This is a genomic window from Nonomuraea bangladeshensis (assembly GCF_039529455.1).
GTDB classification, from domain to species: Bacteria; Actinomycetota; Actinomycetes; order Streptosporangiales; family Streptosporangiaceae; genus Nonomuraea; species Nonomuraea bangladeshensis.
Window position 1 is genome coordinate 56,345 of record NZ_BAAAMV010000014.1, and the last position, 55,024, is coordinate 111,368.

Sequence of the window (55,024 nt, forward strand, 5' to 3'; positions counted from 1 at the left end):
GACGGGGTGCGTTACTGGCGGATCTTCGGCAAGGGCGGGCGTACGCGGGACGTGCCGTTGCCGGATGACGTGGCGCGGGTGCTGCAGGCGTATCTGGAGCGGGGGCGGCGGCCCGCGCAGGTGGAGGAGAAGGCGCTGCTGCTGTCGTGGCGGGGGCGGCGGCTGGCGCGGGGCGACGTGCAGGCGGTGATCGACCGGGTGCTGGCGCGGGTGGACCCGGACCGGCGGCGGTCGGTGACGCCGCACGGGCTGCGGCACACGACGGCGACGCATCTGCTGGCCGACGCGGTGGACATGGACGCGGTGCGGCGGGTGCTGGGGCACAGCGATCTGTCGACGCTGGGGCGTTACCGGGACGAGTTGCCGGGTGAGCTGGAGGTGGCGATGCGGACGCATCCGCTGCTGCGGGGCGAGGGGTCCTAGCGGGGGGCTTGTACCGGCGTCACGGCGTTACGGGGAAGGCGAGGTCGGCCGCGTCTGCGCCGGGGTCAGGGGCGGCGGTGCAGGAGCATGCCGGGCCACTCCCCCACGGTGAAGGGGGCTTGGCGGGTGAAGCCGCAGCTTTCGTAGTAGGCGACCAGGCGGCCGTCGTCGCCGGCGTAGCAGTCGACGCGCAGGAGGTTCAGGCCGCGTTCGCGGGCCTGGTGGGCGGCGTGGTCGAGGAGGGTGCGGCCGACGTCGTGGCCGGCGTGGCGGCGGTCGATGACGAGGGCCTGGACGTAGAGCTCGGGTTCGGGGGCGGGGGCGACGTAGTCGTGGGCGTCGCCGAGGACGATGCAGCCGGCGGGTGAGCCGTCGCGTTCGGCGATGCGCATGCCGCCGCCGTGGGCCCAGCGGGTGACCTGCTCGGTGCGGCGCGGGTTGCCGGTGAAGGGCTGGTCGCCCCATTGGCCGGTGCGGCCGCGGGCGGCCAGCCAGGCGACGGCGCTGTCGAACATGGCCAGGACGGCGGGGACGTCGTCGGGGGTGCCGGGGCGGATGCGCACGTGGGGTGGTGTTCCTCGGGGAGCGGGGGTGGGTCAGGCGTTGTCGTCGTGCAGGGCGCTGCCCTTCTTCCACTGGGAGAAGGGCATCTGCCAGTAGCCCCAGCCGTTGTCCCATTCGAGCTCGCGGTCGGTGCCGGTGATCTCGACGACGTCGCCGCGCTGCATGGTGTCGTGGAACCAGCGGGCCTGGTCGGGGCGGGCGTTGACGCAGCCGTGGCTGACGTTCTGGCGGCCCTGGGCCCAGACGTTGTCCTTGGCGTGGACGTACTCGCCGGAGTTGGAGATGCGGACGGCGTGGTTGATCATCACGTCGTAGTAGCCCTCGTCGCCCTTCTTGCGGCCCGGGGAGATCATGCGGACGGGGTTGCCGCGCTCCATGGTGAGGTGGACGCCGGAGGTGGTGGTGTATTCGCGGGTGGTGGCCATGCCGGCGCTGATGCGCATGGTCTGCACGCGTTTGCCGTCCTTATAGACGTACATCATGTGGGTGCGGGTGTTGACCTTGCTGATCTGCTTGGCGCCGATCTTGAGGGTGGCGGTGTAGTCCTTGGTGCCGTACAGGCCCTTGCCGGCCTTGATGCCGGTGATGCCGGCGTTGAAGGTGACCTTCTGGTGGGCGGGCCAGTACTTCGCGGTGCGGTAGATGACCTTGGTGTCGTTGACCCAGCGCCAGGCGCCGTCGACGGGCTTCTCCGCGTCGATCTTCAGGGCGCTCTCGATGGCGGCCTTGTCGGCGACGGGCTGGTTGAAGGTGACGATGATGGGCGCGCCGACGCCGAGGGTCTCGCCCTTGGCGTTGGGGGTGACGTCGATGACCTGCAGGGCGCGCTGGGGTTTGGCGGTGGTGAAGGTGCTGGTGGAGGTGGTGGCGCCGGCCTTGGCGGTGACGGTGTAGTCGGTGGAGGGCTTCAGCGGCGTCCGGGAGATCCAGCGGGTCTTGTCGGCGTTGTAGCGGCCCTCGATCTCGTCGCCGCCGGCTTCGACGGTGACGTTCTCGAGGGCGCCGCCGGCGGCGGCCACGACGATCTTCTTGTCGGGGCTGACGGTGGCGCTGCCCTCGGCGGGGCTGATCTTGACGACGGGGGCCTCGGGGGTGGCGCTGGCGCTGGCTTCGGGCGCGTCGGGCCGGCCGCCGGCGGCGTTGCCGCCGGTCGACGAGCAGGACGTGGTCAGCGCGGCGGCGGCCAGCAGGGCGAGCGAGACGGCCGGTGTCCGCCAAGCGGTCGCTACGTTCACAACTGTCCTCTCCCCGGGATGGTCATCGCACCCCAAAAACCTTAATGCTCCTGCATGTAAGACGAGGAATCATATGGGAGAGTTCGGTCACATTTACATCACTGTCGGGCGATCAGGCCAGCTCAACGCGGGGTCAGGCGGTAGGTCAGGCCGGTGTGCCGGCGGCCGGCGCCCTTGGTGCGCACGGCCTGCGCCAGCGCCCGGCGCGAGCCGACGATCACCACGAGCCTCTTGGCGCGGGTGATGGCGGTGTAGAGCAGGTTGCGCTGCAGCATCATCCAGGCGCTGGTGGCCAGCGGCACGACGACGGCCGGGTACTCGCTGCCCTGGGAGCGGTGGATGGAGACGGCGTAGGCGTGGGCGAGCTCGTCGAGCTCGTCGAAGGCGTAGTCGACGTGCTCGTCCTCGTCGGTCAGCACGGTCAGCTTGTGCTCGTCGGGGCGGATGTCGGTGACGATGCCGACGGTGCCGTTGAACACCCCGGCCGCGCCCTTGTCGTAGTTGTTGCGCAGCTGGGTGACCTTGTCGCCGACGCGGAAGACGCGCCCGCCGTAGCGGCGTTCCGGCATGCCCTCGCGGGCGGGGGTGAGGGCCTCCTGCAGGGCGATGTTGAGCGCGCCCGCGCCGGCGGCGCCGCGGTGCATGGGGGCCAGGACCTGGACGTCGCGGCGGGGGTCGAGGCGGAAGCGGCCGGGGATGCGGCGGGCCACGACGTCGACGGTGAGCGCGGCGATCTCCTCCGGCTCCTCGCAGGGGAACAGGAAGAAGTCCTTCATGCCCTCCAGGACGGGGTGGCGGCCGGTGTTGACGCGGTGGGCGTTGACGACGACGCCGGACTCCTGGGCCTGGCGGAAGATCTGGGTCAGGCGCACGCGCGGGATCTCCGGCGCGGCCAGGAGGTCCTTGAGCACCTCGCCGGCGCCGACGGAGGGCAGCTGGTCGACGTCGCCGACGAACAGCAGGTGGGCGCCCGGGGCGACGGCCTTGACGAGCTTGTTGGCCAGCAGCAGGTCGAGCATGGAGGCCTCGTCGACGACGACGAGGTCGGCGTCGAGGGGGTTGTCGCGGTCGAAGGTGGCCTCGCCGCCGGGACGCAGCTGCAGCAGCCGGTGGACGGTGGTGGCCTCGTGGCCGGTCAGCTCGGCCAGGCGTTTGGCGGCGCGGCCGGTGGGGGCGGCCAGGATGACCTTGGCGCGTTTGGCGCGGGCGAGGGTGACGATGGAGCGCACGGTGAAGCTCTTGCCGCAGCCGGGGCCACCGGTCAGGACGGCGACCTTCTCGGTGAGGGCCAGGCGGACGGCCTGGCGCTGCTCGGGGGCGAGCTCGGTGCCGGTCTGGCGGTGCAGCCAGGACTCGGCGCGTTCCCAGTCGACGTCGGCGAAGGCCTTGAGCCGGTCGTGGCCGGCGTTGCGGCCGCCGCGCAGCAGGGTGAGCAGGCTGCCGGCCAGGGACAGCTCGGCGCGGTGGAAGGGCGGCAGGTAGACGGCGGGGACGGTGTTGTCGCCGGCGGGGACGTCCTCGGCGACGACGCCCTCGGCGGCGGCCAGCTCCTGCAGGCAGGCGGTGACCAGGTCGGGCGGCACGTCGAGGATCTTGACGGCGTCGGCGGTGAGGTTGGGGGCCGGCAGGTAGCAGTGGCCGTCGTCGGCGGCCTGGGACAGGGTGTAGCGCAGGCCGGCCTTGACGCGTTCGGGGCTGTCGTGGGGGATGCCGACGGCCTGGGCGATGGTGTCGGCGGTCTTGAAGCCGATGCCCCAGACCTCGTCGGCGAGCTTGTAGGGCTGGGTGCGCACGACGGAGATGGACGACTCGCCGTACTGCTTGAAGATGCGCACGGCGATGGAGGTGGACACGCCCACGCCCTGCAGGAAGATCATCACCTCTTTGATGATCTTCTGTTCCTCCCAGGCGGCGGCGATCATCTTCGTGCGCTTGGGGCCGAGGCCGGGGACCTCGACGAGGCGTTCGGGCTGCTGCTCGATGACGTCGAGGGTGCCGGTGCCGAAATGGTCGACGATGCGCTCGGCCATCTTGGGGCCGATGCCCTTGATGAGGCCGGAGCCGAGGTAGCGGCGGATGCCCTGGATGGTGGCCGGCAGCACGGTGGAGTAGGACCACACCTCGAACTGGCGGCCGTAGCGGGGGTGGGAGGTCCAGCGGCCGTTCAGCCGCAGCGACTCGCCGACCTGCGCGCCGAGGAGGGGGCCGACGACGGTGAGCAGGTCGGCGCCGGTGCGCTCGGTCGCGACGCGGGCGATGGTGTAGCCGGTCTCCTCGTTGGCGTAGGTGATGCGCTCGAGTACGGCGTGCAATTCGGTGCCGGGGCCTGGCGCGCCCGCGTCTGTCCTCCCCACGCCGATGAGATTAGGGCAGACCCCCGACATCGCGACACCCGGCCCGAGGGCGCGGCGAGGACGGTAATAAGTGGGCAAGGCGCGGCGCGGCCCCGATGCGGGCGTCATGCCGAGGGGCATAAGTGACGCAGGTCCATCGGGGGAGGATGTCGTGGCCACCAAGACGATCGACGTCTCGCTGGCGTCCATCAGGAACACGAACGATTTCAAGGTCTCGCCGGCAGGGGTCATCAACGCCCAGTCGGTTCGCGCCGTGGACGACGAACAGATCTTTGACAGCCAGAACCTGTTCCTGCGCCCGGATCGCGATCATCCGCTGCATCCGAGTGGGGCGCTGTTCATCCCGCCAGGCCAGAGCCTGACCTACAACGTCACCAGACGGCTGCAGATCTCCCACTTCGATGCGGAGAGCACGGGCGCGCTCAACCAGATGCTGATATTCCGCCGCGAACTGACCGAACGCATGGTGGTCGACTCCGAGCCCGACGACGTGAGTTACCAGGGCAACCTCAACCACAGGGTGCTCTTCGACGAGATCAACGGGTTCCGGGAGGTCACCGTGGACTACACCGCCATCCATGGGGATGTCAGGGCCAAGATCCTCGTGACGTACACGGTGAACCGGGTGGCCTAGATACGGCGAGACGGTACGGATCGTCTTACAGCGTGGTACGATCCGGGGCATGGCCAAGCAGCCCGACCCCGCCCGCCGCAGCCAGCGCTCCCGGCAGGCCATCCTCACCGCGGCCCGCGAGCTGGTCTCCGAGGTCGGATTCGCCAAGCTGAGCATCGAGGCCATCGCGGCCCGCGCCTGCGTCGGCAAGCAGACCATCTACCGCTGGTGGCCCTCCAAGGGCGCGGTTGTCCTGGACGCCTTCCTCGCGCTCAGCGAGGGCGGGCCGGAGCACGACCTCGCGCTGCCCGACACCGGCGACCTGGAGGCCGACCTCAAGACGGTGATGCGGGCCACGGTGGCCGAGTTCGCCGACCCGGCCTTCGAAGGGCCGGTCCGCGCGCTCAACCTGGAGATCATCAACGATCCGGCGCTGGCCGCGCAGTACCGCGAGAAGCTGGCCGGGCCGGTGGACGAGGCCAAGAAGGAACGGCTGCGCAGCGCCCAGAAAGCCGGGCAGCTCGCCGCCGGCGCCGACCTCGACCTGGCGCTCGAACTGCTGTACGCCCCCCTCTACCAGCGCTGGCTGCTGCGCTCCGGCCCGCTCACCCCGCAGTACGCCGACGCCCTCGTCGACGCCTTCGTCAAGGCCATGCGCCCCTGAGCCCGCCGGTGCGGGTCAGCCGAGGTCGGCGAGGACCGCGTCCAGGACCTTGGCGAGCGTCTCGGCGTTGGCCGGGTCGAACCAGGTGGTGCGGACGCGTTCGTTGAGCCCGTTCGGGGTCTCGTGGTCGGCGGCCAGGCGGTGCAGGGAACGGCTCTCGTCGGCCAGGGAACGCCCGGCCGCCCCGAACAGGCCGCGCACGTAACGCTCGGCCTCCTCGGGGGCCAGGCCGTGACCGGCGGCCCACGTTGCGAGCGTCGCCAGGAACGCGTAGTGCGTGGTCAGCGTGCCGGTCAGCGCGGACATGACGTTGAAGGCCGCCTCGTCGGCGACCGGCAGCGCCTCCCCCAGGCGGCCGAAGAACGCGTCCACGGCCGGGTGCGACGGGTACGTCACGGTGACGCAGCGGCGTTCCCGTACAGAAGGCAGCGGGATGGCCCGCACCAGCGGGGCGCCGGGGCCCACGGCCCGGCGCAGGTCGGCGAGGGACAGGCCGGCCACCACGCTGACCACGACCGTGCGCTCGTCCACCCGCAGGCCGGCGAGCGCGTCGTGGGCGTCGGGGCGGCGCACGGCGACGAGCACCAGGTCGGAGCGGTCTGCCACCTCCTGGTTGGAGGCGCACACCCCGACATTGGCGTAGCGTCCGGCCAGCTCGGCGGCCGCGCGGGCGCCGCGCGGCGACAGGTGGACGCGCGGCGGGTTCTCGACGCCGTCGCTCAGACCGTCCACGACGGCCCGGGCGATCTCGCCGACGCCGATGATCCCGATGTGCTGCACGAAGGGCTCCTTGGTGGAGGGTCAGGCGCGCGGTTGATCCTGAAATGATCGCCGCCAGGCGTACATAGGCAGAGGTGTCACTGTAAATGATCCGATGAGGAGATCTGCCATGGGAACCGCCCGTGGATGACGAGCGGCTGGCCAAGTTCGAGGCCGCCTACAACCAGGCCTACGGCCTGATCACGGCCTACGCCGCGCGCCGCTGCGACTCCCCGCAGGACGCCGCCGACGTCGTGGCGGAGACGTTCACCGTCGCCTGGCGGCGGGTCGAGGAGCTGCCGGACGGGGCGGCGGCCACGCCCTGGCTGTACGGGGTGGCGCGCAAGGTGCTGGCCAACCACTTCCGGGGCGACAACCGCCGCCGGGCGCGCACCGCCGAGCTCGACGCCGAGATGGCCGACCTGTACGGCCACTCCCCCGACACCGAGGTCGAGCTGGACGCGATCGGCCGGGCGTTCAGGAGCCTGCCCGGGGAGGACCGGGAGCTGCTGTCCCTGGTCGCCTGGGAGGGACTGGACCGCGAGGAGATCGCCGCGGCGCTGGGGCTGTCGCGCAACGCCGTACGCATCAGGCTGCACCGCGCCCGCAGGCGCCTGGCCCGCGCGCTCGCCCAGGCGGGCGGGCAGCAGGGCGGGCAGGCAGGCGCGGGCAATCCGCTGATCCCGTCGGAGAGGTCGCTGTGAGGGACGACACCATGAACAGCAGGGACAACAGGCACGACAGCACCGGCGACATCGCCGCGATCGGGGCGCTGGCGCGGGTCGAGCCCGGCGGCCGGGGCGGCGAGGCGTCCGGCGCGGCCGGGCGGGCGCTGCTGGCCGCGATCACCGCGCAGGAGACGACACAGGAGACGGAGCAGGAGACGACACAGGAGACGGCGGCGCGGCCGGTCCGGCGGCGGCTGCTGCGGCGGCCGGTGCTCGGGCTGGCGGCCGCGGCCGCGCTGGCCGCGGGCATCGTGGCGGTCCCGATCGCGCTGCGCGACGGCACGCCCAGCTCCTACGCCGTCACCCTGGACGACGGCACGGTCACGATCCAGATCCGCGACTTCGACGACGCCGCCGGGCTGGAGCGGCGGCTGAAGGAGCTGAAGGTGCCCGCGATCGTCGACCACGTGCCGGAGGGCATGATGTGCAGGCAGCCGCGCGGCACGTTGGTGCAGAACATCCCGCGCGGCCTGTACAGCATGCCGGAGAACATCCCCGGCGAGACCGAGGGCTGGCAGATGCGGATCAACACCAGGCTGTTCGGGCCCGGCCAGACGTTCGTGTGGACCATCAGCGGCAAGGGCGGCGTGACCACGACCTACCTGATGGAGGGCCCGGTGGCGGCCTGCGAGCCCGTGCCCACGCCCACCTTCCAGATCAGGGAGCCGGAGTTCCGCGTCGCGACGACCAAGGGGCGTTCGCTGGAGGGCCTGCGCGTGGACGAGAAGACCGTGGGCGAGGTCCTGCCCGAGCTGCGCAGGCGCGGCAGGAAGGTCGTCTTCGCGATCATCTCCGTGCCGCCGGGTAACCCCGGCGGGTACGGCATCGACCGCGTCCAGAAGGAGCCCGTCGGCGACGGCTGGGTGGTGTGGGAGGCCGAGGAGAACGCCGAAGGGACGATCCGGCTGCTGGTGACCGAGCAGCGGCTGGACAGCAACCCGGTCTACGGCGGGCCCCGGGACGCGCTCTACGACTGAGGCGGCCGCGCCCGGCGGCGGTGGCTCGCCAGCAGTTCGCCGCCGACGTCCACGTAGCCGGCGAACAGCCCGATCACGTCGTCGAGCCGTTCCCGCGCGGGGCCGGGAGCCACCAGGTCCTGGCCCTCGCGCAGGGCGGCGATCAGGGTTCTGGCGCGGGCCTGGCTGGCCTCCAGCAGCGACTCGATCCCCGCCGTGGCCTCGACCAGGAGGCGCCTGCTGCCGGGCTGCGGGATCACCCTGGCCAGCCCCCAGGAGGCGAGCTGGCGTACGGCGGTGCTCACCGCTCCCTTGCTCAGTTCGAGCTCGGCGGCGATCGTGTCGTGCGAGATCGGCTCCTCGCCGAGCAGCAGCAGCCCGTAGACGCGGCCGGTCGCGTGCGGCAGGTTCCAGGAGGCCAGCAGGTCGCCCACCGAGGTGCAGAACGCCCGCCGCTCGTCGGCGCTCATCGCCGGGCCTGCCCGGGCGCCTCGATGGTGGCCAGGAAGTTCTCGATCGCCTCGTTGACCGCGCGGGGGTTGTCCTGGTTGGCGATGTGGCCGGCGTCCGGGACGACGACCTCCTTCACGCCTTCGGCGGCGGCCCAGCGGGGCATGGCGGAGGCGATGTCGCCGGTGCGGTCCCGCTCGCCGCGGATCAGGCACAGCGGCACCGGCGTACGGTAGCCGGGGTCGGGGTCGAGCAGGGCGACGGTGGCCCGCCAGGCCTGCAGGAAGTCCTTCTTCGGCAGCGCGGCGAAGGCCCGCCGGGCGTCGGCCCGCGCCTCGGGAGTGACGGCGGAGGCCGCGGCCATCAGCGGCGGCAGCGCCCTGGCGGGGATCGCCGCCAGGATCGGCGCGGCGGACCGCAGCAGGAGCCGGTCCCAGGAGGACAGCGGCGCGGTGTTCGGCGCCGAGCCGATGACGACCAGGGCCCGCGCGAGGCCGGGATGCCGGCGTACGACGGCCTGGCCGAGGTTGCCGCCGAGGGACTGCCCCACCAGCACCGGCCGGTCCAGGGCCAGGTGCTCGACGAGCGCGCGCAGGTCCGCGACCGCCTGCCCGGCGGTGAACGGGACGCCGGGCGGGCGGGACAGGCCGTGGCCGCGCAGGTCCCACAGCACGACGCGGTACCCGCGCTCGCGCAGGTGGTCGCGCTGGGCGTGGAACATCGCGTGGTCGGCCCCGGCCCCGTGGGTGAACAGCAGCGGGACGCCGTCGCCGCCGCTGTCGTCGTAGCGCAGGCCGCAGCCCTGGAAGGGGAACACCGACGGTAGATTCAGCATTCTCTAAATATAGTGAACTATCGCAGTCTCGTCGTCGCGAGCTTCGGGTACGCGCTGATCTCGGCCTCGGTGAACCGCCCGGTCACCCACTGGCTGCGCGCGAACAGCTCGCTCTGGTCGGCGTGGTGCGGCGAGGCCGGGTTCGCCGACAGCGAGTACGTCAGCACCGTACGGGCCCGCGGCCCGGCCGGCGTCAGCTCCACCGCCATGAGGAAGCTGGAGCCGGTGTTGACGTCCGGATAGCGGCCCTGGCCATCGAGCTCGCCGCCGGTGCGGATCCGGTCGAAGCAGCCCTCCCCCTCGGTGCAGCCCGGCACCGGCACCGCGCCGTAACGCTGGGCCTGGCCGGGCGTGAGCGTCAGCGGCAGACCGGCGGCCGTGAACGCGCGCACCGCGTCGGCCAGCGCGATCTCCACCACCGGATCGGTGACGTCGAGGCCGCGCGGCGTGGTGAGCGGGTGCGCGGCGTCGAACGGCACCTTCCACCAGCCGTCCGGAGGGGCGGGCGTGCCGTCGCCCCGCCGGTGGGGGCGGTTCAGGCCCAGGAAGAACTCGCGCCACAGGATCGCGCCGCGGCTGTCGAGCCGGGCCCGCCCGTCCCAGGCCGCCAGCGTGGCGCAGGCCTGCCGGACGTCGACCTTCGCGCCGTCGCCCGCCGTCATCACGGGCTTGGCCCGGCACAGCGCGCGCAGGTCGACGCGCAGCAGCTCGGCGCTCAGGTTGCGTTTGCCGGTCGCGCTGCGCTGGAGGGCCTCCAGCGTGAAGCCGGCCGCGCCGAGCCCGTCGCGGCCCGACAGCCGCTGGGCGATCATGTCGAGGCCGACCCGGGTGCGCAGATCCCGCTGCGTCCCGGTCTCGCCGTAGACGCGCGGGTAGCCGGTCAGCGGCGCCTCGGGGTTGGTCAGCCAGGGGCCGGCGTTGGCGTTGGCGACGTAGTCCGCGCGGGCCAGCCGGGGCTGGGCGGCCGGGCCGAAGATCCCCGGCTCGACCGCGTCGGCGTCCCTGCCCCACAGACAGTCCGACCGGGAGCCGTCCAGGACGAGCATGCCGGGGTCGTCGCCGGCGCGGCAGCGCCCGGCCTGCTCGTCGGTGACGTGCGGCACGATCGAGGTGTCGGCGAAGTACGCCTGCCCGCCGGCGTCCGCGGCCAGCGTGTGGACGAACGGCATGCCCTGGTGGGCGTCCTGCGCACGGCGCAGCCCGGCCACGTCGCGGGCGGCGGCGATGGACAGCCACTCGTCGGCGAAACGCAGGTTGGCGGCGTTGGCGTCGGCCAGGGCGAACGCGCTCTTGTCCGTCCAGTCCATGCCGAGCACCGGGCCGTAACGGGAGGTGTGCACGGCCGTGGTGACCTCGCCGATCGCGCCGCTTGGCGCGCGCACGGCGACCTTCACCTCCTGCCGGCCCATCGGCTCGGCCCTGCCGTCCACCAGGTACGTGGTGCGCGCACCCGGCACGAGCGTGAGCCGGTACAGGGTGAAGTGGCCGGCGTGGGAGACGGTGTGCGTCCAGGCCAGGCTCGCGTTGTGGCCGATCTGCACCATGGGGGTGCCGTACAGGCTGCCGCCCGACACGTCGAGCACGCCCGGGATCGTCAGATGGACCTGGTAGAAGCGGCGGCTGCCGTTCCACGGGAAGTGCGGGTCGGCCAGCAGCATGCCGTGGCCGCCCCGGGTGGCCTCGCGGCCGAGCGCCCAGGCGTTGCTGCCGGGGGCGGGCGTCCGGCCGTCCGGCCGGTCCGCCTTGCCGTCCCGCGGCGCTTTCCTCGCCGCCTGGCCGGAGGCGGCGATGGCCTCCTTGAAGGAGGAGCTGCCGCCCAGGCGGGCCAGGTCGAGCAGGTTCATCCAGACGTCGTCGGCGGTGATGGGGCCGACCCATTCCTTGCCCCGGCAGGTCGGGTCCGGCAGCCGGGCCACGCCGGTGTCGCTCAGATAGCGGTTGTAGCCGGCGACGTAGCCGTCCACGAGCGCGCGCAGCTCGGCGCTCGGGCCGTACGGCGCGGGGCGGGCGAGCACCCGGCGCAGCACGCCCGACGAGCGGACGTAGGTGTAGTAGGCGTCGCTGGCCAGGTTGGAGATCGGCTCCATGACGTCGTCGGACACCGTCTCCGCGCCGAAGTGGCGCGAGCGCTCGCCGCGCAGGGTCAGCACCCATGAGGCCATGACGCACAGGTTGTCCTGGGCGAAGGCGTAACCGTAGCCGTAGCCGAGACCGCCGTGGTCCTTCGCGGAGATGTGCGGGATGCCGTACTCGGTGCGGCTGATGTCGGCGGCGTAGCGGCCCGCGTCCGCCGGCCCGGCGACGAGTAAGGAGGCGGCCAGCACGGTGGTCAACACGGCGACGGCTGTTCTGATCATCGGCTGGTCCTCATTCGAAACGGGCGTTGTCGGGCGCGGTCACGCGCTTGAGCAGGGGCAGACCGGCCAGCACGATCAGCAGCGCGGCCAGCAGCCCGCCGCCGACGGTCAGGAGATAACCCGGGCCGGGCAGCGCCGCGGGAGCGCTCTTGATCGCGAGCTGGTCGATCACCGGCCCGGCCACGCCGAAGCCGGCGACCGCCGCCACCAGGGCGGCCAGCAGCACGGGGACGGCCGTCTCCAGCACCACCACCGTGGACAGGGTCCGCGTCGGCGTGCCGCTCAAGCGCAGCAGCGTGAACGGCTGCCTGCGCTCCACCACGCCCCCGGCGACCGCCACCAGCAGGCCGCAGCCCGCCACCAGCAGGGTCAGCGCGACGATGGCCAGCGCGACCCGCTCCACCTGGTCCAGCAGCACCTCGCGGAACCGGGCGACCTCGGCGAACGTCAGCGGGGTCTCGGCGCTGCCGGAGCCGGCCACGTACGGGGTGAGCGAGGTGCGGATGCGCTCACGGACGGCCGGGTCGTCGGCCCGGATGAGGACCGCCGCCAGGGAGCGCCCGCCAGAAGCCGCCTTCCCCGCGCCGGCGGGCGCGGCCGGGCTGGTGGGGTCCACGATCGGCAGGTTGCGGTCGACCGACAGCAGGTTGTCGCTGGTCAGCAGCCGGTTGAAGTCGGCCGCGACCGCTCGAGCGCCCGCCGGGCACGCGCCCAGCGCAGGGAAGCGGGCCAGGTCGTCGCACTCGACCACGTGGCCGAGCATGAAGTCGAGCCGGCAGCCGGGCCCCGGGTCGCACGGCAGCGGCCCGGTGAGCGGCTCCTGTGCCGGGGTCCTGCGGTAGATCGGCAGCACGGTGACGCCCGGATGGGCGGCCACCTCGGCGAGCAGCTCGTCGGCCTCGTCCGGGTGGAGCGGCCGGCCTGGGGCGGCGTCGGCGTAGCCGAACGGGACCCGCATGACCTCGTTCAGCGTGCCGCCGCCCGCCGCCCGCTGGCCCGAGACGACGGCGGGGACGATCCCGGCGACGGCCGTGCCGATGAAGACCGCCAGCACGATCCCGTTCACCGAACGGAAGGCCGCCTTCGGGTCGGCCGCCAGCCTGCGCGCGGCCAGCAGGGTCGCCGCGCCCCGCGTCAGGCGGGCGGCCAGCCGCGCGGCCAGCATCGTCAGCCACGGCCCGGCCACCACCAGGCCGACCATGACCAGCGCCAGGCCGGCGTCGGCGAGCACCGGGTCCGGCTCCCTGCCGCCGCCCGCGAACGCCGGGCCCGCGAACAGCCCCAGCCCCGCCAGCAGCGGCAGCACCCGCCACCATCGCGGGGACGAGGCCCGCGTCCTGCGGGCCGCGCCGAGCGGGGTGATCCGCACCCGGCGCAGCGACCACACGGCGGCGCCCGCCGCGGCGAGCGGCACCCCCGCGACCACGGCCGCGTACTGCGGCGCGGTCGGCGCGACCACGTCGGGGAAGAAGCGCGAGCCGGTGACGGCGACACCGGCGAGGGCGGGCCGTACCGCCTGGAACAGCGCCACGCCGGCGAGCGCGCCCAGCAGCGCGCCGAGCGCCGCGTCCGCCGAGGCGATCGCGTTGATCTGGCGCGCCGTGGCTCCGGCCAGCCTGACGGCGGCGAAGCGGGCCTCGCGGCGGGCCGCGGCCAGGCGCGTGGCGGTGCCGACGAGGACGAGCAGCGGCACGATCAGGCCGATCGCGGCGATGCCGAAGCCGTGCTCGTACAGGGCCGTCATGTCGTCCGCCGGCGGGTCGTCGGCGACCGTGTCGACGGCGACGGTGCCGGCCATGCCGGCCAGCTCGGCGGGGGTGCGGCCGACGACGGCGACCAGGTCGTCGGGGCCGGACAGCGCCGCCCGCCCGACGAGACCGGCGCGGGCGCCGGGGAAACGGTCGGCGAGCTGCTCGCGCGGCACGGCGGCCATCAGGTCGGCGAGCGCGGGCGAGACGGAGAAGCGCCCGGCCGCGGGCAGCGCCGGCAGGCCCGGCATGGCCGGGGCGGGCGTGCCCGGGTCGAGGACGGCGACGTCGAGCCGTTTGATCGGGCGGCCGGCGTAGGAGTCCTGGCGGTGGTTCCACAGCACCGCGCCCGGGGTGGCGCCCAGCGCCCAGCCCGCCGGCGCCGAGCCCGCCGTGCACTCCCAGCAGGGGCGCTCGGCGGTGACGCGGAAGGCGTTGAACAGGGCCAGCGTGGACAGCAGCACCGTCACCCCCAGCGCGACGGCGGCGCCGACGAGCGCCAGCCGGACGGCCCCCTCCCTGCCGCCGCGCAGCGCCAGCCGCAGGCCCAGCCAGAAGGTCATCGCACGGCCTCGCCGGCGTACTCGGTGGCGTAGGGGTCGGTGACCTTGCCGTCGCGGACGATGACCTCCCGGTCGGCGCAGGCGGCCACGCGGGAGTCGTGCGTCACCACGATCACGGTGACGCCCTCCTGGCGGGCCAGGCCGACGAGCAGGTCCATGACCTTCTCCCCGGCGAGGGAGTCGAGCGCGCCGGTGGGCTCGTCCGCGAAGATCACCTTGGGCCGGGTCACCAGCGCGCGGGCGATCGCGACCCGCTGCGCCTGTCCTCCCGACAGCTCGCCGGTGCGGCGCTCGCCCAGGCCGTCCAGCTCCAGCCGTTCCAGCCAGCCGCGCGCCCGCTCGTAGGCGTGCCTGCGCGCGGTCCTGCCGAGCAGCAGCGGCAGGGCGACGTTGTCGGCCGCGGTGAGCTCCGGCACGAGCTGGCCGAACTGGAAGACGAAGCCGAACGCGGTGCGCCGCAGCCGCGAGCGGCCGGCGTCGCTCAGGGTGTCCAGCCGGTCGCCGTCGAACCAGACCTCGCCCGCGTCGGGCGTGAAGATGCCGGCCAGGCAGTGCAGCAGCGTGGACTTGCCGGAGCCGGACGGGCCCATGATCGCCAGGATCTCGCCCGCCGTCACCGACAGGCTGGCCTCGCGCAGCGCCGGCGTACGGCCGTAGGAACGGCTGATCGCGCGGGCCCGCAGCAGCGGGCCCGGCGCGGGAAGCGCGTCGATGGTCATGCCCCGCGCACCGTCTCCGCCAGCGCGCCCAGCCGGGCCGTGGTCACGTCGATCCAGCGCAGGTCGGCCTCCAGGTGGAACAGGGCGTGGTCGGCCAGCAGGGCGTCCACCAGGACGCCGCCGCGTTTGACCTCCGACAGCTCGCGCATGCGCCGCATGTGCGTCGCGCGCTGCAGGTCGAGGTAGCGCTGGGCGTCGTGGCCCAGCATCAGCGCCAGCACGACCTTGGTGAACAGCACCGTCTGCAGGAACGGCTCCGCCGCGACCGGCTCGCTCAGCCACGACTCGACCTCCTGCTTGCCGAGCGGGGTGACGGAGTAGCGCTTGCGGTCGGGGCCCTCGCCCGGCTCGCTCTGGCCGGCGGTGACCTTGCCGTCGCGGGCCAGGCGGGCGAGCGTCGAGTAGACCTGCCCGAAGGGGAGCGGTTTGCCTCGGCCGAAGTAGGTGTCGTAGGCGCGCTTGAGGTCGTAGCCGTAGCTGGGCTCGCGGTCCAGGAGGCCGAGGAGGGCCAAGGGGACTGTCATGGCCGCCGACTATACACCAGGGGTATACACGCGACGTGTAGCCGGATCGGGATGATCGTGGCGGATGCGAACCTTGCCGGGCTCGCCGGCATCGAACCACCCGACGTCACTGATCAACCGGGGAGAACGATGGCGACGGCACTGCTCGACGGGGACCCGCAGCGGCTCGGGCCGTACTGGCTGGCGGGGCGGCTGGGCGCGGGCGGGCAGGGCGTCGTCTACGAGGCCTACACCGAGGACGCCCGCCGCGTCGCCATCAAGGTCCTGCACAGCGACCAGGCCGCCCAGCTCGGCAGGGAGGCGGCGGCCGCGCGGCGGGTCGCCTCGTTCTGCACCGCGAGCGTGCTCGACGCCCGGCTGGACGGGCCCCGCCCCTACATCGTCAGCGAGTACGTCGAAGGCCCCAGCCTGCGCCAGGTCGTGACCGGCGGCCGCCGCTTCGCCGACGGCGACCTGCACCGCCTGGCCACCGCCATCGCCACCGCCCTGACCGCCGTGCACGACGCGGGCGTCGTCCACCGCGACCTCAAACCGGACAACGTGCTGCTCGGCCCGGACGGCCCGCGCGTCATCGACTTCGGCATCTCGCGGACGGCGGAGATGTCGCTCACCGAGACCGGCCTGATCACCGGCACGCCCACGTACATGGCGCCCGAGGTGTTCACCGGGCACCGCGCCGGCGCGCCCGCGGACGTGTTCGCCTGGGGCGGCATCGTGCTGTTCGCCGCCACCGGCGCCGACCCCTTCCAGGCCGAGAGCCTGGGCGGCGTCATGCACCGGGTGCTGTCGGCCAACCCCGACCTCGGCGTGCTGCCCCCGCAGCTGCAGCCGCTGGTGGCGGCCGCGCTGGCCAAGGACCCGCTCGACCGGCCCACCTCCCGCGAGCTGCTGCTCGCCCTGGTCAGCGGCGGCGGGCGGCTCGACATGGCCCGGCTGCTGGCCGAGGGCGGGCGCGCCGCCACCCGGATCGCGGTGCGGGCCGACGACCCGGCGCTCGGCACGCTGGCCGAGCAGGCGTACGGGATGCTCGGGCCGGTGGAGCGCGAGCTGGTGGCCGAGGTGTTCCTGCGGCTGGTCACCGTGGACGAGCAGGGCGAGCTGACCGTGCGGCGGGCCGCCGAGCCCGAACTGCTCGGCGGCCGGGCCGAGCACGAGGCCGAGGCCGTCGAGCGGATCCTGACGGTGTTCGCGTACCTGCTGGCCAGGAAGGGCGAGGAGATCTGGCTGGCCCGGCCCGCGCTGCCGCAGGCCTGGCCCAGGTACCGGCACTGGATCGACGCCAACCGCGACGGGCTGGCCGCGCACCGCGACCTGCTCACCGCGGCCCGCCGCTGGCAGGCCGCCGGCCGGCGCGACGGCGACCTGCTGCGCGGCAGCGGCCTCGACGACGCCCTGCGATGGGCGGCCAACCGGCGGCACGACATCACCCTGTCCCCGATGGAGCGCACCTTCCTGCAGGCGAGCACCGACCTGGCCCGGCGCGGCGCCAAGCGGGCCCGGCTGGTCTCGCTCAGCCTCGGCGGACTCCTGGTGATCTCGCTGGCCGCCGGCGGGCTGGCCGTGCAGCAGGGCATCGTCGCCGACGGGCGCGCGCGCGAGATCGCGGCCTCCCTCAGCCGGTCGGAGGCGGCCCGGCTGGCCGGGCTCGCCCAGCAGGCACGCCTCACCGACCCCCGGCTCGCCACCCGGCTCAGCGTCGCGGCGTGGAGCCTGGACCACACCCCGCTGACCAGGGAGGCGCTGATGACGGCCCTGGCCGGGCGCGAGTCGGCGGCGTTCACCGACCCGGCCCGCGCCGCCGACACCGTACGCGCGCTCGGCGCCGACGGGCGCAGCCTGGCCGGCGTGACCGGCGACGCCGCCCAGGTGTGGGACGTGCGCACCGGCAGCCGGGCCGGCGGCGTCACCCGGCTGGGACTGACGGGTGACCAGGTCGTCGCCGTGGCGCTGGCGGCCTCGCGCCGCACGCTCGCCGTCCTGACCGACCGCCGCGTACGCGTCTACGATCTCCCCACCGGCAAGGCGATCAGGACGTGGACCTTCGCCCGCCCGCTCGACCTGGTCGACGACTGGGCGGATCTCGCGCACGCCGACGACCGGACGGTGACGATCCGCCGCCCCGGCGGCGCCCTGCGCTGGGACGTGCGGACCGGCGGGCGTACCCGGCTGCCCGAGGCCGAGGTGGCCAGCGCGGACGGCGCCTGGCGGGCGGTCCGGCGGGCCCGAGCCGTCCGCCTGACCCGCGCCGGGAACGACCCCGTCGACCTCGGCCTCATGGACGGCGCCGGCAGCCAGGGCGCCTGGAACGGCGGCCGGGTGACGGTCAGCGGCGACGGCACGCTGGCCGCCTCGGTCACCGGCGAGCAGATCCAGTTCTGGCGCCTGGCCGACGCCCAGCTCCTCACCACCGTGCCGCTGCTCGGCAACCCCGACGCGGGCGGGGAGGAACCCCAGGGCGCCTTCGACGGCCGTACCTTCCGCTACCTGGTGGAGGACCGGGTCTTCTCCGTCGACGTCAGCGACCTCGCCCTCACCCCGCCGCGCACGCCGATCAGCTTCGGCAGGCTGAGCCCGGACGGCCGCCTGCTGGCGGTCCGGACCGGCGAGGTGCCCCGGCTGCGCCCCGTCACCGCCGGCGGCCCGGGGGGAGCGATGCCGGCCTCGGATGAGGTGTTCTTCAGCCAGGACGGCAAGCTGCTGGCCGCCGTCGGCCCGGACCGGGTGAGGGTCGTGGACGCCGCCACGCGGGCCGTTCTCGGCGCCGTCGCCCCCCGCCCGTCCGGCATGGAGCTCGTCACCGCGGCCTTCAGCCCGGACCGGGCCCGCCTGGCGCTCGTCCTGCGCGGCCCCGACGACGGGCGCGACGACGGGCGCGCCGTGGCCGAGCACGCCGTCCAGGTGTGGGACTGGAAGTCCCGGCGCAGGCTGTGGACCGTCACGCCGCCGGAGACCAGCGACGTGGCCTTCTCCCCCGACGGCGCGCTGCTGGCGGTCGCCGGCGCCGGCCAGCGCCTGCTCGACGCCGCCACCGGCCGGCCGGTGACCGCGCCGTTCGCCGGCACCGGACGCGACACCCTCGCGACCCGGATCTTCTTCCTGCACAGCGGCAAGGGCGTGGTGGTCCTGGACTCCCGAGGCCGCCTGACGCCGTGGAGCACCACCGGGGAACGTCTCGGCCCGGTCTTCCGCGAGAAGTCCGGCGAACCGTCGGTCGCCGCCTACTCCCCGCGCGACGACCTCGTCGCCCTCGGCATCGGCGACGGCAGGGTACGGCTGGTCGACCCGGCCACGGGCACGAGCCTCGGCATCCTGCGCGACACCGCCGGAGGACAGGACCCCGACACCGGGCAGCTGCAGTCGATCGCCTTCACCGCCGACGGCGCCACCGTCCTGACCCTCGGGCTGGACGGCGTCGTCCGCACCCACGCCATCGCGCCGGCCGCTGTCGTCGAGGCGCTGTGCCGGCGGTCGGGCGGCCCGCTCACCCCCGCCGAGTGGCGGGCCCACGTGCCCGCGCTCGCGTACCGCGACGGCTGCGCGGTCTGAGGCGGGCCGGTCACCGCCCGCCGGACAGCCACTCGGCGAGGACGGCGGCCTGGCTGTGGTCCACGTCCTTGGTGGCGGTCAGCAGCGTGAGCCGGTCCTCGGCGGCCAGGTCGCGCAGGTGGTCCGCGGCCGGCCGGTGCCCGGCGTCGCGCAGCTCGTCGAGGTAGCGGCGGCGGAACTCGGGGAACCGGGCGGGGTCGTGGCCGTACCACTTGCGCAGCTCGCTGGAGGGGGCGACCTCGCGCAGCCACTCGTCCAGGTGCGCGTCCTCCTTGCGCACGCCGCGCGGCCAGACGCGGTCCACCAGCACCCGGCGGCCGTCCTCGGGCGAGGACTCCTCGTAGATCCTGCGGCAGGTGACGTCCTTGCTCATGGCAGCACTCCCTCTGGCCTTTCCAGACGCCTGCCCCCGGGGCCGGGCGCCGAACCGGCCGGAGCGCGAGACCCGGCCGGTTCACGGCGGACGTCAGGGCTGCAGGTCCGTCACCCCCTTGCCGGTGGCGAGGTCGAACGGCACGGAGACCTGGTCGTGCACGATCAGCCACTCGCCGTCGATCCTGCTGAAGCAGAAGGTCGCGCGGACCCACATGCCGCCCGCCGCCGCCCCGTTCGCCAGCGTGCCGCTGAGCCTGCCCAGGCCGTGCCCGAACGCGACGCCGTCGCCCACGGTGAGCGTCAGGTCGCGCAGCTCGTACGTCACCTTCTCGAACGCCTCGAACACCTTCGCCCAGTTGCGCAGCTTCGCGGCCACGCCCACGTGCTGGAGCGGCGGTTCGACGTCGAAGGAGACCACGTCGGGCGCGTAGGCCCCTTCCAGGGCCCGCAGGTCCTTGGCCTCGATCCCCTCCACCAGCGCCTCGATGCGCCGCCGGATCTCGTCCTGCCCGGTCATCGTTTTCCCCATTCCGTCGGATGTCTTCTCCCGTACGACGAGACGGCGCCCCGGAAGGTCAGGCCGGCGCGCCCAGCGCCGTGAGGGCGGCGGCCAGCCGCGGGTCCTCCTGGCCCGCCTCCCGCAGGGCGGCCTCCAGGGTCTCCTCGTACGTCCGGCCGGCCTCGGCGTGCCGGGCCCGGCCCGTCTCGGTGATGACCGTGTAGACGCCGCGCCGGTCGTCCGGGCACAGGTCCCGGTAGGCGAAGTCGGCCGCGTTCAGCCGCGCCACCAGGCGGGTCACCGAGCTCTGGTTGAGCCCGACCTTGTCGGCCAGCTCCTGCATGCGCAGCTCGCCGGCGGGCGAGGCGGCGAGGTGGCCGAGCGCGCGGAACTCCGACAGGCCGATGCCGTGCCTGCGCTGCAACGCGGCGGCGAGCCTGCTCTCCACGCGGGTGTGCAGCAGGACGACGCGCTGCCAGGCGGCGGCGGCGTCCGAAACCGTGGTGGTGGCCATGGGACCTCTCAGTTCGCGAGACCGACTTGACACGAGCATACATGTACATGCAACATCCTTCCCGGCACTTCACTTGCACGTACATACAAATGGGAGCTCGTCCGATGGCCTGGATCCACCTGCTCATCGCCGCCGTCTTCGAGGTCGTCTTCGCCCTGGCGACCAACGCCACCGAAGGATTCACCCGGCTCTGGCCGTCCCTGCTCACGGCCGCCGCCGCGGCCGGCGGGATCTTCTTCCTGAGCCTGGCGCTCAGGACGCTCGACGTCGGCGTCGGCTACACCGTCTGGACCGGCATCGGCTCGGTCGGCACGGTCGTGCTGGGCGCCGTGATCTTCGGTGAGGAGATCACGATCTGGAAGGCGCTGGCCTTCGTCCTGATCATCGGCGGCGTCCTGGGACTCAAGCTGTCCGACCGCCTCTCCCCCGCCGCCTGATCCGAAAGGAACCTCATCATGGCCTGGATCTACCTCTCCATCGCGATCGTCTTCGAGATCGGCTTCGCGCTCGGCACCAACGCCACCCAGGGCTTCACCCGCCTGTGGCCGTCGGTCTTCACGCTGCTGTCGGCCGCCGGCGGCATCTTCACCCTCAGCCTGGCGCTCAGGACCCTGGACGTCGGCGTCGGCTACACCATCTGGACGGGCATCGGCTCCATCGGCACCGTCGTCCTCGGCGCCCTCATCTACAAGGAGAAGATCACGCCCGCCAAGCTCGGCTCGTTCGCCGCCATCATCGGCGGCGTCATCCTCCTCAAGGTCGCCGCCGGGATCTGACCGGGTGCGGGACAGGTTAAGCTACAGGTGTAAGAAAACTTGCACCTGTAGCTTTTTTTCGTGAGGACGGCGTGCCGTGGCCACCAGAGACACCCCCACCGCTCCCGGTGACCCGCGCGTGCGCCGTACGCGATCGGCCCTGGCCCGGGCGCTGATCGAGCTGGCCGAGCAGCGGGACCTGGCCCGGATCAGCGTCTCCGACGTGGCCGGGAGCGCGGGAGTGAGCCGCTCGGCCTTCTACGACCACTACCGCGACGTGCACGAGCTGGCCGAGGACGCCTGCACCGCGATGATCGACGACCTGATCGACTCCCTGCCCGGCCCGGCGCTCGACTCGGCGGACCTGGCAAGGGAGGCGACCGAGTCGCTGACGGCGTTCTTCGACCGCCTGGCCGCGCACGCGGGGCTGTACCGCGCGCTGCTGGGGCCACAGGGCAGCGCCCGCGTGGCCGGCCACATCCGCGGCCGCGTCGCCGAGGTCATCCACGACCGCCTGACGCACGCCGACGCCACCGGCCGGCCCGAACACGTCCCGCACGACGTGACGGCCTCCTTCACCGCCGGCGCGCTCATCGGGGTCGCGGTGGACTGGCTGGAACACCGCTGCCCCCGGCCCCCGGCCACGATGGCCGCCGCCATCTGGCCGCTGGTCAACGCCCACTACCGCGCCGGCGCCGGCGCGAGCTGAGCACCCCCTTTTTCCGAACTGTCCCACCTGAGGAGAACCTCCATGTCCACTGCCGATGTGTCCGGCAAGTCCCTGGCCGAGCTCGTCTCCCTGCGCGGACGGCGCGCGGTCGTCACCGGAGGCGCCCGCGGCCTGGGCAAGGCCATCGCCTCGCGCCTCGCCGAGGCCGGCGCCGCTCTGCTGATCGGCGACCTCGACGAGGAGCAGGCCACGGCCGCCGCCAAGGAGCTGGCCGAGCGGCACGGCGTGCCCGCGATCGGCGCCGCCATGGACGTCACCGACGCCGCCGCCGTGGCCGCCGCGGCCGACCGCGCCGTGGCCGAGCTCGGCGGCCTGGAGATCTGGGTGAACAACGCCGGCATCTTCCCCGCCGTGCCCCTGCTGGAGATGACCGAGGAGACGTGGGACCAGGTGTTCGCCGTGAACGCCCGCGGCGTGTTCGTCGGCGCCCGCGAGGCCGCGCGGCGCATGTCGGCGGGGCACCCCGGCAGGGGCGGCGTCATCGTCAACATCGTCTCCACCGCGGGCTTCCGGGGCAGCGCGCCCGGCCTGGCGGCGTACGTCGGGTCCAAGCACGCCGTCCGCGGCCTCACCCGCGAGCTGGCACTCGAACTGGCCCCGCTCGGCATCCGCGTGCTGGGGGTGGCGCCCAGTTTCGTCCCCACGGAGGGCAACCTGGCGATGGCCGCCGAGGCGGGCGTGAACCTCGACGAGATCCCGCCGACCGACCTCATGCTGAACAGCCCCATCGGCCGGATCGGCACCCCGGACGACATCGCGCGCGTCGCCCTGTTCTGCGCCTCGGACCTGGCGGCGTTCATGACCGGCAGCACCCTGCTCGCCGACGGCGGCGACACCGCCTGAGCCTTCTCAGGCCGGGTGCGTCTCCAGCGGATTGGCGGCGATCCGGCCGGCGACGTCCCTGCGCACCGACGCGGCGGCCGCGCTGCCCGGCTTGCGGCCGGCCTGGTCCTCGAAACAACCGAGGAACTCCGCGCCGAAGCCCAGGCGCGGATAGCGGGCCAGGACCTCCGCCCGGGCCGGGGCGGGGAACTCCGCGGCGTGCCGGCCCACGACCTCCCAGCTCGTCGCGACCTGCAGCACATGCGCCTCGGGGTCGGCGGCGGCCGGCACGTCGTCGCGCATGTGCAGCACGATGATCTCGCGGGCCCGGTCCGCCCGCTCCGGCGGCCAGCCCGCGGCCACGCCGAACACCCACGCCAGCTCTCCGCCGGCCTCCTCGAACGGCAGCCGGTGGCTGTCGAAGGGCTCCGTCAGGCCGGCGTCGTGCAGCAGCGCCGCGACGCAGTACAGCTCGTCGTCGAACGCGATCGCGTGCGCGGCGGCGTACATCGCGCCCCACACGTACGAACGGATGCAGTGGTTGAGCAGCGCGGGCGAGCAGTAGCGCGTCGCCACGGCCAGCGCGGCGGCGGTCGCGGGCGTGTCCGGGAATGTGATCACCGTCACGCAGTGTAGTCGGCGATCAGTGGAGGGGCACGGTTGGACCCGCACGACGTGGGAAGTGGCAGCCGCGGCACTGACCGCCGGCTTCGTGGCGCAGAACGCGGCGATGGTCGTGCTCGGCCGTCGCGACCGCGCGCTCGGCGCCCTGGCTGTCGCGGTTCTCGGTGGCCTGCGGCGTGGCCGGGCTGTGGCTGCTGCGGCGCCGCTACGCCGCCGGGAAGCCGACCGCGTTGGCCGCGTCGGCCTCGAAGTAGTCCGTCGTGGCGAACGCGCCGACCTGATCCTCGAAGAAGCTCCTGACGCCGTCGAGCGAGCCGTGGACGATGACGTTCACCGCCCTGGTCCCGTCGGCGCTCGCCACCGCCATCGTCCACCGGGCGCCCCCGGGGAGCCGGCCGTACGCCTGCTTCAGCGAATCCCAGAAACCGTCGGGGTCGGAAATCAGGGAGACGGCCATGACGTGCACCGTGGCGCCCTCCTCGTCGACCCGCGGATTGACCCGGCAATTGAGGTGGAGATAGCGCGCGGCGCCGTCGTCGAAATCGTAGATGGCGACGGTCTGGGTTTCCTCGGCCGGATGGGCCGGCGGCATCAGGAAATGGGTCTCGCTGATCGGGAGCAGCTCGTGATCGAGCTGTTCCGGCCTGCCGAGGAACCGCGCCTCCATCGGGTCGAGCGTGGATCTGAGGTGGAGCTTGCCGCCTTCGGCCGCCACCTCGAAGCGGGTGCCGGGGCGTTCGTAGACGCCTTCGTACCTGGAGAGGTCGAGGACGAGGGCCGGGTCGGGCTCCGGCAGGTCGGGGATCGTGACGGCGCCGAGGCCGGCCAGGATCTCGTTGAACACCTGGCGGTAGAAGCCGTCGCGCGGACCGGCGTTCGTCAGCATCGCCACGGCGATGCCCGGCTCCGGCAGGATCCGCAGCCGGGCGCTCTGGCTGATCGCGCTGCCGTCGTGCGCGTAGACGGTCTGCCCGTGCCAGTCGCACACGACGAGACCGAGCGCCCATTCCGGCCCGAACATGTACGGGTCGGGCACTGGGACCCGCGAGTGCGTCATCTCGCGGATGATGCCGGGCGAGACGATCCTGGCGCCGTCCGGGGCCGTCCCCTCGTTGAGGAAGACGTACGCCAGCGTGAGCAGGTCGCGGGCGGTCGTGTTGACGTTGCCGCCGGGGCCGAAGGCGCGCGGCAGGTGACCCAGCGGCGACAGGATCGGCCCTTCTTCGAGGGACCGGACCAGGTGCCCGGTCGCGGCCAGCCGCTCGTCCACGTGCTCGCGGCGGGTGCTCGTCGAGGTCAGCCCCAGCGGGCTGAACAGGCGGTCCCGCATGATGTCGTCCCACCGCCGGCCGTCGGCCACCTCCATGACGCGGGCGAGGATCGCGTAGCCCAGGGCCGCGCTGTAGCCGTGGGTGTGCCCCAGGGGGTGGACCTGGCGGGCGCCGGCGATGTTCGCCACCATGCGCTCGTACACGTCGTCGTCCTCGCCAGGATCGCCGTAGCTCTCCTCGATGCCGCTGGTGTGGTTGAGCAGGTGGCGGGCGGTGACCCGGGCGCTGACGTCGGGGTCGGCGACCCGGAACCCGGGCAGGTAGGTCCGCACCGGCTCGTCCAGGGCGACCTTCCCCTCGTCGACGAGTCGCATGAAGGCGAGGGCGGTCCAGGTCTTGGACACCGAGCCGCACTGGTAGACGGTGCCGGTCGTCGCGGGCTCGCCTGTGGAGACGTCCTTGACCCCGGCCGCGAAGTCGGTGATCTGCCCGTCGCGCAGGATTCCGATGGTGGCGCCCGGGATGCGGTGCTCCGCCAGCAGTTCGGACACGCGGGCCCGCATCCGGGCCACGTCCAACATTTCCGTCATGAGTGTCGCCTCAGTCCTCTCGAATTCTTTCCGGGCGGGAAAAGGCTAAGTTGCGTTTATGCAGGCGTCAACGAAATGACGGGTTCTGGCGTGGATCGTTGCAATGGAAATGTCGATGAATGCAATTCATGGCGACCGCCGTTGCAATGTACTGTTGGTGAACGCACCGACAGGAAGGCGGGCCGATGCCCGGAGGAAGGCTGACCCACGAGGACCGCCGGCAGATCGCGGGCTGGCTGGCCGAAGGGCTGGGCTACGCCGAGATCGCCAGGCGGCTGGGCCGGCCCACCTCCACGATCAGCCGCGAGGTGGCCCGCAACAGCGCGCCCGGCGGCTACCTGGCCGACCGCGCTCAGCACAGCGCCGGGCAGCGCGCCCGCCGCCGCGGACCGGCCCAGGCCGCCGAGCCGAGCGGCGGGTGGCCGTCCGAGCCCGTGCGCGGCTTCGTCGAGCGGTTCGCGACGCTGCTGGTCGGGACCGGTTTCCCCCGGATGCCCGCCCGCGTGTTCGTCTGCCTGCTCACCGCCGCCTCCGGGAGCCTGACCTCCGCCGAGCTCGTACGCCGGTTACGGGTCAGCCCGGCGTCGGTGTCCAAAGCCGTCGGCTACCTGGAGACGACCGGGCTGGTCAGGCGCGCCAAGGACACCGGCCGCCGCGAACGGTACGTCGTCGACGACGACGTCTGGCTCCGGGCCCTCGTGACCGACACCGGGGCGCACGCCGAGGTCGCGGCGGCCGCGCGACGCGGCATCGAGATCTTCGGCCCCGGCACGCCCGCCGCCGGACGGCTGGAGCGGATGGCGCGCTTCTTCGCCTGGATCGGCGAGCAGATGTACGGCGGCACGCTCGCCGACGCCGCCGCCGGCGACGCGCTCACCGTGGTGGCCGCCCTCGTGCACGCCGCCCGGCCGCTCACCGCGGACGACCTGGCCGGCGCGCTGGGCTGGCCCGCGCGGCGGGCGGCGGCCGCCCTGGACACGCTCGGCCGCCGCCCGGACCTCGCCGACCCGCTCGCGGTGCAGCAGGCCGGGCGCGGAACGTACGTCGTCGCCCCGAGACCCGACCGCCTGACCCCCGCGCAACGCGAGGCGCTGACCGCCGGCCCGCGCCCGGACCGTCAGCCGGCGTCCCGTTCGTCGTAGGTCTCGCGGTGGGCGAGCACCTCGTCCATGTGCGTCTCGGCCCAGGACTTGAGGCCGCGCATCATCTGGTGCAGGGAGAGACCCAGGTCGGTCAGCTCGTACGTGACCGTGACCGGCACGGTCGGCTTGACGCTGCGGGTGATCAGACCGTCGCGTTCCAGGGAGCGCAGCGTCTGGGTGAGCATCTTCTGGCTGACGCCGGCCAGCAGGCGGGACAGCTCCGAGTAACGCATCGACCGGGGCTCGCCCACGCAGCCCGCCTCCGGCTCGGGCGAGGCGCCGCTGCCGAGCGCGGCCAGGATCAGGGTGACCCATTTGTTGGAGATCCGGTCCAGCAGCTTGCGGCTGGGACACGCCGCGACGAAAGCGTCGTACTGCATCTTGGCCTGCGCCCTCTGCTGGGCCGCCGTCATCGTCGCCATCGGCCGCTCCTCCAACCCGTGGGTGCCCTACGCACTCCGAAGTGCGTACTTCCTGGCAGGAAGTTACCTCACCACAATGAAGCAAGGAGCCGTCAGGCACCATCCCGCACGACCCGAGAAAGCAGAAACATGAGCACGTTCTCCCCTTCGCTTCCCGGCGGCACCTGGACGCTGGGCGACCTGACCGTCACCCGGTTCGGCTACGGAGCCATGCAGCTCGCCGGCCCCGGGGTGATGGGCCCGCCCGCCGACCGCGACGGCGCACTCGCCGTCCTGCGCGAGGCCGTCGACCTCGGCATCACCCACATCGACACCGCCGACGCCTACGGGCCGCGCGTCACCAACGAGCTGATCCGCGAGGCGCTGCACCCCTACCCCGGCACCCTGCACATCGTGACCAAGGTCGGCGCGACCCGGGACGAGCAGGGCGGCTGGCCGCCCGCCCGCAGGCCCGAGGACCTGCGCCTGGCCGTCCGCCACAACCTGGACAACCTCGGCCTCGACACGCTGGACGTGGTCAACCTCCGGCTCGGCGACGCCCGGGGCCCGCAGCCCGGCTCGATCGCCGAGCCGTTCGAGACGCTCGTCGAGCTCCAGCGGCAGGGCCTGATCCGGCACCTCGGCGTCAGCAACGCGACCGCCGACCAGGTCGCCGAGGCACGCTCGATCGCGCCGATCGTGTGCGTGCAGAACATGTACAACCTCGCCCACCGCCAGGACGACGAGCTGATCGACGAGCTCGCCGGTCAGGGCATCGCCTACGTGCCCTTCTTCCCGCTCGGCGGCTTCAGCCCCCTGCAGTCCTCGGCGCTCACGGCCGTGGCCGCCCGGCTGGACGCCACGCCGATGTCGGTCGCCCTGGCCTGGCTGCTGCACCGCTCGCCCAACATCCTGCTCATCCCCGGCACGTCGTCCGTCGCCCACCTGCGCGAGAACGTCACCGGCGCCGCACTCGCGCTCACCGACGACGACCTCGCCGAGCTGGACAAGATCGGCCGCTAGGCGGCCTACGGCTGAGGGACGGCGGCCAGGTTCACCACGCGTACGCCGCCGTCCTGCGCCCAGAAGACGACGCCGTCACCCGCCGACCACTTCCTGCCGCCCGACGGCAGCGGCGTGCCCTCGAACGTCACGGTCGTCCGGGTGCGGGCGTCGTAGATCTCGCCCGAACCGGTGAAGAACCGATCCCGGTACGGGTAGCCGCGCAGCCCCCGACGCACCTCGCTCCGGCTGCCGTCGCTGCGCTGCACCACGGTGCGGTTCCCGCGGGTCCCGGTGCACCAGGTCGGTCCGCAGCGCAGGCCCTCGACGCCCGGCGCGGGGCGGACCTTGACGGTGGCTCCCGTCCGCAGATCGACGACCCTGGCCGGATTCGCACGCACGTCGAGAGGCTCATCCGTCGCCCACGGCCACTCCACGAGCTGCAGCCCCTTGGCGCCGGGTACCCGTTCGGGGACTCCGCCGTCGATCCTCATCCGCCAGACCCCGTCCAGCGGCGCGGACCAGACGAGGTCACGCCCGGCGAGCGCCAGACGATCGACGTTCCCGCCGGGCACCGGCCCGACCTTCCTCGCCCCTCCACCGGCGCGCAAGGAGGCGACCCAGGCCTGCCCGTCGGCGAGCCAGGCCACCCGCTCACGGTCGACGGCCACCAGCCGCGGCGCCCGCCCGAAGGCGGCGACGGTCCGCGAACTCCTGGAGGCGGCGTCGTAGACCTCGAACGTCCCCCGCTCGCCCCGGACCAGCACCTCCGTGGCGCTGATCGCCGCCACCGGCCGGGAACGCGCGGGAAGGGTGAACACCGCCTGCGGCCACACCCGCTCGACCGCGTTCCGCCCCGGCCCCGGCCCCGCCGTGTCCACCCGCGGCACGGGCCAGACGGCCGTCACCACCCAGACCAGGGCCGCCGCGCAGACCGCCGCGAGCGCCCCCCGGGTCCGGCGCTGAGCGCGCCGCCGCCGCCCGGCCAGCACACCGGGCAGCACGTCCCGGTCCTCGGCCCGGTCGGCGATGATGCGCAACGCCTCGGCCAGCTTCTCCTCGGTCGTCATCCCCACCTCCCCGTGAGCGCGTCCGCGCGGACGCGGAGCGTGGCCAGCGCGCGCGACGCCTGGCTGCGGACCGTCGCCCGCGAGACGCCGAGCCTCGCCGCGATCTCCTCGTCGGCCAGATCCTCGTAGTAGCGCAGCACCAGCACCGCGCGCTGCCTGGCCGGCAACGCCCGCAGGCGCTGCCAGATCTCGCCGAGCTCGTGCTCGTCCTCGTGCACCGGCGAGGGAACCTCGGCCGTGAGATGCTCCCGCCGCCGCCTGCGCCACCAGCTCACATGCTGCCGGGCCATGATCGTCCGTACGTAGCCCTCGGGGTCGTCCTTGCCGCGTACCCGCCACCACGAGGAGCTCAGCCTGAGCAGCGCCTCCTGGACCAGGTCGGCCGCGTCGTCGGGGCTGCCGGTCAGCACCAGGCCGTAGCGCAGCAACGCATGGCTCCTCGCGCGGACGAACTCCTCGAACTCCACCTTCCAGGGACGCACCGGCCGGCGTCGTCGTTGCAAAAATCCTGCCGGAGGCCCCGGCACCCGGGCGTTTCCGATCCGTGATCTGCGTCCAGGATGATCGCCCGTCGTGAAGAAAGCGATCATGTGCGGCGCCGCCGGCGCCACCCTCCTCCTGACGGCCACGCCCGCCACAGCCGCACCCAAGGACCCGCTCGCGGCGCTGCGGGCGCAGCTCGCGGCCGGTACGGGCGTGTCGTTCTCGTTCCGCACGCACGGCGAGTCCGCGCCCCTCACCCAGACCGGCCGCCTGCGGTTCGGCAAGAAGGGCATCACGGCCTCCGACATCACCGGCAAGCTCGCCCTCGGCGGCGACGAGAAGCCGGCCGACGACTTCGGCGGCGGCGAGGAGCCGAGCGCCGCGATCACCGCCATGGGCAAGCCGGAGCGCACGATCCGCATCGGCCGGACGTCCTACGTCAGCGGCGGCCCGATGAGCGCGGCCCTGCCGGAGGGCAAGACGTGGTTCAAGCAGTCGCCGGGCTGGACGAGCGGCGTGACCGCGCTCTTCGGCGGCTTCGTCAACGCGGCCGACCCGAGCACGCTGCGGGTGCTGCTGGCGCACTCCAAGCGGAGCGGGTCGACGTACAAGGGGTCCATGAGCATCAAGGACCTGCTGAAGGCGTCGGACTGGTCGCGCGCCACCCTGTGGTGGAAGCTGGACTCCGGCGTGAAGGTGAACTGGACGCTCGCCGTCGGCGCCTCGGGTCTTCCGGTCAAGCTGACCACGCGGCTGGAGAGCAAGAAGGTCGGCCTGAGCAGGACCGCGATGGAGATGCGGTACACCGGATGGGGCGCCAAGTTCTCGATCAAGGCCCCGGCCGCGCGTACGGTGACCACCAAGCTCGACCCCGAGAAGTCCGCGCTCCAGCTCCCCCCGGCGCCCAAGCGCTGACGGTGCTCCTGACGGTGCTCCTGCGTAGTCTCGGCCCATGACGACCGTGCTCTGCGTACCGCAATGGCAAGGATCGGCGTCGGACAGGGCGCCGCGGCTGATGGCCGGCGCCCGCCGCGCCGCCGGGCTCGTTCCCGCCGACGCGGTGGTGACCGTGCCGGTGGTGGAGGCCGGCGGTGACAAGGCCGCCGGCGTCCGCGCCTACGACGTGCTCGTGGAGAACCAGCGCTTGACGCGGGAGGCGCTGGCCGGCATCGACGACCGGGTGATCACCGTCGGCGGCGACTGCGCCGTCGACCTCGCGCCGATCGCGGCCGCCCGCGTCCGCTACGGGGAGGCGCTGACGGTGCTGTGGATCGACGCGCACCCGGACGTCTACAGCCCGCGGACCCTCCCGTCGGGAGCCTTCCACGGCATGGTGGTGCGCGCGCTGCTCGGGGACGGGCCGGCCGGCCTCGCGCTGGAGCAGCCCCTGACCCCGCAGCAGGTGATCATCGCCGGGGAGCGGGCCGGTGACCCGTCCGAGCACGACTATCTCGCGAGGACGGGGCTGCGCAGGTACGGCGTGGACGACCTGGAGCGCGCGCTCGACGGGCTGCGCGGCCCGGTGTACGTGCACCTCGACCTCGACGTCCTGGAGCCCGCCGCCTTCGCCGCGACCTGCTACCCGGAGCCGGGCGGCGTACGGCCGCGGCGGCTGGCCGACCTCGTCTCCCAGGTGGACGACCTCGTCGGGGCCGCCATCACCGAGTACGCGCCCTCCGGCGACGCCCTCGACCCCGGCGAGGCCGAGACCATCCGCCTGCTGGGCGCCGCGCTGACCGGCCGCTGACCGGCCGGGTCCGCATGTAGTGGCGGATCACTGCTGGAGGGTCTGGCTGCGGGCGATGATGTCCAGGATGTCGTCTCTGGTCCGGCGGAAGACAGCGGCGGCGTCGGCGGCGGCCGCGGCGATCGCCCGCTCGGTGGGTGCGACCGTGGGTTCGAGGACGAGGGCCACGGTGCCGGCGAGGACGTCGGCGGGGTCACCGGTGCTGGGCGGTGCGGAGTCCGGGCTGGACATGGCGATGCCGAAGCCGGTGAGCATGGCGTGCATGGCGTAGGACTGATCGGCCAGCGGGCGGTCCTGGCGGAGCAGTCGGTGTCGGCGCAGGATCGGCATGACCGCCTCGCACAGGGCGCTGGGCCGAGTGCGGTCGAACAGGTCGCGGTCGCTGACCTGTTCGGTGAGCAGTCGCAGCAGCTGGGCGTCCTTGGTGGCGAGGCGGCGTGCCAGCGGAGATCGCAGCCCGGTGCGGATCAAAAGCGGGGCCAGGTGGCGTGGCAGGACGGCGGCGGGGTCGGCGGTGATGCGGGCGACGATCTCGTCCAGGAAGGCCAGCAGTTCGCGGGCGAACAATCCGAGGATGAGGTCTTCCTTGGTGGGCCAGTAGAGGTAGACGGTGCCCTTGCCGACCCCGGCTGCCGCGGCGATCTCGCTGACGGTGACCTTGTGCACGCCGTGGTCGGTCACCAGTTCGCGCGCGCTGTCCAGGATGCGGGCGGCTTTGGGCGAATGATGTTCGACCAGCTGACTCACTGTGCTCCTCCACGGTCGTGCTGTCGGGTTGTGCTCCGTCAGGTTGTTCGGCTCTGGTCAGGGAGCGGCGACGTCGATGTTCTTGGCCTGCATGTCCTTATTGTTGAGCATTCTCCTGCCCATGGCCTTGCCGACGCCCGGCATCCGCATCAGGCGCATCATTCCCGCCCGCAGGAGAAGCTCTTTACGGTCGTGCGGGGTGAAGATGCGGCGTCCGGGCAGGGCGCTTTCCTGCTGCAGGTGGATGAACGGCCGCATCCGTGCCTCCCAGGCCCGTAGCGCGCCGGGTACGTCATCGGGATGGCGTTGCAGCATGGTGCCCAGCAGTTCGCCGCCGGCCATGCCGCTGGAGGCGCCCATGCCCGCGTACAGAGTGACGCACCAGGCCGAGTCGCCGATCAGGACGACCCGGCCGCGGTGCCAGCGCGGCATCTTGACCTGTTGCACCGAGTCGAACAGCGCGTCAGGTGCCTGCTCGTAACGTGTGAGCAGCCCTTCCAGCAGCGGGCCGGTGGGTTCGGGGCCGTAGGCGGCGCGGATGGACTCGATCGGCGGGCGGCTGAATTCGGCGTCGATGTCGCTCGTGCGGTAGGAGAACAGCAGGCTCGGGGCGTGGTCGGCAAAAGGGAAGGCCCACACCGAACGGCCCGGTTCGGCCAGGACCAGGCCCTCGTGCAGGGCGAAGCCGTCGACCGGGCCGTCCAGCACGGTGGCGCCGATCATGTAGTTGAGCGGGTGCAGGTATTCCTCGGGGCCGAAGGCGAGCCTGCGCACCGTGGAGCGCATGCCGTCGGCCTTCGAGGAGGCTGAGTGCAGGAATTAGCGGTAGCGACCTGCGGCTTCTTCGCCTGTTAGTGATCCGTGACGTGATGGCCCGGACCTCCTACAGCCCCAGCCAGCCGCCGGTCATGATCAGTGGGTGCGGCGGCGGGGTGCCAGGACCTCGGTGACCTTGGCGATGGCCTCAGGTCCGGGTTTGACGTAGCGCATGGCGGTGCGGGGGTTCTTGTGCCGGGTCTTGCCCATGATGAGCTGCAGCGGGACCTCGGCCTCGCCGAGGTGGGTGGCGGCGGAGTGACGGAGCTGGTGCAGGTCGAGGCCGGCGTACTTCTCCAGCAGGACGCGGGCGCGGTCGTAGCCCAGGCGGGCGCGGCCGGTGTGTGGGCAGATGTCGCTGGCGGCCGGGCGGCGGGCGGGGACGGGGCGGCGTTCGGACAGGAACAGCGGGCCGCGCGTGCGCGTGCTGCCGTCCGGGAGCCGGAGCAGACGGGGCAGCAGGTGGGCGGTGCCGCTGTCCCAATACGGCCCACCGCTCGGGTTCGCGCCACCAGGCCCAAAGTAACTCTGCGTAGTTGCCGCTACTGTTCGTGTTCTCAGAAATGACCAGTTCTGAGAGAGTCGGCCATTCCTTTATCGGTGACCGGTTTGTGCCCGATCTTCGTTCTCAAAACCTCTTGCAAAACCTCTCTCGCAAAACAGGTCTCACGGTAGGTTTTGCAACATGACCGAGCTCGTTGACCCGGCCGCCGCTGTCGAACAGTTCGACTGCCCGATGTGTGAGGCGCCTGCAGGCCCTCCACTCGGGTCCGTGCGATGAGCCCCAAAGTAGTGCCGTTACCTCAGGTCAGAGAGGGTCCGATGCTGAGTTGAGCCTCGTCTCGTAACGGTCTGCCGCCAGAAGCGGAATCGCGTACGTGGGTCTTTTCCGACGTTCTCCCCGGCCGCTGTCTCGTCCACCCCACCTGCGGCCGCCGCGCTCGATGTGGTGGTGGGCGCTGCCCGCGGCATTGCTGGTCGGCGCGGCGGTCTGGGGCGTCAGCGCCTGGCTGCTGCAGGACCTGCACACCGTCCCGGCCCCCGAGCAGGTCGCCGCCCGGATCGAGGCGGTGCGGACCGCGTTGGCGGCCGGTGCCGGGGTCGGCGCCGCGGTGACGCTGCTGCTGGCCATGCGCCGCCAGCGGCACCAGGAGCTGGCCACCGCGCACACCACGCACGACGCCGCCGAGCGCCGGGTGACCGAGCTCTACACCAAGGCAGTCGAGCAGCTCGGCAACGCCCAGGCTCCGGTCCGGCTGGGCGGGCTGTATGCGCTGGAGCGCCTGGCCCAAGACACTCCGGAACTGCGACAGACCATCGTGGACGTGATCTGCGCCTACCTGAGAATGCCGTATGCGCTGTCGCGTGAGGACCTCGGGGAGAAGGTCCGCACCGCGCAGCGCGCCGCCCGCCACCGCGAGCCGACCCGCTCGACCGCTGGCAGCGGCCGCGATCCGCAGGAGGAACGCCAGGTCCGCCTGACGGCTCAGCGCATCCTGACCGCCCATCTCCGCTACGGCGCCTCCCCGGCCCCCCGCCGCCTTGACCGCAATCCGCGCCACTGGCCGGACATCCGGCTCGATCTCACCGGCGCGGTCCTCCTCGACTTCGATCTCAGCACCTGCTGCCTGGGTCCGGCCGCGTTCAGCGGGGCGACCTTCACCGGCACCGCCCGATTCGACGGGGCGACCTTCTCCGGCGATGCCTGGTTCAGCGAGGCGACCTTGTCCGGCGATGCCTGGTTCAGCGAGGCGACCTTCACTGGCGACGCCCGGTTCGACGGGGCGTCCTTCTCCGGCGATGCCTGGTTCAGCGAGGCGACCTTCACCGGTGACGCCGTGTTCAGCAAGGCGACCTTGTCCGGCGATGCCTGGTTCAGCGAGGCGACCTTCACTGGCGACGCCCGGTTCGACGGGGCGTCCTTCTCCGGCGATGCCTGGTTCGGCGGGGCGGCCCTTTCTGGCGTCGCCCGGTTCGACGAGGCGACCTTTTCTGGCGTCGCCCGGTTCGACGAGGCGACCTTCTCCAGCGACGCCGTGTTCAGCAAGGCGACCTTGTCCGGCGACGCCTGGTTCAGCGAGGCGACCTTCACCCGCAGCGCCCGGTTCGACGAAGCGACCTTCACCCGCGACGCCCGGTTCGACGAGGCGACCTTCACCAGCACTGCCTGGTTCGACGGGGCGGCCTTCGCCGGCGGCGCCGGGTTCGGCAGGGCGTCAGGGCTGGAGACGGCGTCGCTGGCTGGGGTGCGGGTGGCGCCGCCGGCCGAGGACGTGCGGCGGGTGTGGCCGCCGTGCTGGCGGGTGGAGGCGGCGGCGGACGGGTGGCAGAGGCTGCGCGTGGTGGCGGCGGGGGACGGCGGCGGTCAGCTCGCGGACGGTGGGGCTCCGGACGGTGGGGCGGGGGTCAGCCGTCGGCCCCCCGGATGGGGGCGGTTGACATAAGCGCCGATATCGAGCACCACCACCTGGGAAAACGTGCTGCTGATCGTTATCGAGCCCGACTTATCCCGCCCTGTTCGAGCCGAAACCCGCCAGAACGTCCGCCGCCAGGGCGGCCGGGAACGGCCCCGCCGCTCGCGTTCCCACGCTCACGGAGCGCTACTTTGCGGCTCATCGCACCGACCCGAGCGGTGGGCCAAGTACCACACTCCTCGCTTCATGCTGGTACCTCAGCTGCGCGCCGAGCTGGAGGTGCGTACTCCCGCAGGCCGGGGGCCTGGACGCGCTTGGCGGGCTGGTCCGGCGGTGAAGGCTATGGCGGCGGCCACTGTCAAGCCGACCCGGGTCGGCTATGCCCGCTGCAGCACCGCGCAGCAAGAGTTGGACAGCCAGCTCGATGCCCTGAAGACGGTCGGCTGTGAACCGATCTTTGCCGAGAAGATCAGCACACGCATAAAGGTGCGGCCGGAGTTCGCCAAGGCGTTGGAGTACGCCCGCACCATCAAGCAGGCCGTTCCGCACCAGCGAGTGATCTTTACAGTGCACGAGATGAAGCGGCTGGGCCGGGGCGCCGCCGAGTTGCTCACCATCGCCGAGGACCTGCGCCACCACGACATCGAGTTGGAACTGCTCACTGGTCCGCTACAGGGCATCTACAACCCTTCCGGGCACGGGGCGGCGTTGTTTGCCTTCTTCGCCGGCATGGCCGAGTCCGAGCGAGAGTACGTGCGCGAGAAGTCCCTGGAGGGGCAGGCATCGGCCCGCGAGCGTGGCCGGCACGGCGGCCGGCCGAAGGTGTTCGACGACGACATGGTCGCCTACGCCCGCTCGCTGCGCGAGCGTGGCGTGGCTGTGCCTGACATCGCTCGCAAGCTGGTCATCCCTGCAGGCAAGAACAAGGGCAGGCATCCGTCCGTGGCCAGCGTTTACCGCGTGCTCGCTGACAGCAACCCAGCGCAGCACACGGATTGACCTGGGTACGTCGGCGGAGGGGGCACCGAGGGTGTCGAACCTGCTCAGATCTGGGAGGTGGGTCTGCGCAGCAGGTAAACGGCTACGGCGATGACCCAGGAGAAGCCGGTCAGCAGGGAGAGGTGTTCGAGCAGGCCGGCGGGAGCTGGTTGCCAGACGCCGAGGGTGTCGAGGCGGTAGGCGATGCCGGCGGCGAACGCGAAGCCGATGATCAGGCCGCCGGACAGGCGCGAGTAGAGCGCCCATCCCTGGCCTTCCTTGCGCAACCGTCGGGCCAGTACGAAAGCGGCGGCGCTCAAACCGGTGAACAGCGCGAAGCCGGCCACCTGGTGAACCAGGCCGCTGGTCGTGACGCCCGCCGGCTGCCCTGGCGGATAGCCCAGGGCGGGATCGGTGGGCACCAGCCCGGCCACGATGAGTCCGGCGGCGGTGATCACCAGCAGGAGTGGCCCCCAGGTGGCGCCGCGGCCGCCGTGTAGGCTCTGGCGCAGCCCGGCTGAGAAGGCCAGCAGGAGCAGTCCGGCGAGGACGAAGTTGACGGTCTGCAGCCAGGCGCGCTCGCCGGTGCCGAGTTGGCTGGCGCCGTGGTGCCACAGGCTGTAGCCGGGGCGGGACGCGCCATCGGCCCACAACAGGGCCGGCAGCAAGACGCCGGCGAGGACGCCGCTGCCGAGCAGCATCGTACGGGGACGGTCGGCCATCGGGGATACCCTCCTGCTTCTCCGCGACGGGGGACGTCGCGGGCCGACCAGACTTCCCGGCTCTCCAGTAGCGCGCCTTCACCTGGGAAGGCACATCCTTGATCAATACAGGCATTTTAGCTCATACTGAAATGACTGCAAGCGGAGGTGACCGGTGACGAACGAGCGGGAACAGCGGCTGGAGTGGGCCGAGCGCATCGCCATGTACCTGGCGCGCGACGGGGTACCGCCGATCGCCGGGCGGGTGCTGGGCTGGCTGATGATCTGCGACCCACCCGAGCAGTCGGCGGGGCAGATCAGTGACGCCATCGGCGCCAGCCGCGCCTCCTTGACCTCGAACCTGCGGCTGCTGACCAGCATGGGGTTCCTGTCCTGGCGGACCAGGCCGGGCGAGCGGACGATCTACTACCGGATGGCCGAGGACGCCTGGGCGGTTGTCGTGCAGCGGCAGATCGCCTCGATCGCCGCGTTCCTGGACATCACGCGGGACGGGCTGGCGCTGGCCGGCGGGCAGGAGGGCGGCGCGGAGCGGGTGCGGCAGGCGCACGCCATGTTCGAGTGGATGGCCAAGGTGTTCGACGACGCGCCGCCCCCGCCGTCGTCCCAGCCCGGGCGGGGCGACCGAGTGGAGGGATGAGGCATGGCACGAAGGCCCGCGGCGGCGCAGACCGCGCTCGGCCCCATGGTGATCGCCGCCGCCGAGCAGTACGAGCCACCCGGCCGTCGCCTGGTCGAGGACGGCCTCGCGGCCAGGTTCCTGCCGCCGGCCGCGCGGGCGACCGTCCAGGCGTGCCGGTGGAAGGCCGTGCGCGAGCGGATGATCGCCGCGACGGCCAAGCGCGCGCCGGGCGTGTGGGGTGGCGTGCTGTGCCGCAAGCGGTACGCCGACGAGAAGGTCGCCGAAGCCTTCCATGGCGAGATCGAACAGCTCGTGGTGCTCGGGGCGGGGCTGGACACCCGGGCGTGCCGGCTGACGCCGCCGGGCGGGCACGCCTACGAGCTGGACCTGCCGGCGAACATCGCCGCGAAGGCGCGGCGGCTGCGGGCGATGCCCGGCGGCGCGCCGGAGCGGGTCCAACTGATCGCCGTCGACTTCGAAAGCGCCGACCTGGCCAAGGTGCTGGCCGGGCACGGGTTCCAGGCGGATCGGCCTGCGATGTTCGTGTGGGAGGCGGTCACCCAGTACCTGACGGAGGAGGCCGTGCACGCCACCTTGACGTTCCTGTCCCGGGCCGCTCCGGGGAGCCGGTTGCTGTTCACGTACGTGCTGGTCGACTTCCTCGCCCACGGTGGGTATGGGGCGGCGGCGTTGCACGAGGAGTTCGTGGCGAAGCGGCGGGTGTGGCGGTTCGGCCTGGCGCCGGACGAGGTGGGCCCCCTGCTCGAACGTTACGGCTGGGCGGAGCATGAGCAGGTGGGCACGGCCGAGTACCGGGCCCGCTACCTGGAGCCGGCGGGCCGGGACCTGCCGATCATGGATATCGAGCGGTTCGTTCACGCCGCAAAGCCGTAGCGGGTCCGGCGTCTAGGGCAGTTCAGCGAAACGTTCGACCTGGTCGGTGGGGCCGGAGACGATGACGACGTCGCCATAGCACAGTTCGGTCTCCGCGGTGGCGTACGTGAACTCCTCTCCAGGCCGCTTGACGGCGACGATCGTGACGCCGTGCTTGCGGCGCAGGCCGGAACGGCCGAGCGGGATGCCCACGTATTCCTTCGGAGGATGCGTCTTGACCAGCGCGAAATTCTCGTCCACCTGCATGTAGTCGAGCATCCGGCCGCTGACCAGGTGGGCGACCCGCTCGCCCATATCATGCTCGCGGAACACGACGTTGTGGAACGCCGATCCGATGCAGGATCCGTCCGTGCTGCCTGCTGACCGCCTTGGCCCAGATGTGCTCGATCTCCAGCTCCACGAGCAGTGACGCGGTCAGGATGCTCGCTTCGATGTCGCCACCGATCGCCACGACGGCACGGTAGGAGTCGGGTACGCCGAGCTGGCACAGAACCCCATGTCGGTGGTGTCCGCGGTGGCGATGTGGGTGATCTCCCCTGCCAGGCTCTGCACACGCTTGGGACGGTTGTCGATGGCCAGCACCTCGATACCGCGCCGGGTCAGTTCGAGGGCCAGCGCGCTGCCGAACCGTCCCAGACCGATCACCACGACCGGATCGCTGTTCTTGTCAGCCAACGATGACCCTCTCCTCAGGCAGCTGGTAGTGGCGGACACGGTCCTTCAGCGCGAGAGCGGAGCCCAGGGTGAGCGGACCGGTCCTACCAATAAACATGAGCAGTGTCAGCAGCACCTGCCCGGCGGGTGTGACGTCCGCGGTGATGCCGGTCGACAGGCCGACGGTGCCGAAGGCCGAGACGACCTCGAACAGCACCCGATCCAGACTGTGCGGCGTCAACGCGAGCAGCGCGTACGTCGACACCGCGACCAGCGCCACGCTGACGAGGCTGATCGAGACCGCCTGACGCTGTGCCGCCTCCGCGAGCCGGCGATGGCCGATGTGCACCTCCCGCTCGCCGCGCATCTCCGCCCAGATGACGAACGCCAGCAGGCCGAACGTGGTGACCTTGATGCCGCCTGCGGTGCCGGCGCTGCCGCCGCCGATGAACATCAGCAGGTCGGTGGCGAGCCAGCTGGTGGGGTACATGTCGGCGAGGTCGAGGCTGTTGAAGCCCGCCGTGCGCGGCATGACGGCGGTGAAGAAGGCGGCCAGCAGCTTGCCGGGATCATCGAGCGCGCCCAGTGTCCTCGGGTTGCGCCATTCGGTGGCCAGGAACACCACCGTGCCGCCGACCAGCATGACCACGGTGACCCCGACGGTGACCCGGGTCAGCACCGACCACCGTCCGGGCCTGCGCCAGGCGCGCAGCAGCTCGAAAGCCACCGGGAAGCCGAGCCCGCCCACGATCACGGCGATCGCGACGGTCAGGCAGATCCACGGGTCGGTGACGTAGCGCATCAGGCTGTCGGACCACAGCGCGAATCCCGCGTTGTTGAACGCCGAGATCGCGTGGAAGACGCCCAAGTACAAGGCGCGGCCGAACGGCTCGCCGTAGCCGAGCAGGAAGCGGCCGGACAGGACCAGCGCCGCGACGGCCTCGCAGACCAGGCTGAAGACGACCACCTTGCGCACCACGTGGCGGACCTCGGTCATGCTCAAGGTCTTGGTCTCGGCCTGGGCGAAGATCCTGGCGCGTAGACCGAGCCGTCCTGTCACGACGATGGTGAACAGCGTCGCCAAGGTCATGATGCCCAGCCCGCCGGCCTGGATCAGCCCGGCGATCACCCACTCGCCGAACGCCGACCAGTGGGTCGCGGTGTCCACGACCACCAGACCGGTCACGCACACCGCGGATGTGGCGGTGAACAGGGCGGTCAGCCAGCCCGCCGGCTCGCCTGACTCGGTGGCGATCGGCGAGGCGAGCAGGGCGGTGCCGATCAGGGCCGCGGCGGCGAACCCGGTGACGATCACCTGGGCCGGATGCCGGAAGCGGCCGAGAACTCCGTACGGGCGTCTCATGTCCGCTGTTCGCGTCTGCGCAGCCGTCCGAACCAGGCCGGGACGTCGTGCTCGTCGTCGAAGCCGCGGGCCACCACGATGTCGGTCGAGGAGTGCAGCAGGATCGAGGCCACGATGGTCACGGCGACGATCTGGAACACCTGCTGCGCCGCGGCGATCCCCGAGGCGAGGACGAGCAGCCCGTACACCACGGACGCGAACCCCTTCGGCCCGAACCAGGCCACCGCCGCCTGCTCGCGCACGGTCAGCCCGGAGCGCAGGAACGACAGCCAGATGGCGACCGGACGCGCCACCACCAGCGCCAGGACCGCGAACAGCCACCCCTGCCAGCCCACCGAGCCCAGCAGGGACGGCGTGATCAGCGCCCCGAACACCAGCAGCGCCGCCAGCTTGAAGATCTCGGCGATCAGCTCCCCGAAGTGTTCGAACGACTCGCGCTGCCGCTGCCCGAACGTCGCCACCGTGATCCCGGCCGAGAACGCGGCCAGGAACAGGTTGCCGTGCGTGGCCTTGCCCACCGCCAGGACGAGCAGGCCGATGGCCAGGGCGTTCAGCGGCTCGTAGGCGGTGGAGGCGGAGAACCAGCGGGTCTGCTCCAGCTTGATCGCCGCCCACGGGATCGCCACGCCGATGAGGACGCCGAGGCCGAGCTCCAGCCCCAGCTCACCGAGGTGCAGGTCGTCGGATCCGGAGGCGATCGCCAGGAACAGGATGACGAACGGCAGCGCGAGCCCGTCGTTGACGCCGGACTCCACGTTGAGCAGCTGCCGCAGCCGGGGCGGCACCTTCTCGTTGCCGACCAGGGCGGCGGCGAAGACCGGGTCGGTGGGCGCCAGGATCGCGCCGATCAGCAGCGACTCGATCCAGCCGAGACCGAGCAGATAGTGCGCGCCGACGGCGGTGATCGCCAGGGTGAGCGGCAGCCCCCAGCCGAGCGCCCGCCCAGGCAACCGCCACGCGCTGCGCAGCTCCGTCCAGCCCACGCGCATGCCGTCGGTGAACAGAACGGCGAACAGCGCCAGCTCGGCCAGGGTGGCGACCAGGTCGTCGCCGGGTTTGAGCGAGACGATGCCGAGCATCCCATCGCCGAGCACGAACCCGGCCACCAGGAACAGCGCCGCGGTGGACAGGACGGTGCGGTGGGCGAGGCTGGACAGCAGCACCGCCAGCAGCAGCAGGGCCGCGAACGCGGTCAGCAGGGCGCCCATCACGCGGCCCGAGAGCAGATGATCATGGGGAGTGTCTCCGGTCGTCGTCGAACTCGTTGCCGACCAGACTTCCCGGCGCACCGGCGCTTACCTTAACAGCGCCGATGGCGACGCGCACCGGAGGGCCACCAGCGGCAGCGATGGCGGCATCCCGGCCTTGAAAACAAATATCCAATCTGGTTTTATAGATGAAAAGCGGGGGCGGACAGCCCTTCCCGATACCCGAGGAGACCTTCATGGACGTGTTCGGCGACTTCCTGGCCTGGGCTTGGCCGCGGCACCTGAACCCGATCAGCTGGTACATCCGGCCGCTGTTCTTCCTGCCGATCGCCTACTTCTGCTGGACCAGGCGCCCGCTCTGGCTGAGCGCGACGATCGTGGCGATGCTGTCGAGCTTCTTCTGGTTCCCCGCTCCCGCCCCTGGTCAGATAGACCCCAAGATCGCAGGTGTGCTGGAGATGGAGAAGGAGTTGTTCGCTGATCCGACGTGGATCACTTGGATGACGCTGCCGTTGATCCCGGCGCTGATCGGCGGGTTGTGCGCGGCGTTCTGGCTCCGCTCGGTCGGATGGGGGCTGGTGGTCATCGACGGCGGCTTGGCGCTCAAGATTGCGTGGACGATCGCCAACTCCGGCGGTGACGGGCTGGCGACCGTGCTGCCGCTGGGGCTGGGTGCAATCGGGATGACGGTGATCATCGTCCTCGTCGCCCGGTGGCGGGGCTTGCGGCTGGCCCTGCGCGGCTCCAGCTGAAACCATATGGACGAAACGTTCACAAAGAGCGAGAAGGATGGTGCTGATGCCGCCCGCGTTCACCGCCGAGGAGAAGGCCCGGATTACCGAGCAACTGCTGGAGACCGGCGGGCGGCTGTTCACGGCCCAGGGGCTACGCAAGACATCCCTGGAAGAGCTGATGGCCCCCACCGGAGTGGCCAAGAGCAGCTTCTACGTCTTCTTCGACTCCAAGGAGGACCTGTACCTGGAGCTGATGGTGCGGCAATCAGCGGAGGTCAAACGCAAGGTCATCGACGGCGCCCTGCTCGCCGCCGGCAGCCCGCGCGACGGGCTGCGCCGCTTCCTGCACGCCACCTTGGAGGAACTGTCGGCCAACCCTCTGTGGCGTCGCCTGATGACCCATCCCGAAGAGATGCAGGCCGTGGCCCGCAAGCTCGACCCGGCCCGTGTCACGGCCATGGCGGACAACCCCGTGACCGCTCTCACCGACTACCTCGCCACCCATCAGGACGACCTGATCCCCGCCGACCCCTTGGTGATCACCGGCGTGCTGCAGTGCGTGCTGCTGGTCCCGATGTACGCCGAGCGGCTCGGCGATCCTGTACTCCAGGCCCGGATCGTCGACCTGCTCGTCGACATCGTCGCCGCGGGCCTCACCCTCGGAAGGGACTGACCGTTCATGAGACCCCGCCCGGCGACGGCTTCCGGAAACGCAGGTCGTGCCGGGGCAGCGCTGTCACGTGCCTCGTAACGGCGGCAAGCCATGATCCTCACGGGCCCTGATACGTTGTGTCCTGGTGCGCCGGGAAGTCTGGTCGGCAGGTCCTTGTCCCTTTGACGTGAGGATGTGCTGGTGCGCGCCCGAGACCTGCTTGCCGACTTCCCCGTGGTCGGGCTCGACTCCCCGGTGATCGACGCGGCCCGGCTGCTCGCCGACCAGGATCTGCCCGGCCTCATCGTCGTCGCCGACGACGGCACACCGTTCACGATCCTGCCCGGCACCCAGGTGCTGCGGCTGGCGGTGCCCGGCTACTGCCTGGACGATCCCGCGCTGGCCCGGGTGGTCGACGAGGCGCACGCCGACGCGTTCCTGCGCGCGCTGGACGGCCGTACCGTGCGCGAGGCGCTGCCGGAGCGGCCGCGCGAGCTGCCGGTCACCGATTCCGACGCCACCGTGCTGGAGCTCGCCTCGCTCATGGCGCGCACCCGCAGCCCGCTGGTCGCGGTCATGGGCGACGGGCGGCTGCTGGGCGCGGTGACGCTGCAGGCGCTGCTGGACCGGGTGCTCGCCGCGTGAGCGTGCTCGCCTGGGCGAGCGTGGCGGCGTTCCTGGCCGCCTACGCACTGATCGCCACCGAGAAGGTCCACCGGGTCGCGGCGGCGCTGGGCGGCGCCGGGATCATGCTCCTGATCCACGCCACCGACGCCAAGGCCGCGTTCTTCTCCGAGCACACCGGCATCGACTGGAACGTCATCTTCCTGCTGCTCGGCATGATGGTCATCGTCGGGGTCCTGAAGGAGACCGGCGTCTTCGAGTACCTGGCGATCTGGGCCGCCAAACGCGCCCGAGGCCGGCCGTTCCGGCTGATGGTGCTGCTCGTGCTGATCACCGCGGTCGCCTCGGCGCTGCTGGACAACGTCACCACGGTGCTGCTGATCGCGCCCGTGACGTTCCTGGTGTGCGAACGGCTGGCGGTCAGCCCGGTGCCGTTCCTGATCGCCGAGGCGATGGCGTCCAACATCGGCGGCGCCGCCACGCTGGTCGGCGATCCGCCCAACATCATCATCGCCAGCCGCGGCGGCTTGACCTTCAACGACTTCCTCGTCCACATGGCGCCGATGATCGTCGTCCTGATGGCGGTGTTCGTCGGCCTGTGCTGGCTGCTGTTCGGCAGGTCGTTCCGCTACAACCCGGAGCGCGCCGAGCAGGTCATGGCGCTGGACGAGCGGGAGGCGATCGCCGACCGGCGGCTGCTGTGGCAGTCGCTGGCCGTGCTGGCCCTGGTGATGGCCGCCTTCGTGCTGCACCCGGTGCTGCACTACGAGCCGGCGGTGGTCGCGCTGCTGGGCGCCGGCGTGCTGGTGGCCGCCACCAAGGTACGCACCGAGCAGGCCATCGCCGAGGTGGAGTGGCCGACGCTGGTGTTCTTCGCCGGCCTGTTCGTCATGGTCGGCGCCCTGGTCGAGACCGGCGTCATCGGACAGCTGTCCCAGGCCGCGGTCGCGGCGACCGCCGGGCGGCCCGAGCTGACCACCATGGGCCTGCTGGGCGGCTCGGCGGTGGTGTCGGCCATCGTGGACAACATCCCCTACGTGGCCACGATGAGTCCCATCGTGGAACAACTGGTGCAGGCCGAGGACGGCAACGGGCCCGGGCAGGTGCTGTGGTGGGCGCTGGCCTTCGGGGCCGACCTCGGCGGCAACGCCACCGCCGTCGGCGCCGCCGCCAATGTCGTCGTGCTCGGCATCGCCGCTCGCAACGGCACCCCGATCAGTTTCTGGCAGTTCACCAAGTACGGCCTGATCGTCACCGTCGTCACGGTCGCCCTGGTGGCTCCCTATCTGTGGCTGCGCTACCTGATGTGACAGTGGCCGCAGTCTGGTCCGTCTGCCTTGCCCCCAGGAGAAAGCCCCCCGATGTCCGGTACCGACCCTGCCCGCCTCGACACCGAGGACTTCTCCATCACAGTCCGCGACCAGGGCGCCGTCCTGCTGATTCAACTGACCGGTCCTCTGGCTGGCCCGTCCGTGGACAGCGTGCGGATGTACGTCGACAGTGCCCTGGTCACGCATTCACCTCCTGAGATCGTTCTGGATGTCGGGGCGCTCACGTGCTGTGATCAGGCTGGTTACGGGATCATCCGCGTGGCTGCCGATCGGGCTCGCGCTTCCGGCGGCCGCCTGCTCATCACGAGAGGCTCCCACGTGTTCCCCGACGACCTCGACGACCTCGACGACCTGGAAACGTTCCCCACCCTCAGGGACGCCCTCCGCGAACTCGGCCGCTCGCAAACGCACGAACACGGCGACACATAAGGCAGCCCACAAGGCGGCGGTCCATGAGGTCGGCTTGCGGGGTCGGTTGCGGCGGGGCCCGGCTGGCCGACAGCGCCCGCCGCCGCCTCCATCGATTGATGTCTCCTCTGGACAGGACGTCTCATTAAGAGCACTATTTAGTTTACGCTACCGATCCGTAAATAAAAGGTGAGGCGATGGACGCCGACGTCCTGGTGGTCGGAGCCGGTCCAGTGGGCCTGGCGCTGGCTTGTGCGCTGCTGCAACACGGCCTGTCTGTACGCGTGGTCGACAAGGCTGCCCGGCCGGCCACCACGTCGCGGGCGAACTTCGTGCACGCCCGCGGCTCGGAGGTGCTCGATCGCCTGGACGCCTTGGGCGATCTGCCGCAGGAGTCGGTACGAGCCATGACGATCACCACCTACGCCGGCGACCGTCCCATGATGAAGATCCGGTTCGGCGACCCTGGCCTGGGCACCGCCGCGCCCCCGATGGTGATCTCCCAGGCCCGCGTCGAGGCGACGCTGCGCGAGCGGCTGGCCGAGCTGGGCGGCGGGCCGGAGTGGGGGGCGGCGCTCGTGCGGGCGGAACAGGACGCCGACGGAGTCACCGCGACGCTGGGCGACGGCCGTACCGTCCGCGCGGGCTGGCTGGTGGGCTGCGACGGCACCGGCAGCACCGTGCGCAAGCTGGCCGGCATCGGCTTCCCCGGCGTCAAGATCAGCGAACGGTTCCTCCTGGTCGACGGACGCCTCGACGGCGATCCACCGCTCGACCGATCGGGCACCAGCGGCTGGGCGCACCCCGACGGCGTGCTGGGCGCCATGCCGATGCCCGGCGACCAGTGGCGGCTGCTCGCCTACGACGCCACCTTCACCGACGACAAGCCGAGCGAGGAGCAGATCGCCGACCGCATGCGGCGCATCCTGCCCGCCCGCACCGGCCTGACCGGCCTGCGCCTGCACGACGTCACCTGGGCGTCGTTGTTCAGCGTGCACCGCAGGCTCGCCGACACCTACCGCGCCGGGCGCGTCCTGCTGGCCGGGGACGCGGCGCACGTGCACGCGCCCTTCGGCGGGCAGGGCATGCTGACCGGGCTCGGCGACGCCGAGAACCTCGCCTGGAAGCTCGCCCTCGTCGCCTGCGGCCTGGCAGCCGAACGCCTGCTCGACACCTACCAGGCCGAACGCCGCCCGCTGGCGACCGCGGTGTTGCGTGGCAGCACCGCGGCCACGAAGGTCAACATCGCCGGCAGCCCGTTCGGCCGGTTCTTGCGCGATCAGGTGTTGATGCGGGTGTTCAGCCGGCCGTGGATCCAGCGGTGGACCACGTACACGACCTCGCAGCTGTGGGTGAGCTACCGGCGTGGCCCGCTGGGCGGCCGGGGCAGCAAGCCACGCCCCGGCGACCGCGTCGGCGACTTGGCGTGCGAGCGCCTTGACGGGAGCCGTACCCGGTTGCACGCCGAGCTGCGCGGCACGTGGGCCGTCCTCGGCGACGACGCCGAGGACGCCTTCGAGGCGGCCCGGCGGCGGCTCGGCGACAGGGTCGTCCGGCTGCGCGCCCGCGGGCCGGCCCTGCTTGTCCGCCCTGACGGGCACCTGGCTTGCAGGGGCGGCCCCGCCGATCTCGCCCGCTGGCTGGACGGAGCGCTGGGATGACCGCCACCCGAGGCCGAGGCCGCCCACGCGACCCCGAGACCGACGCCTCGATCCTGTCCGCCGCGCTGGAGCTGTTCGTCGAGCGCGGCGTCGAGGGCACCAGCATCGAACAGGTCGCCAAGCGCGCAGGGGTAGGAAAACTGACCGTCTACCGCCGCTGGAGCAGCAAGGAGGAGCTGCTCGCCCAAGCCATCGAGCAGTGGGTGAGCACCGAGGTGACCCCATCCGCCGCCGACGTCTACGCCCTGCCACCGCAAGCCATCGTCGAACGCGTCCTGCCCGCGGCGGCCGAGATGGCCGCGAGCCCCGGCTTCCGCGCGCTGGTCTCCCGCATCATGGGATCGGCGGTGAGCCATCCCGTGCTGATGGAGATCTACTGGAGGCACTACGTCCTTCCCCGCCGCGAACTGGCCGCCGCGATGCTCCGCCGCGCCCAGCAGGACGGCACAGTGGCTCTTGACGCTGACCTGGATGTGCTCATCGACATGATGGCCGGGGCGGTGACCTACCGCGTGCTGCAGCCCGACCCGCCGGACGCCGCCGAGATGCTGCGCTACCTCACGGCCGTCTACCGCCAGGCAGGCCTCTGCCCGCCCGCGGAGGAATGATCTGGGCGGCGGTCGGACCTGCGCGCCCACAGCGTCCCAGATCATGAAGGTCGGAAAGGTCTGGTGTGCGGCCGTCTGCGCGGTTACCGTTGTTCCTGGAGCGCCGGGAAGCCTGGTCGGCAACGTCGTATCGGATCGGCTTCGTGAGGGGTGCTCGGCGTTGAACGCTCGGCCTGCGGCTGTCGCCGCCGTCTTTCTGCTGGTGACCTGTGCAGGGGTCTCGTTCTGGGCATGGCTGCGTCTCCCGGACGATGCCCGCGTTCCCGTGCACTGGGGCGTACGCGGCCAGCCGGACCGGCTGGGCAGCAAGACCGGGGCCCTCCTCGTCCGGCCGGCCGCGATCCTGCTCATCGCCATTCTGTTCGCCGTCCTCGCAGGGCTGGCCCGCAGAGCGGGCTCCGCGCGCGCCTACAACGCCCGTCGCGATCGGCGTCATGGCCCTGCTGACCATCCTGCATGTGGCCGCGGCCGTGCACGCCGTCACCGGCGCCGGGCCGCTCGTCCGGGTCGTGCAGGCGGGGGTCGGCGGGCTGATCCTGCTGCTCGGGCTGGTCCTGCCGGGCATCCGGCGCAACTGGCTCATGGGGATCAGGACGCCCTGGACCCTGGCCAGCGAGCGGGTGTGGACGCGCACGCATCAGGTCGGGGGCCGGCTGTTCGCCGTGACCGGCGTGATGCTGGTGGTCACCGCCTTCCTGGTGCCCGAGGCGGCGCTGATGGCCGTCATGCTGACGGCGGTGGTCGCGGTGTCGCTGGTCGCCGCTGTCTATTCGTGGACGATCCGCGACACCGGCTCCGCGTCACCTCGCCGGTAGGAGCCTGACATGGCGCTCCTGATCGTCCTCAGCGTCCTGGGGCTGGCCACGCTGGCCGTCGCCGCCGACCACCTGGTCCTCGGCTGCGGCCGGCTGGCCGAACGACTCGGGCTGGAACCGGTCGTGGTCGGCGTGGTCGTGATCGGGTTCGGCACCAGCGCGCCCGAACTGGTCGTGGCCGGCACCGCCGGGCTGCAGGGCCAGGCGGATCTGGCCGTGGGCAGCCTGGTCGGCTCGAACATCATCAATCTCACCCTGATCCTCGGCGTCGGCGGCCTGGTCGCGCCGCTGGCGGTCCGCTCCTCGGTGCTGCGCCGCGAGGCCCCGCTGTCCCTCGCAGCGGTCACGGTCTTCGCCGTCGCCCTGCTGTACGGGCTCGACACACCGGCAGGCATCGGCTTGGTCCTGGCGCTGGCCGGGGCGCTGGCCCTGCTTTTGCGCTTCGCTCGCGCCGCGCCGCGCGACGCGGTGGCCGGGGAGACCACGGATTATCTGAGCACCGCCGTCCGGCCACGCCTGGCGGTCGAGGTCTTCCGGACGATTGCCGCGCTGGCCGCGACCCTGGCCGGAGCGCACGTGCTGGTGACCGGCGCCTCCGAGCTCGCCCTGCGAGGCGGCGTGCCTCCGGAGGTGGTCGGGTTCACGCTGGTGGCCGCCGGCACGTCGCTGCCCGAACTCGTCACTGCAATCCAGGCCCAGCGGCGCGGCGACGGTGACCTGCTTGTCGGCAACCTCCTCGGCAGCAATCTGGTCAACAGCCTGGCCGGCGGCGCGGTCATCGCCTTCACCGCCGGGACGCCGGCCTTGGCGCCCGCCGTGATCGCCGCGATGGTCGGCGTCAGTGGCGTCACCTGGGCGCTGCTGGCCCGCGGCCGGCGACTCAGCCGCGGCGAGTCGCTCCTGCTGCTGATCCTCTACGTGGCGCTCCTGCCGCTGATCGCCTGAGTCCGCCGCGACCGGTAGATCTTCAGCCGGGCGATGCTCCCGGCAGCGATTGCAGAATCTCGACGGCGCGGCCGGTGCCATCCTCAGCGTGGACCCGTCGCCCTGTCTCGGTTGCGGCGGCCGCCATCGCCTGGTCGGTGGCGGCCTGACGGATGGCCGCGGCCAGGCCGTCCGCGGCCAGGCGGCGCTGTGGCTGGGGCGGCGGGGCGACGCCGATGGCGTGCGCGCGGGCGGCCCAGAACGGCTGGTCGGCGACGAACGGGCAGATCACCTGCGGCCGTCCAGCGGCCAGCGCCGCGCCGGTGGTGCCGCTGCCGCCGTGGTGCACGATCGCGGCCATGCGCGGGAACAGCCAGTCGTGTGGTGCCTGGTCGAGCAGGAAGACGTCGTCGGGGAGCCGATCCAAGCGCATGCCGCCCCACCCGGAGGCCAGCACCGCCCGCACCCCCGCCAGCCGGACCGCCTCAGCCACCACGCGGCCCACCCGCTGCGGGTCGGTGCCCGCCATGCTGCCGAACCCGACGTACACCGGCGGCGGCCCCTCGGCCAGGAACGCGGCCAGCTCCGGCGACGGCGTCCAGCCGGGCGGGGCGGGCAGGAACCAGAAGCCGGTGGTGTGCACCCACGCCGGGTAGTCCAGCTCGCGTGGCAGCAGGTGACGGCTGAAGCCGTGCAGGACGGTCGCCGGACCGCCGTCAGGGCGGCGCAGGAGGTCGTGCCGGCCGCGCCGTCGGGGCAGATCCAGTCGTCGGCGCAGGTCGTCGCTGATGCCGGCGAAGGAGCGCAGCATCAGCTTGACGGGCAGGTATGAGGCCCGGTTCAGTGCCTTGGGCAGGGGGAGCGGCAGCATCGGGTTACGGAAGGCGGCGGTGGGCACCCACACCGGCTGCAGCGCGGCGAGGACGGCGGGCACACCGAGCCGTTCGGCCACGTGCCCGCCCGGCATGCTGGGCGCGTGCACGACCAGGTCGGCGCCCTGCTCGGCCACCCGCGCCACGTTGGCGAAGACCTCGGCCATGAGCGGCTTGGTGCGGCGCATCACCTGCAGGGCGACCTTCTTGCCGCGCAGGCCGCGGTAGTTGGTCTCGACGGCCTGGCGGATGTCCGGGTCGTCGAGGAGCGTGTTCGGGCCGTCGTGCAGGGGCGCGAAGGCGATGCCGTGTGGCTCCGCCAGGCTCGCCATCGCCGAGGGGGCGGCCAGGACCGCCTGGTGCCCGGCCCGGTCCAGGGCGAGCGCGAGGGCCGCGTACGGCTGGACGTCGCCACGGGTGCCGTGGGTGAGGATGAGGACCTTCATCGGCGCTCCTTGCCGGAGAGGGGACTTCTTCGCTCGCCGACCAGGCTTCCCGGCACACCGTCGACCCGAGTGAGGGCCGAATACCGGCAACATAGCCTATTTTCAGAAATTTCTGAACTCTCGAACTTCCAGGTAGGCTCCTCGGGGGAGGTGACCGGGTTGAGTGAGCACGAGCGATGGCAAGCGGCCGAACGGCTGGCGCTGACGCTGACCGAGGGCGGCCTGCAGCGCATGTCGGCGCGTGTCCTGGCGGTGTTCCTGTTCACCGGCGCCGAGACGATCACCATGGGCGAGATCGGCGACCGGCTCGGCGCGAGCGCCGGCGCGGTGTCCGGTGCGGTCAGGTCCCTGCTGTCCACCGGCCTGATCGAACGCCTGCCCGCGCCCGGCAGCCGTCGCGAGCACTACCGGCTGCGCGAGGACGCCTGGCCCACCCTGTTCTCCACGCAGAACACCGTCGTCCAGGTCATGCTGCAGGCCGCCGAAGCCGGCATCGCCGCCACCGCCCCCGGCGACCCCGCCCACGAACGGCTGAGGCAGATGCACGACTTCTACGAGTTCCTGCTCGGCGAACTGCCCGGCCTGCTGCGCCGCTGGCAGGAGCGGCACCCCTCCGGCTGAGCCCCGTACGCGCGGGCCCTGTCCGGGACGGGCCGCCGGGCGTAGGCTGAACGCCAGGTGAGCCGGGAAGCCTGGTCGGCACGTCCAGTCCGCATCGAGACAGGGATGTGCCCATGCACCCCCGAAACACCGTCCCCCCCGAGGCCACCCGCCGCACCACGGCGCTCCCCGCCATCGAGATCACCCACCTGAGCAAGCACTTCGGCGACGTGCGAGCGGTCGACGACGTCACCCTGCGCGTACCTGCCGGGCAGATCTACGCGCTGCTGGGTCTCAACGGCGCCGGCAAGACGACCCTGATCCGCATGCTGCTCGGCATGATCACCCCCACCGCCGGAACCGTGCGCGTCCTGGGCGCCGACGTCACCGGCGGCGATCGCTCCGCCTGGGCGCGGGTGGGCTACCTGGTGGAGGCGGCCGCCGCCTATCCCGAGCTCACCGTGCGGGAGAACCTGGAGGTCGTCCGACGGTTGCGCCGCCTGCCCGGCCCCGCCGGCAGCGCCGGCAGCGCCGGCAGCGCCGTCGGCGACATCATCGAACGTCTCGCGCTCACCCCGTACGCCGACCGCCGCGCCCGCACCCTGTCGCTCGGTAACCTGCAGCGCCTGGCCCTGGCCAGAGCCCTGCTGCACGCCCCCGCCCTGCTCATCCTCGACGAACCGGTCAACGGCCTCGACCCCGCCGGCGTCGCCGAGATCCGCGCCCTGCTCGCCGGCCTGGCCCACCAGCACGGCACCACCGTGCTGCTGTCCAGCCACCTGCTGGCCGAGGTCGCCCGCCTGGCCACCCGGATCGGCATCCTGCACCACGGCCGCCTGCTCGGCGAGCACGACGCCGCCCACCTGGACCGGCACCGCAGCCGCCACCTGCGCCTGGCCACCCGCGACGACCACACCGCCGCCGCGGTGCTGCACGCCGCCGGCTACCACCCCGAACCCGCCACGCCAACCGGCCTACTGCTCACCGATCCCCGCGCCCTGGCCCAACCGGAACAGGTCGCCACCGTCCTCGTCCACGGCGGCATCCCGCCTGCCGACCTGCACCTGGAGGAAGAGGACCTCGAAGCCTTCTTCCTTCGTACTGTCAGCCCCGTCGCGCCTGAGGTCGCGCCCGAGGCCATGTCCGAGGCCGTGTCCGAGGCTGGGAAGGCGGCCGGAGATGCGTGACGCGCTGTGGGCCGAGCTGCTCAAGGCACGACGCAGCCGCCTGCCCTGGATCACCGCGCTGGCCTTCACCATCGCCGCGCTGGTGTGCGGCACATTCATGTTCATCCTCGCCGACCCCGCCCGCGCCCGCGCGCTCGGCCTACTCGGTGGCAAGGCCCAGCTGTCCGGCGCCAGCGCCGACTGGCCCGGCTACCTCGCCCTGCTCGCCGAGGCCGTCGCCATCGGCGGCCTCGGCGTGTACGGGCTGATCGCCATCTGGCTGTTCGGCCGCGAGTTCAGCGACCACACCGCCACCGATTTGCTCGCCCTGCCCGCCTCCCGCACCACCATCGTGGCCGCCAAGTTCACCATCGCCACCCTCTGGGCGCTGCTGCTGGCCGTCCTGCTCGTCGCGCTTGGCCTGGGGATCGGCACCCTGCTCGCCCTGCCCGCCTGGTCGGCACCGGCCGTGCTCGACGGCCTCGCACGCATCCTGGCCGCGGCCGTGCTCGCCGCGCTGACCACCACACCGCTGGCTTTGGCCGCCAGCGCCGGCCGCGGCTACCTGGCCGCCGTCGGCGTCCTGTTCGGCATCATCTTCGCTTCCCAGATCATCGCCGCGCTCGGCTACGGCGCCTATTTCCCGTGGTCGGTGCCCGGCCTGTACGCGGGCATCGCCGGAGAAGGCCAAGACCCGCCCGGCCCGGCCGGGCTGCTGCTGGTCGCGGCCACCGGCGCGATCGGCGCCATCGCCACAGCCGCGTGGTGGAACCGCGCCGACCATACGCGCTGAGCTCGCGCGCAGGGGTTCGTCGGCCGGCCACAGGTCAGCAGCGCCGGCCGTCTCTTGCACCCTGCTACTGCGATGGCCCAGCAACGACGGTGTCCAAGGCGTTGTCCAGCTCCAGGTGGCGGTTCATGTCGAGCTCGAAGCGCCCGTACAGGTTCAGATGCGACCAGAACAGCGCGGTCAGCCCCCGCCGGTCGGCCGGGCTCAGCTGCTTCTTCCAGCCAGGATCGCGCAGCACCATTTGGATCAGGTGCGTGTTGAGGTAGGTGATCGCGGCGGCGAGGAGGTGCAGCGCCAGCGCCGAGACCTCGGCGTGCTCGCGGTCATCCCCGGTCAGGTCGCCGGCCTTGCCGTAGAACAGGTCCTTGCTGGCGGAATTGAAGTTCTCCACCACGTTCAGGCCCTCGCCGATCTCGCGCCTGAGTTCCTCATCCGCGAGGTACTCACAAATGAAGATCGTCCTGATGACGCGGCCCAGCTCCTCGATCGCCTGGTAGGTGGGGTGCTTGGGGCCACCGCGGGTGAAACGGCGCAGCATCTGGTGGGACTCGGCGGTGCGCAGCCGCAGCGCGGTCGCGTACTTGATCATCTGGTCGTAGTGGCGGGCGATGAGATCCCAGTCGATGATCTTGGTCGACAGCACCGTCTCCAGGCGCGGCCAGGCCTCGCCCCCGCCGGTTTCGGGGCCGGTCCCGGGCCGGTACAGCCGTGCCGAGCCGATGTTCTTCAGCCGAGGCAGCAGCTTGAAGTCCAGCAGTTCGGAGAAGGCGAACCCGACGATCGAGGCGCCGTGGGTGTCGGTGTACTGGCGATCGATGTCGGCGTCGGTCAGGTGCCGCAGCAGGCCCTCGATCATCGAGGCCACTTCCGAGGCGGTCGTGCTCGTGACCTGGCTGTAGATGCACACGCTCTTGCGTTCGACGTGCCAATACACCATGATTCCGGGCCCGCCGTAGCGCTGATGCCATTCGGTCATTGCATTGGCCGCCCAGGATCCGAACTTGCGCGAGTCGGACGCGCACGAGGTGCCCTCGCCCCACAGGGTCACATCGCGCGCCTTCAACGTGGCATTGACGATCACGCGGATCGCGCCGCGCAGGTTGTCCCGGTTGATGAACAGCCGGCGGGTGCGCCGCAGGGCCGCCTCGGTGTCGAGCTGCCCGGCCGGCAGCGCGGCCGCGGCCACCCCGTCGGCCACCCGTTTGATCCCGACGTTCGTGCCCAGCCCGTACAGGCACAGCAGCAACCGTCGCCGCAGCACCGCCTCCTCGAGGACAGTGCGCGAGGCCACCGAAGTGAACGCGGCGGTGTAGCCGGTGACGTGGGCGACATCCTTGAGCACGTCCAAGAGGTCGATCACACCCCACCGGCGGGAGATCTCCGCCTTCAGCGCCTTCAGCCCGGCAGGCTCCTCCTGCTTGTCCAGCGGCGGCACGCTGATCCACGGCTCACCCTTCTTCCGCGTGATCATCACCCCGCCGGTGCTGCCCTTGCGCAGCGCCGTCTCCAGCCGGTCCAGAGCGGCGGTGTGGCGGCGTTGCAGGTCGGCGATGAACACCGCCGCATCACGCGGCTTGGCCAGGGCCTCATAATGCACATCCCGGTTGTCGTCGAAGTCAGCCGGCAGGTCGGCCTCGGGGTTGCGCCAGGTCTTGCCGCCCTCCACCCAGATCTCGCGGCGCCGGATCGCCTTGCGCAGCGCCACCAGCGCGCACAGCTCGTACGGGATGCGCTCGATACGGCCGCGCTCGTCGGCCACCGCCTCCTGCCAGTCCTCAGGCACCACGTGCTCGATCGGCACCATCTCGGTGGCGTCGTAGAAGACGGCCTCGGAATCGGCGTAGCGCTCCAGCAGCGCCAACGCGTCCATCACCGGCTGGAAGGCGGTGTTGTTGCAGCGGAAGTCCAGCGCGCG

The 55,024-nt window shown here is 72.1% G+C and carries 56 protein-coding genes and 2 pseudogenes (2 of these 58 cut by a window edge); 31 read left to right on the forward strand and 27 right to left on the reverse strand.

The annotated features are described in order from the left end of the window. Positions 1 to 423, forward strand: partial view of a tyrosine-type recombinase/integrase gene (locus ABD292_RS40525; RefSeq protein ID WP_344217166.1) — the end only. 600 nt of this gene lie to the left of the window's left edge; the window shows 423 of its 1,023 coding nt (coding positions 601-1,023); its start codon lies beyond the left edge, outside the window; the stop codon is at positions 421 to 423. Positions 424 to 488: 65 nt separating this feature from the next. Here the strand turns inward: ABD292_RS40525 and ABD292_RS40530 are convergent, their stop codons facing one another. From ABD292_RS40530 to recD2, 3 genes are all read right to left on the reverse strand, one after another. Next, positions 489 to 986, reverse strand: a complete 498-nt coding sequence (locus ABD292_RS40530; RefSeq protein WP_344217168.1) for a GNAT family N-acetyltransferase — start codon at positions 984 to 986, stop codon at positions 489 to 491. A gap of 33 nt (positions 987 to 1,019) precedes the next feature. Then, positions 1,020 to 2,222, reverse strand: coding sequence for a L,D-transpeptidase (locus tag ABD292_RS40535; protein WP_344217170.1), 1,203 nt, complete (start codon positions 2,220 to 2,222; stop codon positions 1,020 to 1,022). A 122-nt stretch (positions 2,223 to 2,344) separates the two neighbouring features. Next, complete coding sequence (recD2, locus tag ABD292_RS40540; protein ID WP_344217172.1) at positions 2,345 to 4,576, reverse strand: SF1B family DNA helicase RecD2; 2,232 nt, start codon at positions 4,574 to 4,576, stop codon at positions 2,345 to 2,347. A 151-nt stretch (positions 4,577 to 4,727) separates the two neighbouring features. On the opposite strand from recD2, the gene ABD292_RS40545 reads away from it, so the two are divergent. Next, the gene (locus ABD292_RS40545) at positions 4,728 to 5,210 is read left to right on the forward strand and encodes a hypothetical protein (protein ID WP_344217174.1); all 483 of its coding nucleotides are present in this window, start codon (positions 4,728 to 4,730) and stop codon (positions 5,208 to 5,210) included. Between the two features lie 49 nt (positions 5,211 to 5,259). Continuing rightward, positions 5,260 to 5,853: a TetR/AcrR family transcriptional regulator gene (locus tag ABD292_RS40550; protein ID WP_344217176.1), complete on the forward strand. Its 594-nt coding sequence runs from the start codon at positions 5,260 to 5,262 to the stop codon at positions 5,851 to 5,853. 15 nt (positions 5,854 to 5,868) lie between these two features. Here ABD292_RS40550 and ABD292_RS40555 read toward each other — a convergent pair whose 3' ends face one another. Then, entirely contained in the window at positions 5,869 to 6,633 is a 765-nt protein-coding gene (locus ABD292_RS40555; RefSeq protein ID WP_344217178.1) for an NAD(P)-binding domain-containing protein, read from the reverse strand. A 122-nt stretch (positions 6,634 to 6,755) separates the two neighbouring features. On the opposite strand from ABD292_RS40555, the gene ABD292_RS40560 reads away from it, so the two are divergent. Both ABD292_RS40560 and ABD292_RS40565 read left to right on the forward strand, forming a co-directional pair. Then, positions 6,756 to 7,316: an RNA polymerase sigma factor gene (locus tag ABD292_RS40560; RefSeq protein ID WP_344217180.1), complete on the forward strand. Its 561-nt coding sequence runs from the start codon at positions 6,756 to 6,758 to the stop codon at positions 7,314 to 7,316. Between the two features lie 11 nt (positions 7,317 to 7,327). Next, on the forward strand, positions 7,328 to 8,317 hold the full coding sequence (locus tag ABD292_RS40565) for a hypothetical protein (RefSeq protein WP_344217182.1): 990 nt from the start codon (positions 7,328 to 7,330) through the stop codon (positions 8,315 to 8,317). Here the strand turns inward: ABD292_RS40565 and ABD292_RS40570 are convergent. From ABD292_RS40570 to ABD292_RS40595, 6 genes are read right to left on the reverse strand one after another with little or no spacing between them, the layout of a single operon-like run. Continuing rightward, entirely contained in the window at positions 8,308 to 8,766 is a 459-nt protein-coding gene (locus ABD292_RS40570; protein ID WP_344217184.1) for a GbsR/MarR family transcriptional regulator, read from the reverse strand. The genes ABD292_RS40565 and ABD292_RS40570 overlap by 10 nt on opposite strands. Further along, positions 8,763 to 9,581: an alpha/beta fold hydrolase gene (locus tag ABD292_RS40575; protein WP_344217186.1), complete on the reverse strand. Its 819-nt coding sequence runs from the start codon at positions 9,579 to 9,581 to the stop codon at positions 8,763 to 8,765. Before ABD292_RS40575 ends, ABD292_RS40570 begins: the two co-directional genes overlap by 4 nt. A gap of 17 nt (positions 9,582 to 9,598) precedes the next feature. Next, positions 9,599 to 11,938 carry a penicillin acylase family protein gene (locus ABD292_RS40580; protein ID WP_344217188.1) on the reverse strand — a complete coding sequence of 780 codons (2,340 nt, stop codon included), beginning with the start codon at positions 11,936 to 11,938 and terminating at the stop codon, positions 9,599 to 9,601. A 10-nt stretch (positions 11,939 to 11,948) separates the two neighbouring features. Next, positions 11,949 to 14,249 carry an FtsX-like permease family protein gene (locus ABD292_RS40585; RefSeq protein ID WP_344217190.1) on the reverse strand — a complete coding sequence of 767 codons (2,301 nt, stop codon included), beginning with the start codon at positions 14,247 to 14,249 and terminating at the stop codon, positions 11,949 to 11,951. Beyond that, positions 14,246 to 14,968, reverse strand: coding sequence for an ABC transporter ATP-binding protein (locus tag ABD292_RS40590; protein ID WP_344217192.1), 723 nt, complete (start codon positions 14,966 to 14,968; stop codon positions 14,246 to 14,248). Before ABD292_RS40590 ends, ABD292_RS40585 begins: the two co-directional genes overlap by 4 nt. Then, a complete protein-coding gene (locus ABD292_RS40595; RefSeq protein WP_344217194.1) occupies positions 14,965 to 15,492 on the reverse strand; it encodes a PadR family transcriptional regulator in 528 nt (175 codons plus the stop codon). The genes ABD292_RS40590 and ABD292_RS40595 overlap by 4 nt, the downstream gene beginning before the upstream one ends. Positions 15,493 to 15,621: 129 nt before the next feature. Here ABD292_RS40595 and ABD292_RS40600 point away from each other — a divergent pair, with 129 nt between their 5' ends. Then, positions 15,622 to 19,038, forward strand: a complete 3,417-nt coding sequence (locus tag ABD292_RS40600; RefSeq protein ID WP_344217196.1) for a WD40 repeat domain-containing serine/threonine protein kinase — start codon at positions 15,622 to 15,624, stop codon at positions 19,036 to 19,038. Between the two features lie 10 nt (positions 19,039 to 19,048). Here the strand turns inward: ABD292_RS40600 and ABD292_RS40605 are convergent, their stop codons facing one another. The 3 genes from ABD292_RS40605 to ABD292_RS40615 all read right to left on the reverse strand — a co-directional run bounded on the left by ABD292_RS40605 (position 19,049) and on the right by ABD292_RS40615 (position 20,426). Next, the gene (locus tag ABD292_RS40605; RefSeq protein ID WP_344217198.1) at positions 19,049 to 19,411 is read right to left on the reverse strand and encodes a DUF488 domain-containing protein; all 363 of its coding nucleotides are present in this window, start codon (positions 19,409 to 19,411) and stop codon (positions 19,049 to 19,051) included. Positions 19,412 to 19,504: 93 nt separating this feature from the next. Then, positions 19,505 to 19,930, reverse strand: coding sequence for a YybH family protein (locus ABD292_RS40610; RefSeq protein ID WP_344217200.1), 426 nt, complete (start codon positions 19,928 to 19,930; stop codon positions 19,505 to 19,507). A 58-nt stretch (positions 19,931 to 19,988) separates the two neighbouring features. After that, entirely contained in the window at positions 19,989 to 20,426 is a 438-nt protein-coding gene (locus ABD292_RS40615) for a MarR family winged helix-turn-helix transcriptional regulator (protein WP_344217202.1), read from the reverse strand. A 104-nt stretch (positions 20,427 to 20,530) separates the two neighbouring features. On the opposite strand from ABD292_RS40615, the gene ABD292_RS40620 reads away from it, so the two are divergent. From ABD292_RS40620 to ABD292_RS40635, 4 genes are all read left to right on the forward strand, one after another. After that, positions 20,531 to 20,863 (forward strand): DMT family transporter, encoded by a 333-nt coding sequence (locus ABD292_RS40620; RefSeq protein WP_344217204.1) that lies wholly within the window; start codon positions 20,531 to 20,533, stop codon positions 20,861 to 20,863. An 18-nt stretch (positions 20,864 to 20,881) separates the two neighbouring features. Then, the gene (locus ABD292_RS40625; protein ID WP_344217206.1) at positions 20,882 to 21,202 is read left to right on the forward strand and encodes a DMT family transporter; all 321 of its coding nucleotides are present in this window, start codon (positions 20,882 to 20,884) and stop codon (positions 21,200 to 21,202) included. 76 nt (positions 21,203 to 21,278) lie between these two features. Further along, positions 21,279 to 21,890 (forward strand): TetR/AcrR family transcriptional regulator, encoded by a 612-nt coding sequence (locus tag ABD292_RS40630; protein WP_344217208.1) that lies wholly within the window; start codon positions 21,279 to 21,281, stop codon positions 21,888 to 21,890. A gap of 42 nt (positions 21,891 to 21,932) precedes the next feature. Continuing rightward, complete coding sequence (locus tag ABD292_RS40635) at positions 21,933 to 22,754, forward strand: SDR family NAD(P)-dependent oxidoreductase (protein ID WP_344217210.1); 822 nt, start codon at positions 21,933 to 21,935, stop codon at positions 22,752 to 22,754. Between the two features lie 6 nt (positions 22,755 to 22,760). Here the strand turns inward: ABD292_RS40635 and ABD292_RS40640 are convergent, their stop codons facing one another. Together ABD292_RS40640 and ABD292_RS40645 are read right to left on the reverse strand one after the other, a co-directional pair. Further along, complete coding sequence (locus ABD292_RS40640; protein ID WP_344217211.1) at positions 22,761 to 23,354, reverse strand: HD domain-containing protein; 594 nt, start codon at positions 23,352 to 23,354, stop codon at positions 22,761 to 22,763. A gap of 208 nt (positions 23,355 to 23,562) precedes the next feature. Further along, positions 23,563 to 25,218: a serine hydrolase gene (locus ABD292_RS40645; protein ID WP_344217213.1), complete on the reverse strand. Its 1,656-nt coding sequence runs from the start codon at positions 25,216 to 25,218 to the stop codon at positions 23,563 to 23,565. A 185-nt stretch (positions 25,219 to 25,403) separates the two neighbouring features. Between ABD292_RS40645 and ABD292_RS40650 the strand changes: the two genes are divergently transcribed. Beyond that, positions 25,404 to 26,360 carry a GbsR/MarR family transcriptional regulator gene (locus ABD292_RS40650; RefSeq protein WP_344217215.1) on the forward strand — a complete coding sequence of 319 codons (957 nt, stop codon included), beginning with the start codon at positions 25,404 to 25,406 and terminating at the stop codon, positions 26,358 to 26,360. Here the strand turns inward: ABD292_RS40650 and ABD292_RS40655 are convergent. Then, positions 26,336 to 26,782, reverse strand: coding sequence for a winged helix-turn-helix transcriptional regulator (locus tag ABD292_RS40655; protein WP_344217217.1), 447 nt, complete (start codon positions 26,780 to 26,782; stop codon positions 26,336 to 26,338). The genes ABD292_RS40650 and ABD292_RS40655 overlap by 25 nt on opposite strands. Before the next feature lie 129 nt (positions 26,783 to 26,911). On the opposite strand from ABD292_RS40655, the gene ABD292_RS40660 reads away from it, so the two are divergent. After that, positions 26,912 to 27,784: an aldo/keto reductase family oxidoreductase gene (locus tag ABD292_RS40660; protein ID WP_344217219.1), complete on the forward strand. Its 873-nt coding sequence runs from the start codon at positions 26,912 to 26,914 to the stop codon at positions 27,782 to 27,784. A 5-nt stretch (positions 27,785 to 27,789) separates the two neighbouring features. Here ABD292_RS40660 and ABD292_RS40665 read toward each other — a convergent pair whose 3' ends face one another. Then, positions 27,790 to 28,833, reverse strand: a complete 1,044-nt coding sequence (locus tag ABD292_RS40665) for a hypothetical protein (RefSeq protein WP_344217221.1) — start codon at positions 28,831 to 28,833, stop codon at positions 27,790 to 27,792. Beyond that, on the reverse strand, positions 28,830 to 29,315 hold the full coding sequence (locus tag ABD292_RS40670) for a SigE family RNA polymerase sigma factor (RefSeq protein WP_344217223.1): 486 nt from the start codon (positions 29,313 to 29,315) through the stop codon (positions 28,830 to 28,832). The genes ABD292_RS40665 and ABD292_RS40670 overlap by 4 nt, the downstream gene beginning before the upstream one ends. A 91-nt stretch (positions 29,316 to 29,406) precedes the next feature. On the opposite strand from ABD292_RS40670, the gene ABD292_RS40675 reads away from it, so the two are divergent. Continuing rightward, positions 29,407 to 30,231 (forward strand): hypothetical protein, encoded by an 825-nt coding sequence (locus tag ABD292_RS40675; RefSeq protein ID WP_344217226.1) that lies wholly within the window; start codon positions 29,407 to 29,409, stop codon positions 30,229 to 30,231. 37 nt (positions 30,232 to 30,268) lie between these two features. Continuing rightward, entirely contained in the window at positions 30,269 to 31,063 is a 795-nt protein-coding gene (locus ABD292_RS40680) for an arginase family protein (protein WP_344217228.1), read from the forward strand. A 27-nt stretch (positions 31,064 to 31,090) separates the two neighbouring features. On the opposite strand, the gene ABD292_RS40685 is transcribed toward ABD292_RS40680, so the two are convergent. The 3 genes from ABD292_RS40685 to ABD292_RS40695 all read right to left on the reverse strand — a co-directional run bounded on the left by ABD292_RS40685 (position 31,091) and on the right by ABD292_RS40695 (position 33,187). Next, positions 31,091 to 31,810, reverse strand: coding sequence for a TetR/AcrR family transcriptional regulator (locus tag ABD292_RS40685; protein ID WP_344217230.1), 720 nt, complete (start codon positions 31,808 to 31,810; stop codon positions 31,091 to 31,093). A 57-nt stretch (positions 31,811 to 31,867) separates the two neighbouring features. Further along, a complete protein-coding gene (locus ABD292_RS40690; protein ID WP_344217232.1) occupies positions 31,868 to 32,596 on the reverse strand; it encodes a Rossmann-fold NAD(P)-binding domain-containing protein in 729 nt (242 codons plus the stop codon). 126 nt (positions 32,597 to 32,722) lie between these two features. After that, complete coding sequence (locus ABD292_RS40695; RefSeq protein ID WP_344217416.1) at positions 32,723 to 33,187, reverse strand: tyrosine-type recombinase/integrase; 465 nt, start codon at positions 33,185 to 33,187, stop codon at positions 32,723 to 32,725. Between the two features lie 317 nt (positions 33,188 to 33,504). Between ABD292_RS40695 and ABD292_RS40700 the strand changes: the two genes are divergently transcribed. Continuing rightward, the gene (locus ABD292_RS40700; protein WP_344217234.1) at positions 33,505 to 35,070 is read left to right on the forward strand and encodes a pentapeptide repeat-containing protein; all 1,566 of its coding nucleotides are present in this window, start codon (positions 33,505 to 33,507) and stop codon (positions 35,068 to 35,070) included. Between the two features lie 312 nt (positions 35,071 to 35,382). Next, positions 35,383 to 36,039, forward strand: coding sequence for a recombinase family protein (locus ABD292_RS40705; RefSeq protein WP_344217236.1), 657 nt, complete (start codon positions 35,383 to 35,385; stop codon positions 36,037 to 36,039). 44 nt (positions 36,040 to 36,083) lie between these two features. Here ABD292_RS40705 and ABD292_RS40710 read toward each other — a convergent pair whose 3' ends face one another. Then, the gene (locus ABD292_RS40710) at positions 36,084 to 36,740 is read right to left on the reverse strand and encodes a DUF998 domain-containing protein (RefSeq protein ID WP_344217238.1); all 657 of its coding nucleotides are present in this window, start codon (positions 36,738 to 36,740) and stop codon (positions 36,084 to 36,086) included. Between the two features lie 154 nt (positions 36,741 to 36,894). Here ABD292_RS40710 and ABD292_RS40715 point away from each other — a divergent pair, with 154 nt between their 5' ends. Next, on the forward strand, positions 36,895 to 37,377 hold the full coding sequence (locus ABD292_RS40715; RefSeq protein WP_344217240.1) for a GbsR/MarR family transcriptional regulator: 483 nt from the start codon (positions 36,895 to 36,897) through the stop codon (positions 37,375 to 37,377). Between the two features lie 3 nt (positions 37,378 to 37,380). Further along, the gene (locus ABD292_RS40720) at positions 37,381 to 38,253 is read left to right on the forward strand and encodes an SAM-dependent methyltransferase (RefSeq protein ID WP_344217242.1); all 873 of its coding nucleotides are present in this window, start codon (positions 37,381 to 37,383) and stop codon (positions 38,251 to 38,253) included. A gap of 12 nt (positions 38,254 to 38,265) precedes the next feature. Here the strand turns inward: ABD292_RS40720 and ABD292_RS40725 are convergent. From ABD292_RS40725 to ABD292_RS40735, 3 genes and pseudogenes are all read right to left on the reverse strand, one after another. Continuing rightward, positions 38,266 to 38,928 (reverse strand): annotated as a pseudogene (locus ABD292_RS40725) (potassium channel family protein). Continuing rightward, positions 38,921 to 40,270 carry a TrkH family potassium uptake protein gene (locus ABD292_RS40730; RefSeq protein ID WP_344217244.1) on the reverse strand — a complete coding sequence of 450 codons (1,350 nt, stop codon included), beginning with the start codon at positions 40,268 to 40,270 and terminating at the stop codon, positions 38,921 to 38,923. Before ABD292_RS40730 ends, ABD292_RS40725 begins: the two are co-directional and overlap by 8 nt. Continuing rightward, on the reverse strand, positions 40,267 to 41,478 hold the full coding sequence (locus ABD292_RS40735; RefSeq protein WP_344217418.1) for a cation:proton antiporter: 1,212 nt from the start codon (positions 41,476 to 41,478) through the stop codon (positions 40,267 to 40,269). Before ABD292_RS40735 ends, ABD292_RS40730 begins: the two co-directional genes overlap by 4 nt. Before the next feature lie 236 nt (positions 41,479 to 41,714). Between ABD292_RS40735 and ABD292_RS40740 the strand changes: the two genes are divergently transcribed. The 10 genes and pseudogenes from ABD292_RS40740 (at position 41,715) to ABD292_RS40780 (ending at position 49,256) form a co-directional block, all read left to right on the forward strand. Then, a complete protein-coding gene (locus ABD292_RS40740) occupies positions 41,715 to 42,230 on the forward strand; it encodes a hypothetical protein (protein WP_344217246.1) in 516 nt (171 codons plus the stop codon). A 37-nt stretch (positions 42,231 to 42,267) separates the two neighbouring features. Continuing rightward, positions 42,268 to 42,885 (forward strand): TetR/AcrR family transcriptional regulator, encoded by a 618-nt coding sequence (locus tag ABD292_RS40745; protein WP_344217248.1) that lies wholly within the window; start codon positions 42,268 to 42,270, stop codon positions 42,883 to 42,885. Positions 42,886 to 43,065: 180 nt separating this feature from the next. Beyond that, the gene (locus tag ABD292_RS40750) at positions 43,066 to 43,509 is read left to right on the forward strand and encodes a CBS domain-containing protein (protein WP_344217249.1); all 444 of its coding nucleotides are present in this window, start codon (positions 43,066 to 43,068) and stop codon (positions 43,507 to 43,509) included. Beyond that, complete coding sequence (locus ABD292_RS40755) at positions 43,506 to 44,798, forward strand: ArsB/NhaD family transporter (RefSeq protein ID WP_344217251.1); 1,293 nt, start codon at positions 43,506 to 43,508, stop codon at positions 44,796 to 44,798. The genes ABD292_RS40750 and ABD292_RS40755 overlap by 4 nt, the downstream gene beginning before the upstream one ends. A 51-nt stretch (positions 44,799 to 44,849) precedes the next feature. Beyond that, on the forward strand, positions 44,850 to 45,248 hold the full coding sequence (locus ABD292_RS40760) for an STAS domain-containing protein (RefSeq protein ID WP_344217253.1): 399 nt from the start codon (positions 44,850 to 44,852) through the stop codon (positions 45,246 to 45,248). Between the two features lie 176 nt (positions 45,249 to 45,424). Then, positions 45,425 to 46,888 (forward strand): FAD-dependent oxidoreductase, encoded by a 1,464-nt coding sequence (locus ABD292_RS40765; protein WP_344217255.1) that lies wholly within the window; start codon positions 45,425 to 45,427, stop codon positions 46,886 to 46,888. After that, positions 46,885 to 47,496, forward strand: a complete 612-nt coding sequence (locus ABD292_RS40770) for a TetR/AcrR family transcriptional regulator (RefSeq protein ID WP_344217257.1) — start codon at positions 46,885 to 46,887, stop codon at positions 47,494 to 47,496. The genes ABD292_RS40765 and ABD292_RS40770 overlap by 4 nt, the downstream gene beginning before the upstream one ends. 43 nt (positions 47,497 to 47,539) lie before the next feature. Continuing rightward, positions 47,540 to 47,821, forward strand: a pseudogene (locus ABD292_RS49100) (DUF1648 domain-containing protein); the annotation flags it as partial. Positions 47,822 to 47,930: 109 nt separating this feature from the next. Further along, the gene (locus ABD292_RS40775) at positions 47,931 to 48,311 is read left to right on the forward strand and encodes an SdpI family protein (protein ID WP_344217259.1); all 381 of its coding nucleotides are present in this window, start codon (positions 47,931 to 47,933) and stop codon (positions 48,309 to 48,311) included. A gap of 9 nt (positions 48,312 to 48,320) precedes the next feature. After that, on the forward strand, positions 48,321 to 49,256 hold the full coding sequence (locus ABD292_RS40780) for a sodium:calcium antiporter (RefSeq protein WP_344217261.1): 936 nt from the start codon (positions 48,321 to 48,323) through the stop codon (positions 49,254 to 49,256). A 22-nt stretch (positions 49,257 to 49,278) separates the two neighbouring features. Here the strand turns inward: ABD292_RS40780 and ABD292_RS40785 are convergent, their stop codons facing one another. Next, a complete protein-coding gene (locus ABD292_RS40785; RefSeq protein WP_344217263.1) occupies positions 49,279 to 50,553 on the reverse strand; it encodes a glycosyltransferase in 1,275 nt (424 codons plus the stop codon). A 159-nt stretch (positions 50,554 to 50,712) separates the two neighbouring features. On the opposite strand from ABD292_RS40785, the gene ABD292_RS40790 reads away from it, so the two are divergent. The 3 genes from ABD292_RS40790 to ABD292_RS40800 all read left to right on the forward strand — a co-directional run bounded on the left by ABD292_RS40790 (position 50,713) and on the right by ABD292_RS40800 (position 53,112). Next, on the forward strand, positions 50,713 to 51,174 hold the full coding sequence (locus ABD292_RS40790; RefSeq protein ID WP_344217265.1) for a GbsR/MarR family transcriptional regulator: 462 nt from the start codon (positions 50,713 to 50,715) through the stop codon (positions 51,172 to 51,174). A 113-nt stretch (positions 51,175 to 51,287) separates the two neighbouring features. Then, a complete protein-coding gene (locus ABD292_RS40795) occupies positions 51,288 to 52,340 on the forward strand; it encodes an ABC transporter ATP-binding protein (RefSeq protein ID WP_344217267.1) in 1,053 nt (350 codons plus the stop codon). Beyond that, positions 52,333 to 53,112, forward strand: a complete 780-nt coding sequence (locus ABD292_RS40800; RefSeq protein ID WP_344217269.1) for an ABC transporter permease — start codon at positions 52,333 to 52,335, stop codon at positions 53,110 to 53,112. The genes ABD292_RS40795 and ABD292_RS40800 overlap by 8 nt, the downstream gene beginning before the upstream one ends. A gap of 64 nt (positions 53,113 to 53,176) precedes the next feature. Here the strand turns inward: ABD292_RS40800 and ABD292_RS40805 are convergent, their stop codons facing one another. Beyond that, on the reverse strand, positions 53,177 to 55,024 hold the 3' portion of the coding sequence (locus ABD292_RS40805) for a Tn3 family transposase (protein WP_344217271.1). 1,170 nt of this gene lie beyond the right edge of the window; the window shows 1,848 of its 3,018 coding nt (coding positions 1,171-3,018); its start codon lies off the right edge, out of view; it ends in the stop codon at positions 53,177 to 53,179.

Coding starts and splice junctions, on each gene's coding strand:
- ABD292_RS40550 (WP_344217176.1), top strand. CDS start 5,260: ATGGCCAAGCAGCCCGACCCCGCCCGCCGCAGCCAGCGCTCCCGGCAG.
- ABD292_RS40565 (WP_344217182.1), top strand. CDS start 7,328: ATGAACAGCAGGGACAACAGGCACGACAGCACCGGCGACATCGCCGCG.
- ABD292_RS40570 (WP_344217184.1), bottom strand. CDS start 8,766: ATGAGCGCCGACGAGCGGCGGGCGTTCTGCACCTCGGTGGGCGACCTG.
- ABD292_RS40575 (WP_344217186.1), bottom strand. CDS start 9,581: ATGCTGAATCTACCGTCGGTGTTCCCCTTCCAGGGCTGCGGCCTGCGC.
- ABD292_RS40580 (WP_344217188.1), bottom strand. CDS start 11,938: ATGATCAGAACAGCCGTCGCCGTGTTGACCACCGTGCTGGCCGCCTCC.
- ABD292_RS40585 (WP_344217190.1), bottom strand. CDS start 14,249: ATGACCTTCTGGCTGGGCCTGCGGCTGGCGCTGCGCGGCGGCAGGGAG.
- ABD292_RS40590 (WP_344217192.1), bottom strand. CDS start 14,968: ATGACCATCGACGCGCTTCCCGCGCCGGGCCCGCTGCTGCGGGCCCGC.
- ABD292_RS40595 (WP_344217194.1), bottom strand. CDS start 15,492: ATGACAGTCCCCTTGGCCCTCCTCGGCCTCCTGGACCGCGAGCCCAGC.
- ABD292_RS40600 (WP_344217196.1), top strand. CDS start 15,622: ATGGCGACGGCACTGCTCGACGGGGACCCGCAGCGGCTCGGGCCGTAC.
- ABD292_RS40605 (WP_344217198.1), bottom strand. CDS start 19,411: ATGAGCAAGGACGTCACCTGCCGCAGGATCTACGAGGAGTCCTCGCCC.
- ABD292_RS40610 (WP_344217200.1), bottom strand. CDS start 19,930: ATGACCGGGCAGGACGAGATCCGGCGGCGCATCGAGGCGCTGGTGGAG.
- ABD292_RS40615 (WP_344217202.1), bottom strand. CDS start 20,426: ATGGCCACCACCACGGTTTCGGACGCCGCCGCCGCCTGGCAGCGCGTC.
- ABD292_RS40620 (WP_344217204.1), top strand. CDS start 20,531: ATGGCCTGGATCCACCTGCTCATCGCCGCCGTCTTCGAGGTCGTCTTC.
- ABD292_RS40625 (WP_344217206.1), top strand. CDS start 20,882: ATGGCCTGGATCTACCTCTCCATCGCGATCGTCTTCGAGATCGGCTTC.
- ABD292_RS40635 (WP_344217210.1), top strand. CDS start 21,933: ATGTCCACTGCCGATGTGTCCGGCAAGTCCCTGGCCGAGCTCGTCTCC.
- ABD292_RS40645 (WP_344217213.1), bottom strand. CDS start 25,218: ATGACGGAAATGTTGGACGTGGCCCGGATGCGGGCCCGCGTGTCCGAA.
- ABD292_RS40650 (WP_344217215.1), top strand. CDS start 25,404: ATGCCCGGAGGAAGGCTGACCCACGAGGACCGCCGGCAGATCGCGGGC.
- ABD292_RS40655 (WP_344217217.1), bottom strand. CDS start 26,782: ATGGCGACGATGACGGCGGCCCAGCAGAGGGCGCAGGCCAAGATGCAG.
- ABD292_RS40660 (WP_344217219.1), top strand. CDS start 26,912: ATGAGCACGTTCTCCCCTTCGCTTCCCGGCGGCACCTGGACGCTGGGC.
- ABD292_RS40665 (WP_344217221.1), bottom strand. CDS start 28,833: ATGACGACCGAGGAGAAGCTGGCCGAGGCGTTGCGCATCATCGCCGAC.
- ABD292_RS40680 (WP_344217228.1), top strand. CDS start 30,269: ATGACGACCGTGCTCTGCGTACCGCAATGGCAAGGATCGGCGTCGGAC.
- ABD292_RS40690 (WP_344217232.1), bottom strand. CDS start 32,596: ATGCGCTCCACGGTGCGCAGGCTCGCCTTCGGCCCCGAGGAATACCTG.
- ABD292_RS40705 (WP_344217236.1), top strand. CDS start 35,383: ATGGCGGCGGCCACTGTCAAGCCGACCCGGGTCGGCTATGCCCGCTGC.
- ABD292_RS40710 (WP_344217238.1), bottom strand. CDS start 36,740: ATGGCCGACCGTCCCCGTACGATGCTGCTCGGCAGCGGCGTCCTCGCC.
- ABD292_RS40720 (WP_344217242.1), top strand. CDS start 37,381: ATGGCACGAAGGCCCGCGGCGGCGCAGACCGCGCTCGGCCCCATGGTG.
- ABD292_RS40730 (WP_344217244.1), bottom strand. CDS start 40,270: ATGAGACGCCCGTACGGAGTTCTCGGCCGCTTCCGGCATCCGGCCCAG.
- ABD292_RS40735 (WP_344217418.1), bottom strand. CDS start 41,478: ATGGGCGCCCTGCTGACCGCGTTCGCGGCCCTGCTGCTGCTGGCGGTG.
- ABD292_RS40740 (WP_344217246.1), top strand. CDS start 41,715: ATGGACGTGTTCGGCGACTTCCTGGCCTGGGCTTGGCCGCGGCACCTG.
- ABD292_RS40745 (WP_344217248.1), top strand. CDS start 42,268: ATGGTGCTGATGCCGCCCGCGTTCACCGCCGAGGAGAAGGCCCGGATT.
- ABD292_RS40760 (WP_344217253.1), top strand. CDS start 44,850: ATGTCCGGTACCGACCCTGCCCGCCTCGACACCGAGGACTTCTCCATC.
- ABD292_RS40765 (WP_344217255.1), top strand. CDS start 45,425: ATGGACGCCGACGTCCTGGTGGTCGGAGCCGGTCCAGTGGGCCTGGCG.
- ABD292_RS40770 (WP_344217257.1), top strand. CDS start 46,885: ATGACCGCCACCCGAGGCCGAGGCCGCCCACGCGACCCCGAGACCGAC.
- ABD292_RS40775 (WP_344217259.1), top strand. CDS start 47,931: ATGGCCCTGCTGACCATCCTGCATGTGGCCGCGGCCGTGCACGCCGTC.
- ABD292_RS40780 (WP_344217261.1), top strand. CDS start 48,321: ATGGCGCTCCTGATCGTCCTCAGCGTCCTGGGGCTGGCCACGCTGGCC.
- ABD292_RS40785 (WP_344217263.1), bottom strand. CDS start 50,553: ATGAAGGTCCTCATCCTCACCCACGGCACCCGTGGCGACGTCCAGCCG.
- ABD292_RS40795 (WP_344217267.1), top strand. CDS start 51,288: ATGCACCCCCGAAACACCGTCCCCCCCGAGGCCACCCGCCGCACCACG.
- ABD292_RS40800 (WP_344217269.1), top strand. CDS start 52,333: ATGCGTGACGCGCTGTGGGCCGAGCTGCTCAAGGCACGACGCAGCCGC.